The sequence below is a fragment of the Cohnella sp. GCM10020058 genome (assembly GCF_042683485.1).
Lineage (GTDB): Bacteria > Bacillota > Bacilli > Paenibacillales > Paenibacillaceae > Cohnella.
Genome location: NZ_JBHUJV010000001.1, coordinates 749,729 through 807,399 on the forward strand (window position 1 = coordinate 749,729; position 57,671 = coordinate 807,399).

At 60.0% G+C, this 57,671-nt stretch carries 44 protein-coding genes (2 of these 44 running past the window's edge); 35 read left to right on the plus strand and 9 right to left on the minus strand.

Going from position 1 to position 57,671, the window contains the following annotated elements:
- The 9 genes from ACFSR7_RS02950 to ACFSR7_RS02990 all read left to right on the plus strand — a co-directional run.
- Positions 1-1,628, plus strand: partial view of a glycoside hydrolase family 13 protein gene (locus ACFSR7_RS02950; RefSeq protein ID WP_378158949.1) — the 3' portion only. It extends 4 nt beyond the left edge of the window; only the last 1,628 of its 1,632 coding nucleotides appear in the window; its start codon lies beyond the left edge, outside the window; it ends in the stop codon at positions 1,626-1,628.
- Positions 1,629-2,073: 445 nt separating this feature from the next.
- Positions 2,074-2,445 (plus strand): DUF948 domain-containing protein, encoded by a 372-nt coding sequence (locus ACFSR7_RS02955; protein ID WP_378159069.1) that lies wholly within the window; start codon positions 2,074-2,076, stop codon positions 2,443-2,445.
- 207 nt (positions 2,446-2,652) lie between these two features.
- Positions 2,653-4,464, plus strand: coding sequence for a sensor histidine kinase (locus ACFSR7_RS02960; protein WP_378158950.1), 1,812 nt, complete (start codon positions 2,653-2,655; stop codon positions 4,462-4,464).
- Between the two features lie 3 nt (positions 4,465-4,467).
- Positions 4,468-5,256 carry a response regulator gene (locus ACFSR7_RS02965; protein WP_378158952.1) on the plus strand — a complete coding sequence of 263 codons (789 nt, stop codon included), beginning with the start codon at positions 4,468-4,470 and terminating at the stop codon, positions 5,254-5,256.
- Between the two features lie 145 nt (positions 5,257-5,401).
- Positions 5,402-6,754 carry an ABC transporter substrate-binding protein gene (locus ACFSR7_RS02970; RefSeq protein WP_378158953.1) on the plus strand — a complete coding sequence of 451 codons (1,353 nt, stop codon included), beginning with the start codon at positions 5,402-5,404 and terminating at the stop codon, positions 6,752-6,754.
- A gap of 151 nt (positions 6,755-6,905) precedes the next feature.
- On the plus strand, positions 6,906-7,943 hold the full coding sequence (locus tag ACFSR7_RS02975; RefSeq protein ID WP_378158954.1) for a GDSL-type esterase/lipase family protein: 1,038 nt from the start codon (positions 6,906-6,908) through the stop codon (positions 7,941-7,943).
- A 284-nt stretch (positions 7,944-8,227) separates the two neighbouring features.
- Positions 8,228-12,076: a carbohydrate binding domain-containing protein gene (locus ACFSR7_RS02980; RefSeq protein ID WP_378158955.1), complete on the plus strand. Its 3,849-nt coding sequence runs from the start codon at positions 8,228-8,230 to the stop codon at positions 12,074-12,076.
- A gap of 256 nt (positions 12,077-12,332) precedes the next feature.
- Positions 12,333-13,094, plus strand: a complete 762-nt coding sequence (locus ACFSR7_RS02985; RefSeq protein ID WP_378158957.1) for a metallophosphoesterase — start codon at positions 12,333-12,335, stop codon at positions 13,092-13,094.
- Positions 13,095-13,323: 229 nt separating this feature from the next.
- Positions 13,324-14,106: an alpha/beta hydrolase gene (locus ACFSR7_RS02990; RefSeq protein WP_378158958.1), complete on the plus strand. Its 783-nt coding sequence runs from the start codon at positions 13,324-13,326 to the stop codon at positions 14,104-14,106.
- A gap of 564 nt (positions 14,107-14,670) precedes the next feature.
- On the opposite strand, the gene ACFSR7_RS02995 is transcribed toward ACFSR7_RS02990, so the two are convergent.
- The 3 genes from ACFSR7_RS02995 to ACFSR7_RS03005 form a co-directional block, all read right to left on the minus strand.
- Entirely contained in the window at positions 14,671-15,603 is a 933-nt protein-coding gene (locus ACFSR7_RS02995) for a hypothetical protein (RefSeq protein ID WP_378158959.1), read from the minus strand.
- A 278-nt stretch (positions 15,604-15,881) separates the two neighbouring features.
- Complete coding sequence (locus ACFSR7_RS03000) at positions 15,882-16,832, minus strand: sugar phosphate isomerase family (protein WP_378158960.1); 951 nt, start codon at positions 16,830-16,832, stop codon at positions 15,882-15,884.
- 72 nt (positions 16,833-16,904) lie between these two features.
- Positions 16,905-17,615 carry a PIG-L deacetylase family protein gene (locus tag ACFSR7_RS03005; protein ID WP_378158961.1) on the minus strand — a complete coding sequence of 237 codons (711 nt, stop codon included), beginning with the start codon at positions 17,613-17,615 and terminating at the stop codon, positions 16,905-16,907.
- 190 nt (positions 17,616-17,805) lie between these two features.
- On the opposite strand from ACFSR7_RS03005, the gene ACFSR7_RS03010 reads away from it, so the two are divergent.
- The 18 genes from ACFSR7_RS03010 to ACFSR7_RS03095 all read left to right on the plus strand — a co-directional run bounded on the left by ACFSR7_RS03010 (position 17,806) and on the right by ACFSR7_RS03095 (position 42,289).
- The gene (locus ACFSR7_RS03010) at positions 17,806-18,840 is read left to right on the plus strand and encodes an AraC family transcriptional regulator (protein WP_378158962.1); all 1,035 of its coding nucleotides are present in this window, start codon (positions 17,806-17,808) and stop codon (positions 18,838-18,840) included.
- A 219-nt stretch (positions 18,841-19,059) separates the two neighbouring features.
- On the plus strand, positions 19,060-19,959 hold the full coding sequence (locus tag ACFSR7_RS03015; protein WP_378158963.1) for an ABC transporter permease: 900 nt from the start codon (positions 19,060-19,062) through the stop codon (positions 19,957-19,959).
- Positions 19,960-19,974: 15 nt separating this feature from the next.
- A complete protein-coding gene (locus tag ACFSR7_RS03020) occupies positions 19,975-20,859 on the plus strand; it encodes a carbohydrate ABC transporter permease (protein ID WP_378158964.1) in 885 nt (294 codons plus the stop codon).
- A gap of 25 nt (positions 20,860-20,884) precedes the next feature.
- The gene (locus ACFSR7_RS03025) at positions 20,885-22,900 is read left to right on the plus strand and encodes a hypothetical protein (protein ID WP_378158966.1); all 2,016 of its coding nucleotides are present in this window, start codon (positions 20,885-20,887) and stop codon (positions 22,898-22,900) included.
- 168 nt (positions 22,901-23,068) lie between these two features.
- Positions 23,069-24,760, plus strand: a complete 1,692-nt coding sequence (locus tag ACFSR7_RS03030; protein WP_378158968.1) for a sensor histidine kinase — start codon at positions 23,069-23,071, stop codon at positions 24,758-24,760.
- Entirely contained in the window at positions 24,757-26,127 is a 1,371-nt protein-coding gene (locus tag ACFSR7_RS03035) for a response regulator transcription factor (protein WP_378158970.1), read from the plus strand. The genes ACFSR7_RS03030 and ACFSR7_RS03035 overlap by 4 nt, the downstream gene beginning before the upstream one ends.
- Positions 26,128-26,262: 135 nt before the next feature.
- Entirely contained in the window at positions 26,263-27,990 is a 1,728-nt protein-coding gene (locus tag ACFSR7_RS03040) for an extracellular solute-binding protein (RefSeq protein ID WP_378158972.1), read from the plus strand.
- 30 nt (positions 27,991-28,020) lie between these two features.
- On the plus strand, positions 28,021-29,070 hold the full coding sequence (locus ACFSR7_RS03045; RefSeq protein ID WP_378158974.1) for a phosphotriesterase family protein: 1,050 nt from the start codon (positions 28,021-28,023) through the stop codon (positions 29,068-29,070).
- A 118-nt stretch (positions 29,071-29,188) separates the two neighbouring features.
- Positions 29,189-32,218: a FlgD immunoglobulin-like domain containing protein gene (locus tag ACFSR7_RS03050; RefSeq protein WP_378158976.1), complete on the plus strand. Its 3,030-nt coding sequence runs from the start codon at positions 29,189-29,191 to the stop codon at positions 32,216-32,218.
- A gap of 27 nt (positions 32,219-32,245) precedes the next feature.
- Complete coding sequence (locus tag ACFSR7_RS03055) at positions 32,246-33,319, plus strand: hypothetical protein (RefSeq protein WP_378158978.1); 1,074 nt, start codon at positions 32,246-32,248, stop codon at positions 33,317-33,319.
- Complete coding sequence (locus tag ACFSR7_RS03060; protein WP_378158980.1) at positions 33,316-34,101, plus strand: amidohydrolase family protein; 786 nt, start codon at positions 33,316-33,318, stop codon at positions 34,099-34,101. Before ACFSR7_RS03055 ends, ACFSR7_RS03060 begins: the two co-directional genes overlap by 4 nt.
- On the plus strand, positions 34,098-34,910 hold the full coding sequence (locus ACFSR7_RS03065) for an amidohydrolase family protein (protein ID WP_378158982.1): 813 nt from the start codon (positions 34,098-34,100) through the stop codon (positions 34,908-34,910). The genes ACFSR7_RS03060 and ACFSR7_RS03065 overlap by 4 nt, the downstream gene beginning before the upstream one ends.
- Before the next feature lie 38 nt (positions 34,911-34,948).
- Positions 34,949-36,436, plus strand: a complete 1,488-nt coding sequence (locus ACFSR7_RS03070; protein ID WP_378158984.1) for a hypothetical protein — start codon at positions 34,949-34,951, stop codon at positions 36,434-36,436.
- Between the two features lie 16 nt (positions 36,437-36,452).
- Complete coding sequence (locus ACFSR7_RS03075) at positions 36,453-37,652, plus strand: M24 family metallopeptidase (RefSeq protein ID WP_378158986.1); 1,200 nt, start codon at positions 36,453-36,455, stop codon at positions 37,650-37,652.
- A 9-nt stretch (positions 37,653-37,661) separates the two neighbouring features.
- Complete coding sequence (locus ACFSR7_RS03080) at positions 37,662-38,039, plus strand: sensory rhodopsin transducer (protein WP_378158988.1); 378 nt, start codon at positions 37,662-37,664, stop codon at positions 38,037-38,039.
- Between the two features lie 245 nt (positions 38,040-38,284).
- A complete protein-coding gene (locus ACFSR7_RS03085) occupies positions 38,285-39,166 on the plus strand; it encodes a carbohydrate ABC transporter permease (RefSeq protein ID WP_282909691.1) in 882 nt (293 codons plus the stop codon).
- Positions 39,167-39,187: 21 nt separating this feature from the next.
- Positions 39,188-40,033 carry a carbohydrate ABC transporter permease gene (locus tag ACFSR7_RS03090; protein ID WP_378158990.1) on the plus strand — a complete coding sequence of 282 codons (846 nt, stop codon included), beginning with the start codon at positions 39,188-39,190 and terminating at the stop codon, positions 40,031-40,033.
- A gap of 9 nt (positions 40,034-40,042) precedes the next feature.
- The gene (locus tag ACFSR7_RS03095) at positions 40,043-42,289 is read left to right on the plus strand and encodes an FAD-dependent oxidoreductase (RefSeq protein ID WP_378158992.1); all 2,247 of its coding nucleotides are present in this window, start codon (positions 40,043-40,045) and stop codon (positions 42,287-42,289) included.
- Positions 42,290-43,104: 815 nt separating this feature from the next.
- Here the strand turns inward: ACFSR7_RS03095 and ACFSR7_RS03100 are convergent.
- Both ACFSR7_RS03100 and ACFSR7_RS03105 read right to left on the minus strand, forming a co-directional pair.
- Entirely contained in the window at positions 43,105-43,857 is a 753-nt protein-coding gene (locus ACFSR7_RS03100) for an SDR family NAD(P)-dependent oxidoreductase (protein ID WP_378158994.1), read from the minus strand.
- A gap of 16 nt (positions 43,858-43,873) precedes the next feature.
- Positions 43,874-44,308 (minus strand): MarR family transcriptional regulator, encoded by a 435-nt coding sequence (locus ACFSR7_RS03105; protein WP_378158996.1) that lies wholly within the window; start codon positions 44,306-44,308, stop codon positions 43,874-43,876.
- Between the two features lie 205 nt (positions 44,309-44,513).
- Between ACFSR7_RS03105 and ACFSR7_RS03110 the strand changes: the two genes are divergently transcribed.
- The 6 genes from ACFSR7_RS03110 to ACFSR7_RS03135 all read left to right on the plus strand — a co-directional run bounded on the left by ACFSR7_RS03110 (position 44,514) and on the right by ACFSR7_RS03135 (position 50,592).
- Complete coding sequence (locus tag ACFSR7_RS03110) at positions 44,514-45,440, plus strand: reverse transcriptase domain-containing protein (RefSeq protein WP_378158999.1); 927 nt, start codon at positions 44,514-44,516, stop codon at positions 45,438-45,440.
- Between the two features lie 110 nt (positions 45,441-45,550).
- Positions 45,551-46,645 (plus strand): TetR family transcriptional regulator, encoded by a 1,095-nt coding sequence (locus tag ACFSR7_RS03115; protein ID WP_378159001.1) that lies wholly within the window; start codon positions 45,551-45,553, stop codon positions 46,643-46,645.
- A 341-nt stretch (positions 46,646-46,986) separates the two neighbouring features.
- The gene (locus ACFSR7_RS03120) at positions 46,987-48,084 is read left to right on the plus strand and encodes an ABC transporter substrate-binding protein (protein WP_378159003.1); all 1,098 of its coding nucleotides are present in this window, start codon (positions 46,987-46,989) and stop codon (positions 48,082-48,084) included.
- A gap of 4 nt (positions 48,085-48,088) precedes the next feature.
- Entirely contained in the window at positions 48,089-48,868 is a 780-nt protein-coding gene (locus ACFSR7_RS03125) for an ABC transporter ATP-binding protein (protein WP_378159005.1), read from the plus strand.
- Positions 48,849-49,712, plus strand: a complete 864-nt coding sequence (locus ACFSR7_RS03130) for an ABC transporter permease (protein ID WP_378159007.1) — start codon at positions 48,849-48,851, stop codon at positions 49,710-49,712. The genes ACFSR7_RS03125 and ACFSR7_RS03130 overlap by 20 nt, the downstream gene beginning before the upstream one ends.
- A gap of 238 nt (positions 49,713-49,950) precedes the next feature.
- The gene (locus tag ACFSR7_RS03135) at positions 49,951-50,592 is read left to right on the plus strand and encodes a polysaccharide deacetylase family protein (RefSeq protein WP_378159009.1); all 642 of its coding nucleotides are present in this window, start codon (positions 49,951-49,953) and stop codon (positions 50,590-50,592) included.
- Between the two features lie 355 nt (positions 50,593-50,947).
- Here the strand turns inward: ACFSR7_RS03135 and ACFSR7_RS03140 are convergent, their stop codons facing one another.
- The 4 genes from ACFSR7_RS03140 to ACFSR7_RS03155 form a co-directional block, all read right to left on the minus strand.
- Entirely contained in the window at positions 50,948-51,808 is an 861-nt protein-coding gene (locus tag ACFSR7_RS03140) for an SDR family oxidoreductase (protein WP_378159010.1), read from the minus strand.
- Entirely contained in the window at positions 51,805-52,902 is a 1,098-nt protein-coding gene (gene uxuA / locus ACFSR7_RS03145) for a mannonate dehydratase (RefSeq protein WP_378159011.1), read from the minus strand. Before uxuA ends, ACFSR7_RS03140 begins: the two co-directional genes overlap by 4 nt.
- Complete coding sequence (locus ACFSR7_RS03150; RefSeq protein ID WP_378159012.1) at positions 52,899-53,597, minus strand: GntR family transcriptional regulator; 699 nt, start codon at positions 53,595-53,597, stop codon at positions 52,899-52,901. The genes uxuA and ACFSR7_RS03150 overlap by 4 nt, the downstream gene beginning before the upstream one ends.
- Before the next feature lie 859 nt (positions 53,598-54,456).
- Positions 54,457-55,128 carry a PDDEXK family nuclease gene (locus ACFSR7_RS03155; RefSeq protein WP_378159013.1) on the minus strand — a complete coding sequence of 224 codons (672 nt, stop codon included), beginning with the start codon at positions 55,126-55,128 and terminating at the stop codon, positions 54,457-54,459.
- A 400-nt stretch (positions 55,129-55,528) separates the two neighbouring features.
- Between ACFSR7_RS03155 and ACFSR7_RS03160 the strand changes: the two genes are divergently transcribed.
- Together ACFSR7_RS03160 and ACFSR7_RS03165 are read left to right on the plus strand one after the other, a co-directional pair.
- Positions 55,529-57,163, plus strand: a complete 1,635-nt coding sequence (locus tag ACFSR7_RS03160; RefSeq protein ID WP_378159014.1) for a response regulator — start codon at positions 55,529-55,531, stop codon at positions 57,161-57,163.
- On the plus strand, positions 57,156-57,671 hold the 5' portion of the coding sequence (locus ACFSR7_RS03165) for a cache domain-containing sensor histidine kinase (RefSeq protein WP_378159015.1). 1,284 nt of this gene lie beyond the right edge of the window; the window shows 516 of its 1,800 coding nt (coding positions 1-516); the start codon lies at positions 57,156-57,158; the stop codon falls past the right edge of the window. The genes ACFSR7_RS03160 and ACFSR7_RS03165 overlap by 8 nt, the downstream gene beginning before the upstream one ends.

The window sequence follows — 57,671 nt, forward strand, 5'->3', positions numbered from 1 at the left end:
AGCAGCACAAGTGGTGGAAGGAAACCGTCGTGTACCAGATTTACCCGAGAAGCTTTCAGGACAGCGACGGCAACGGCATCGGCGATCTGCAGGGGATTATCTCGCGGCTCGATTATCTGGCGGAGCTCGGCATCGGCGCGATCTGGCTGTCCCCGGTGTGCAAGTCCCCGCAGGACGACAACGGGTACGACATCGCCGACTACAGGGACATCGATCCGATGTTCGGCACGCTCGCCGACATGGAACGGTTGATTGAGGAGGCCGGCCGGCGCGGGATCAAGATCGTCATGGACCTCGTGCTCAACCATTCCTCCGACGAGCATCCCTGGTTCGTCGAAGCGAAAAAGAGCAGGGACAACCCTTATCACGACTACTATGTATGGCGCGACGGCGAGCCGGGATCGCCGCCGAACGGTCTGGGCAGCATCTTCGGCGGCTCGGCCTGGCAATGGGTGCCGGAGCTCGGCCAATATTACCTTCACTTATTTTCCGTCAAGCAGCCGGACCTGAACTGGGAGAATCCCCGCGTTCGCGAAGAAATCTACGACTTGATCAATTGGTGGATCGACAAGGGCGTCGGCGGCTTCCGCCTGGACGTCATCGACCTGATCGCCAAGGAGCCCGATCGCATGATCACCGGCAACGGGCCCAGGCTGCACGATTACATCCGCGAGCTGAGTGAGCGGACGTTCAGGCGCGCGGACCTGCTCACCGTCGGCGAGACGTGGGGAGCGACGCCGGACATCGCGAAGCTGTACAGCAATCCGGACGGCAGCGAGCTGTCGATGGTGTTCCAGTTCGAGCATATCGGTCTCGACGAAAAGGAAGGCTGGAGCAAATGGGACCTCGCGCCGCTCGATTTTCTGAGGCTCAAGGCCGTGCTGTCCAAGTGGCAGACGGAGCTGAAGGGCGAAGCCTGGAACAGCCTGTTCTGGAACAACCACGACCTGCCGCGTATCGTCTCCCGTTGGGGCAACGACGGGACGTATCGGGTGCAGTCCGCCAAGATGCTGGCCACACTGCTTCATGGGATGCAGGGGACGCCGTACGTATACCAGGGCGAAGAGCTCGGCATGACCAACGTAAGGTATCCGATCGAGGATTACAGAGACATTGAGCTGCTCAATCTTTACAAGGAGCGAACCGGGCGAGGCTATCCGCATGAAGAGGTGATGGCTTCGATCTATGCGAAAGGGCGGGACAACGCGCGGACGCCGATGCAGTGGGACGCGTCTTTGCAGGCGGGCTTCACATCGGGGGAGCCGTGGATCAAGTTGAATCCGAACTATGCGGATATTAACGCGGATGCGCAGCGTGACGATCCGAATTCCGTCTTCAGCCATTATCGGCGGCTGATCTCGCTTCGCAAGGCGCATAAGGTGTTCGTCTACGGCGATTACGAGCTGCTGCTTCCCGAGCATCGCGACGTGTTTGCGTATACGCGCAAGCTGGACGGCGAGACGCTGCTCGTGTTGTGCAATTTTTACGGCGCGGACGTCACGTTCGAGCTGCCGGAGGCTTTGCCTCGCGACATGCGGCTGCTGATCGCCAACTATGCGGACGAACCGCAGCGCGGGACGCTGCGTCCGTACGAGGCGCGGATGTATCTGGCACAAGGACAAGATTAGGGTCGCGATCGGGCGCGAGCCGGTTGGGAACGACCAACCCGTACCCGGGGGGAGAAGCTGTAATCGCTTTTGCAAGAATGGACTATCATAGCTGGCGTTAGCGCCCATATGCTCCTATCGGCACAGTCCGGAGTAGAGGAGGATGGGCGTTAATGCCTTTTTGCGCTTATCGACACCTTTCCGGGCGGCGCGGAGGCGACGTTAATGCCCAAATGCGCTTATCGGCACAGTCCGGCGGGTTTCAGTTGCGGCGTTAGTGCCAAAATGTGCTTATCGTCACACAGTTGCGCGGTTTTTCCGTGTAACTTCGCTCCCAGGTTAATATGCCGCGGAGAAGAAGCATATGGAGCTTCTTCTCCGGCCGGGACCGCGCCGCCCAATCGACGTCAAAGGAATGTCCAGCCCCCTTCGGACATACAGTGAAGGAGGAGAGGGGGTGCTGCATATGGTCATTCAAATCAGCGCCGCAGTCGCCGCGATCGCTTTTGCCGGACTAGCCGTGTATCTGATCTTAACGCTCCGCAAGAGCATGACGACGCTCGGGGAGACGAACAAGACGCTCGCCGAGGTGCGCAACGCCGTCCATGGCTTGACCCAGGAGGCTTCCCAGCTCATCCGGAACGCCAATCAGGTGACCCGCGACGTCAAAGGGAAGATGCAGACGATCGACCCGTTGTTCGAGTCCGCGCACGATGTCGGGGAAGTGATTCAGACGGTGACCGACTCGGTGAAAAAAGCCGCGGGCATCCAGGCTGCGCCGCAGCGCATCGCAACGGGAACATCATCTTCGCCGCAGCTTCGCGTAAAGGTAAAGTAAACGTCCGTCCCGCACGAAGTCCGTCTCTACCGATGAGGCGGGCTTTTTTCCAATTTTCAATTTCCCATTTTAATATGTGCGGATAGAACGATTTGATGATTTTAACGCAACGATCCTACGATTTGGTGATTATGCGCGTGCGAGCCGAAGCGACCGTACCTCCGATGTTATAATGAGTTCACCACTCGCGCAAAGGAGTCGCTTAACATGCGGGGCTTGCTGTCTCATCTCGTTCCCCATAAGCTCAAATACCGGCTGTTCGCGGCGTTCGTGCTCGTCATCCTGCTTCCGTTCAGCATTTTGAACATATACAATTACCAGAAGATCGAGTCGCTCGTTCAGAAAAAAGTGAGCGAACAGAGCCACGAACAGCTCGACAACCTGCACCGTTCTCTCGAGGATCAGCTCAGTATCGCGTTTAAGACGCTCATTTTCCTGGAGCAGGATACGGAGGTGCGGCAGATTCTTCAGGAGCCGGACAAGCACTCCGTCCTGGACAACAAGGACTTGATGGAGGATAAATTCAAAGGCTTGAACAACAGCTTCTTTCTGTACAACCCGTCCGTGTACTTCACGCTGCTCGACGATCACGGCCATGTGTACACGTCGTATCAGCCGGGACGTCCGCTCGACTACGACGCGATTGCGTCGAACGCATCGTTTGCCGCCATGCGGGAAACGAAGGCATCTTATCTATGGGTGCCCGACGACGAGAATTATGTGTCTCGCGACATTTCCAAGAGCCCGATGCTGCTGTCGCTTTACGCCGAACTGCGGGACCGCGGCAACCGGACGTACGGACTTGCAAGGATCAGCATCGATTTCTCTTTCTGGTTCCAGTCCATGCTTCAGAAGTCGGAAAGCGATCAGGCCTATTTCATCATGACGAGAAAAGGGGATACGATCGCGAGATCGATCCCGGGCACGGAGCTGTCGTCTGCTGCGGTCGATGCCGTCGCGCGCGCGCCGGACAATGGATTCTGGACCGACAAAAGCGGGGATGCGCTCGTCAACTACAGCTATCTGTCGTCGCTGGACTGGTACCTGGTGGATCGGATTCCGCTGCGGGTGCTGTTTAACGAGATCGAGAGCCTGAAGCAGCAATACTTCGTCACCTTCTATATCATCACGGCGATATTCGTCGCAGTCGCCTTTATGCTTGCCTATACGTTCACGCGCCCCCTCTCCCGCATGCAGGTGAAGATGAGAGAGGCCGTGCGCAAGGATCTGCGGATTCGGCTGCCCGAAAAGAACTATAAGGGCGAAATTCTCGAGCTGACGCGCACCTTCAATACGATGATGGTCGATATGAACGGGCTGATCCAACGCTTGCGGGCGGAGGAGCGGCAGAAGGATGCCGTCCATTTCCAGATGCTGCTCGCCCAGATGAACCCGCATTTTCTGCTTAATACGCTTAATACGCTCAAGTGGATCGGACTGCGCGGCGGCAGCGAAGAGACGGTCGAGATCTGCCTGTCCCTCGGCAAGCTGCTGGAGACGAGCCTCAACTCCGACGTGGATCTCATCTACTTGAAGGACGAGATCGAACTGACGCGCGCCTTCCTCTACATTCAGCAGGTGCGGTACGGCAACCGCTTCGAGATCGAATTCAGCTACGACGAGGCGCTCGTTTACGCGCTGGTTCCGAAGCTGAGCCTGCAGCCGCTCGTCGACAACGCGATCCGGCACGGCATCGCCGACATGCAGGAGGGCGGGCGCATTCTCATTCGCATGGACAGGGACGCCGAATACCCGGACAGGCTGTCGCTCGAGGTCGAGGACAACGGCGTCGGGCTCGGGCAGTCCAGGCGCATTCGCGAGGAAGGGCGCAAGCGGCCGGGCATTGGGCTGGACAATGTACGGGAGCGGCTGCGGCTGCTGTTCAAGGACAAGGGAGAGCTCGACATCGTGCCGCTGCCGCGCGGCACGTTATGCCGGATGCGACTGCCGCTGCTGCTGTCCCAGCCTTACGAGAGCGGACTTCACGAGTTGACTCGCCAAGACGAGAAGGAGGCGTAAGCGATGTACAAGGTGCTGCTGGTCGAAGACGAGACGTTCGTCCGGGAATCGGTCAAGGAGATCATCCGCTGGGAGGAGATGGGCTTCACGCTGGCCGGCGAAGCGAGCAACGGCGTCGAAGCGCTGGCGCTCATCAAGCGCGATCCGCCCGATCTTGTCCTGTGCGACATCGTCATGCCGCAGATGGACGGGCTCGCGCTGCTCAAGGAAACCAGAAACGCGGGCATCGGCTCCAAGTTCCTCATGCTGACCTGTATCGGCGACTTCGAGGCGATGCGCCAGGCGATGGAATACGGCGCGTCCAATTATATACTCAAGCTTTCGATGAGCGTAAAGGATCTGCGGGAGACGCTGGCCAAGGTGGGACGGGAGCTGTCCGGCGGCTCGGCGGCCGCCGCTGCGGCCCGGCCCGGCAGCGCGCATCAGACTTCAGCTCCGCGCCCGCCGGTCGCGGTCAAGGAGCGAATTACGCATCCCGAAGTGAACAAGATCATTCAGTATATCGAACAGCATTACGATCAGGACATCACGCTCGGAACGCTGTCGCGTTACGTCATGATGGGTGAGAACTACGTCAGCGCGCTTTTCAAAAAGAAGACGGGGGAGACGTTGATTCACTATCTGCACCGCACGCGCGTGGACAAGGCGATCGAGCTGCTGCTCAATACCGATCAGCCGGTCAACCGGATCGGCCAGCGCGTCGGCTTTATGAACGACAACTACTTCATCAAGATCTTCAAGCGCATGACGGGGATGACGCCGAGCCAGTACCGGAACCATAGAACGATTTGATCGTATCGATCGCTCCGCGCGCCCGCAGTATTGTGTATATCTGTTCCATCGAGATCATGAATCTGTTACTTATGGACCGCCTTGCCGTCCTGTTATCCTTGATTTGCACACAACAACAACGGTTCATTCGGGGAGGGCGTCTCTGGTGAGAAAAAAAGGCTGGCTGGCAAGCATCGCTTCGCTGGCGCTCGTAACGGGCGTAATGGCAGGCTGCGGAAACGATAACGGCAATAACGCAAGTCCTTCGGCAAGCGGCAAATCGGAAGCGTCTTCATCGGCTTCGGCCGGATCGAAGGCGAGCGGCGGCACGGTAAAGCTGAAGATGTGGGGCGGGGTGCCGCCCGAAGCCGGCCCGCAGGAGGTCATGGACAATTGGAACAAGGCGCATCCGGACATCCAGATCGAATACGTGCGCTACGTCAATGACGACGAAGGCAATCTGAAGCTCGACACGGCGATGATGACCGGACAGGACGTCGACCTCTTCGTCAACTACACGCTGTCGCAGACGGCCAAGCGGGTCGAATCCGGCTTTGCGGCGGATCTCAGCCCGTATTCCGATTACAACATCGACGAAAAAATGGGGGCCGATGCCGCGGGCTGGAAGATCGACGGCAAATATTACGGCATGCCGACGACCAAAAGCTCGTACTTCGTGGCGCTGAACAAGGACGCCCTGGACGCGGCCGGGCTTACGGTTCCGAAGGACTGGACCTGGGACGAGATGCGCGAGTACGCCAAGAAGCTCAAGAAAGGCGACGGCTACGGCTTTATCCAGAACACCGAGCCGTACGCAGATCCGGTCGACGCCGTGCTGTCGAAGGATGGCTACACGAAGGCCGACGGCACCTCGAACCTGGATCATCCGCTCGTCCGCAAGTGGCTCGAATCGCTGAACGGTATGATGAAGGACGACAAGACGACGCCGCCGCTCGGCGAGCAGCTGACGAGCAAGATGCCGGTCGAGCAGATGTTTCTGAGCGGCGAGGTGCCGATGCTGAACATCGGGGCTTGGCTGCTCCGCAGCTCCAACAATTTCACCGATTATCCGCGCGATTTCAAAATCGCGTTCGCGCCGGTGCCCCGTCTTCAGGACGACGCGGAAGGCTTCATGACGCGCGGCGGCCTCGGCGACTACATCTCGATCAACGCCAAGTCCAAAAACCAGGCGGCCGCTTGGGAATTCCTGAAGTGGTACGCGGACGGAGGCATGGCGCCGATGGCCGCAGGCGGGCGTCTGCCGGCTTCCAAGGACGCCGATCAGGACGCCGCGCTGACGAGCATGCTCGGCGACAAGGCCGACACGTACGACAAGGACTCGCTCATGTACGTCATCTTCGACAACAAGACGCCGACCTTCGTCCGCTCCGTGCCTCAGGAGGTCATGGATCTTCGCTCCCAGGAATACGAGAAGTATTTCCTCGGCTCGCAGAACCTCGATGCGACGATCGCCGCCATGGTGAGCAGGCACAATGAATTTTTGAAAAAGTCCAAATAAGCGCGAGGCCAGGATTGCCGTCAGAGACGGCAGTCCTTTTGCTGTTTGGCGAGAGAAAGAGGAAGGTTGGCAGACTGCCGGGGCAAAGGATCGAATGAATCGATGTTCATGCGGAGCAGGCTGCGAATAAACATTGGCGGGAGGAATGACGATGATCGCATGGCAAGCGGAGTTGCATAACGTCGAAGCGTTGGTTGAAATTCAAGGCAGACCGGGTTATTTATTGCAGCGCGTGCCGGAGGCCGTGCGCGAGGGATTGGCCGAGGGCGGGCAGCAGCAAATTCGCAAAGCCGCTTTGAACGAGATCCGGTTCGTCGCGGAGGCCGGCGAGGCGCAGTTGACGCTCGCCAGCTACGGCGGGCCGAGCGCCGTACAAATCTATTACGGCGATTACTGGGTGGAGGACCGGACGATCGGCGAGCAGCCGGAGACGTTGACGCTGGGCGCTCGGGATCCTCGCTTTCAGTTCGATTCGCCTTGGCGGGAGGGCGTGCCGCGGCAGTCGTTCGGCCCGGTATGGCGAATCCTCGTCCACGGCGGCGAGGTCCATCTTCTGGAAATTCGGGGAGATTCGATTCGCCCGCCGCGCTCGGACGAAAAGCCGGGGCTGCGCTATCTTGCTTACGGCACGTCGATCACCTACGGCGGCTCGGTGTCATCGCCGGACGCCACCTATGTCGCGCAGGCCGCCTGGCGGCTCGGCCTCGATCCGCTGAACCTCGGCGTTCCGGGCAGCGCGCATTGCGAGCCGGCCATCGCCGCGCATATCGCGGGCCGTCGCGATTGGGATATCGCGACGCTTTGCCTCTCGGTGAACATGCTGAATCAAGGCGTGACCGCGGATGCGTTCGCGGAACGCGCCGGAGCGATGGTCACTGCAATCGCGTCCGCGAATCCGGACAAGCCCGTGCTGTGCGTAGGCTTATTCACCGGATTTCCGGATCTCGGCTGGACATGGCCGGGCCGTGAAGTCCGCGCGACGAGCGAGGCGTACAGGCAGGTGCTGCGGTCGATCGTAGAGGACAGCGGCTTCGAGAGTTTGGCTTATGCGGACGGCAGCGAGCTGCTGGACGACTGGCGCGGACTTTCGCACGATCTGCTGCATCCCGGCGCGCACGGCATGATCCGTATCGGCGAGCGGCTTGCGGAGCGTATGCATCCGATGCTGTATAAGGCAAGCGAACGATGAGCTAGACGGGATGAGCGGCGCAGAATGCCGCTTGATCCCGTTTTTTTGTTCTTGTCACACCCATTAGGGAAACCGGTTTCAAAAAATTGTTGACGCGCCCGCAATCGGGATGCTACGATTCGATTGGGCCCAGCTTAACCGTTTCAAAGTCGACGTTTTGGTATTTGTGCAAACGTTTTCGCAATTGAGGAATGAAGAAGGAGGTGCGTGAACGCCAACCGGCTTCACATTAAATGTAAGCGCATTAATTAGAGCGGCAGGATCATAGAGAGGGGAATGAAGGAATGAGACGAGGTAGCAGGCAAAAATGGCTGGGGCTCGTGGCGGCGGTCATGCTCGTGCTGTCGATTCTGAGCCCGGTCGCGTCGGATCGGTCGGCGGAGGCGGCGGGCACCGACCTGAAGGTGCACTTCAAGCCGCCGAGCGGATGGGGCGCGCCGCAGCTGTATTATTACCAGACGAGTCCGGCCGTCTCCGAGCCCGTCTGGGCATCTTCGCCCGCGATGACGGCGGAGAGCGGCGGTTGGTACGCCTACACGATCGTCGGCGCGACGAGCGCACGGGTGATTTTCAAGGATAGCAGCAATCATCAGACGCCGGCTTCCGGGCAGGCGGGACTGCTGCGGGACAAGGAAGGCTGGTATACCGGCACGACATGGACGGATACGAATCCAGACGCGCCGGATACGACCGCGCCGTCCGTACCCGCCAATTTGGCCAGCACGGCCAAGACGGATACGACGGTGTCCCTCTCTTGGTCGGCCAGCACGGATAACACCGGGGGCAGCGGCCTGGCAGGCTACGGGGTGTACCGCAACGGCACAGCTATAAGCACCGCTGTTTCGGGGACGTCCTTCACCGATACCGGGCTGACCGCCTCGACGGCGTATTCGTACACGGTGCGGGCCAAGGACAACGCCGGCAACTGGTCGGCAGACAGCGCCGCGATCGCGGTGACGACCAACGCGCCCGGCGCGACGAACAAGGTAACGGTTTACTACAAAAAAGGCTATACGACGCCATACATCCATTACCGCCCGGCCGGCGGGACCTGGACGACTGCGCCAGGCGTCGTGATGGACGCGGCCGAGGTGACGGGCTACGCCAAGAAGACGATCGACATCGGCTCGGCGACGCAGCTTGAAGCGTGCTTTAACAACGGTCTCGGCCAATGGGACAGCAACAACGGCAACAATTATTTGTTCGGCATCGGCACGTGGACGTACAATGCGGGCGTCATCACGGCAGGCGCGCCGGCGGGGACGACGCCGGATACGACAGCGCCTTCGGTCCCGGCCGGACTCGCCATGACGGCAAAGACGGATACGACAATCTCGATCTCCTGGACGGCGAGTACGGACAACGCGGGAGGCAGCGGCATAGCGGGATACGAGGTGTACAAAGGAGGCGTGCTCGTCGATGCCAACGTGACGGCGACCGCCTATACGTTCACGGGACTTACCGCCTCGACGGCCTATTCGCTCACCGTGCTGGCCAAGGACGTTGCGGGCAACAAGTCGGCGCAGTCGGCGGCGCTGTCCGTGACGACTTCGGCGGCGGGCACGGGCAATCAGGCCACGGTCTATTATTACAAGACGACCCGCGGCTGGACGCAGGTCAACCTGCATTACGCGCCGACGGGCGGTACCTGGACGACGTCTCCCGGCGTCGCAATGAGCGAGGAAGCCTGCACGGACTGGACCAAGCTTACGGTCGATCTGGGGAGCGCGACCTCCATGAAGGCCGCGTTCAACAACGGCACGACCTGGGACAACAACAACGGCAACAACTACACGATCGGGACCGGCATCACGACCGTGAGGGACGGCGTCGTGACCGCGAATGCAGTCGCGCCTTGCCAGCCGCTCCCGCCGGACACGACGCCGCCTTCGGTGCCGACCGGCGTGACCGCTACGGCGACCAACCTGACAATCTCGCTTAGCTGGACCGCTTCTACGGACAATGCGGGCGGCAGAGGCGTGGACGGTTACGAGATCACGCGCACCGGCGGCACGCTGGGACAGAAGACGTACACGACGACGCAGACGAGCTTCTCGGAGTCCAATCTGGAAGCGCAGACGACGTACACCTACACGGTCAAAGCATACGACAAGGCCGTGCCTGCCAATAAATCGGCAGCCAGCGCGGCCGCCACGGCCAAGACGGGCGACGCGCCGCTGCCGCCCGCCGGGGGCACGCCGCTCGGCGGAGATGCCCGCGAGGACTCGATCTACTTCGTGGTGACCGCCCGCTTCAACGACGGCGATACGTCGAACAACCGCGGCGGCCAGCTCAACGTCAAGTCGGGCAATGCGGCCAACAACGATCCGATGTTCCGCGGCGACTTCAAGGGCCTGATGGAGAAGCTCGATTACATCAAGGCGCTCGGCTTCTCCGCCATCTGGATTACGCCGGTCGTGCTTAATCGCTCGGATTACGATTTCCACGGCTATCACGGCTACGACTTCTACCGCGTCGATCCGCGTCTGGAATCGTCGGGAGCGAGCTATCAGGATCTGATCAATGCCGCGCATAACAAGGGAATCAAGATTTTCCAGGACGTCGTCTACAACCACTCCAGCCGCTGGGGCGCCAAGGGCTTGTTCACCCCGACTGTCTTCGGCATCCGCGACACGCAATGGAGCTGGTATTATGACGAAAAAATTCCGGGACAGGAATATGACGGCTTGTATCCGACGGGCGTTTCCGCCAAGACATACAACGGCGACCTATGGTCGACGGCCGAGCCGGCGGGCAATACGTGCCGCAACTGGGGCACGCCGACGAACAATTACAGCTCGGAAGGCTACCGCATCTACAATTGCCAATGGCCGAGTCCGACGTCCGGCATGTTCCCGTCCTCGCTCTATCACCAGTGCTGGATCGGCAACTGGGAAGGCGAAGACGCGCGCAGCTGCTGGCTGCACGAGGACCTGGCGGACTTCAACACCGAGAACGCGCAGGTGCAGAACTACCTGATCGGCGCCTACAACAACTTTATCGATATGGGCGTTGACGGCTTCCGGCTGGATACGGCGGTGCATATCCCGCGCACGACATGGAACAGGCGCTTCCTGCCGGCGGCGCAGACCCACGCAGCGACGAAGTTCGGCGCGAACGGACAGAACTTCTTCATGTTCGGCGAGGTTGCCGCCTTCGTCAACGACAAATGGAACCGCGGCTCGGTGAACCATTCCGCCCAGTTCTATACGTGGAAGGAGCGCCAGACGTACAGTGCGGACGATGCGGCCGCATCGCTCGAGATGTACAACTACGAGCAGCAGCAGGGTACGGCGAACCAGCCGACCTCGAACAACGCGTTCCTGCAGGGCAACAACTATCATACGCCCGACCACAGCCAGGCTTCGGGCATGAACGTCATCGACATGCGCATGCATATGAACTTTAGCGACGCGTACAATGCGTTTACCAACGGCAAGGACTCTGACGACTCGTACAACGACGCGACCTACAACGTCGTCTACGTGAGCAGTCACGACTATGGGCCGAACAAGTCGAGCACGGCTTACAACGGCGGCACGGATGCGTGGGCGGAAAATATGAGCCTGATGTGGACGTTCCGCGGCATCCCGACGATTATGTACGGCGACGAGATCGAGTTCCAGGCCGGCAAGACGATCGATTGCGGCTCTTCCTGCCCGCTCGCGACGACGCGCCGCGCTTACTTCGGCGACCATCTGGCAGGCACGGTCGTCGCCTCCGGCTTTGGCCAGGTCGCTTCTGCGACGGGCCAAGTCGCGACGACGCTGCAGCAGCCGCTCGTTAAGCATCTGCAGCGGCTCAACATGATCCGTCGCCAGATTCCGGCGCTGCAGAAGGGACAGTATTCCACCGACGGCATCTCGGGCGGCATGGCATTCAAGCGCCGGTTCACGGATAGCGCGAAGGGCGTCGACAGCTTCGCGCTCGTGACGATCAGCGGCTCCGCCAGCTACACGGGCATCCCGAACGGAACCTATAAGGATGCGATTACGGGCGACGTCAAGACGGTAACGAACGGCACGATGTCCGTATCGCTGTCCGGCAAGGGCAACCTGCGGGTGTACGTGCTGGATCTGCCGGGCAACCCGGCGCCGGGCAAGATCGGGACGGACGGTCCTTATTTGAAATAGGAATAAGTTCGACAAGGATGAGAAGCCAGGCGAAGCGGCGGCCGCGCATTTGCGCGCGCGGCCGCTTTGCCGTTTTTGCCTGCGCGCGCTCGTTTTCGGACGCTTATGACAAACGGCGGGGGATGAAGCATGCCTCTCATGCGTACGGATCGCGCCGTCCCGGGTAAAGAAGGACAAGCGGAACAAAATTCGGGTGATTCGCCCCGCATGCGCAATGCCTGCGAAGGCGATTCCCGCCACAGGAGGTGCGGGCGTCATGAACAAGACGCGTACACTGGCGATCAGCGACATTCACGGCTGCGCGGAGCAGTTGAAGCGCCTGCTGGACAGATGCGGCTTCGACGCGGCTCGCGACCAGCTCGTCCTGCTGGGCGATTACGTGGACCGCGGCCCCCGGAGCAGGCAGGCCGTCGCTCTCGTCCGGCGTCTGGTCAGAGAGTCCGGCGCGATCGCGCTGCAGGGCAATCACGATCGGCGTTTCGTCCGGGTCATACAGGGGAAGGCGCATCCGGAGGAGCTTCGCAAGTTTTTCGAAAAGGGAGGCGCCGAGGCGATCGCAAGCTATTTAGGCGCGGGGCATCCGTCGAAAATCGTGCCAGAGCGAGTCGCAGAGTATCGTGCGCGTATCCTGTCCTGCTGCGAGGAACATATTCGTTTCCTGGAACGTCTGCAGTATTACTACGAGGACGACCGCTTCATATACGTGCACGCCGGGCTGAATCCGGATATCCGGAATTGGCGGCAGCAGAGCGTCATGGATTATCTGTTCATCCGCGAGGCGTTCTACAAGCATCCGGTGAAGGCCGGCAAGACGGTCGTCTTCGGCCATACCAAAGGGATCGAGCTGCATAACAAGCCGGACGTCTGGTTCGGCGGCGACAAGATCGGCATCGACGGCGGATGCTCGTACGGCTACCAATTGAACGCGCTGGAGATCGTGGATGGCGCCGTGACCCGGGTTTATGTCGAGCCGGCCGTGAGCGAGAGAAGGCAGACCGCCGGCCGTCGCTCCCGATAATGTCCGATAAATCAACGCAGTCACGCCCTTATGAACGGAGAATTGCCGACCCGTAGCTTGCGCAAGCGCTAAGAGACAAGCCGCCAAGGAGGAAATGCGCGATGAAGATGGAACTATTTATTCGACGATGAGAATTACGCGGTCAGGCGATTCGTTCCCGTACGGGCGTAACCGCAAAAATGCCGCAAGAAATATATCAAATCCAAAGTGATTCGGGGGAGCAGGCGGCATGAGCGGAGACAAGCAAGAGGATCGGGGCAGCGCGGGCGGCGTCGAGACAGTGGATCATATTCCGTTAATCTGGGAACGACCGATCTCAGGCGCAGGCCGTGATCTGGTCGTTTGGCTGCCGGGACTGTCGGGGAGCAAGGACAAGCTGCGCGAGCATCTGCGTCTGTTTGCGGATGCAGGATTTACGGCCGTCTCCTACGATCCTTACGAGCACGGGGACCGTATGCGCGAGACGCCGGAGGCGTTCCGGCAGAAGCTCGGCGCGAACAAACGGCGATACTTTTGGCCGATGATCGCCCTTACGGCCGAAGAATACCCGCGCGTAATCGATTGGGCCTTTGAGCGGTTCGGTCTGGACGGCGTCGTTCTGGCGGGCGGAATCTCGATGGGCGGCGACATCGCGGTGACGGCGGCGGGCCTCGACCGGCGCATCCGGGTGGTGGCGGCATGTATTTCTACCCCGGACTGGCTTCGTCCGGGCTCGGACGAGGCGCCGAGCGAGCCCGACACGTATGCCTGGAATTGCTATCGGCGATGCAATCCGCTGACGAACGCCGCGCTGTATGCCCACGCGCCGGCGATTCGGTTCTTGAACGGCGCGCAGGACGGCCACGTGCCGCCCGATGGGGCAAGGCGTTTTGGCGCGGCACTCGCGGATGCGTATGCGTCTTGCCCGGAGCGCTTCGTCGTGACCGAGTACGAAGGGGTCGGCCATACGTTCACGGAGGCAATGCTGCAGGACGTGCTGTCGTGGTTCGCAGCCCATCGCAGCGGCGTATGAAAGTAAAATGTACGGCCGATGCCTCTCATAGTGGTGGCGCGGCCATTTTTGTCGTGAAAAGAGTAGGCTGAGGCGAAGAGACTCCGGATAGAGCAACATGGCCGGGGAAACGAAGGTGCTGCGGGCAAGAAGCTCCGGATAGAGCTAGATGGCCGGGAAACGAGTGTGCTGCGGGTCAAGAGACGCTGGACAGCGTTACTTGGCGAGGAAACGAGCGTGTGCGGGTCAAGAGACGCTGGACAGCGTTACTTGGCGGGAAAACGAGTGTGCTGTGGGTCAAGAGACGCTGGACAGCGTTACTTGGCGGGAAAACGAGCGTGCTGCGGGTCAAGAGACGCTGGACAGCGTTACTTGGCGGGGAAACGAGCGTGATGCGGGTCAAGAGACGCTGGACAGCGTTACTTGGCGGGGAAACGAGTGTGCTGCGGGTCAAGAGACGCTGGACAGCGTTACTCGACGATATCAAGGTCAAGAAAACCGCATCGATGCAATATCGGCTGAGCTTTGCCAATGTTGCGTCAATGCGGTTTGTGCGTTGCGTCGAAGCCTGGCGGTCAAGGACCGTTATTGCAACGTGACAGTCTTGATACTGCCGTTCTCAGAGAAGTCCGTCGTGTAGGAGACTTCGACCTTGGCCGTCAGCTTGGCGCCCTTTCCTTCAATCGTCACGGTCGGCGTCGACGAGTAGCCGGCACCTGGATTCACGATTTTGACGCCTTTAACGACGCCGTTTACGACGATTGTTTCCAGGACGGCGGGCGTCCGTTTCCATACCTCGCCTTTGCTTCCGTTGTAGCGGTAGTAGTTGGACACTTCATCGAGCTTGTCGTTCGTGATGCCGTATGGAGCGAGCACCTTCAGGAGAGCCGCCTTGTTAGACTTGGCTTCCGCTTCGGTCGGTCCGCCGCTGTCGGCGCCGGCAGGCGTCACGCCGCTGAACGCTTCGCGGAACGTCTCGGCCGGCACGCCGAGCGCGGCCGCGATGAGCGCCACTGGACGGCCGTGATCAGCCGGGTCGGTCTCATAGCCGCCCGCGATCGTGATCGTATATCCATTGGCATCGACCGCGCTCGTGGCTGCCGTTGCGGCTGGCGCAGCCTCCGACGATGCCTTGCCGGACGGTGCAGCTCCGGCTTGCCGGTCGCAATTCGAGCCTTGTTGACTGCCATCCCGTTGACCGCTTCCTTGTCTTGCGTCGGCTTGCCCCGGACCGCGTTCGCGCGGAGCCGGCCGCGGCTTTTTCTGGCCGGCATTCGCCTGCCCCTGAGCTGCCTGTCCTTGACCTGCCTGAGCAGAGCTCTTTTGTCCGGATGCCGAAGGCTTGGCGGTATTCGATCCTGCAGCTCCCGTAGTCGTCGGCGTGGCCGTTGCTGCGGAAGCTTGATTCCGGCCGCTTGCGCCCCCGTCCGCATCGGCCAGGGCGAGCTGGACGGAGCCGAAGCCGAATGCGGCCAGGGCAACGAGCGTAACGGCGATTTTTTTTGTTTTCTTGTTCATGGAATCGATCTCCTCTCGATATTGAGCTGTAGTGGGGTGCTGCATTCAATATAAGAGGCGAATATGTCAGACAAATGTTGGCATGAATTTTATCTGCCGCAACAAGCCGCAGCGAAAAACGAAGCATATAAAGAGCACGAAAAGAGCACGAAAAGAGCACGAAAAAAGCACGAAAAAAGCACGAAACACAGCACAAAACACAGCACAAAACACAGCACAAAAACGGGAGGAGACAGCGCCAAGCGCTGCTTCCTCCCGTTATTTAAAGGGCGGCCGATTCAGTTGATCTCTGCACCAAGCGGTCCCGCCAGCTCTTCCAGATAGAACAGCGTGCCGGGCAGCGTCGGCATAAAGGTGGACGGCAGCCAGCGGTCGGGGCCGTGGCGGAGCGTGGTCCACAGCGAGAGGCCCTGCCACTGCATGCCGCGGCCGAGGGCGCCGTCGCAGCCGCCGAGAATGCGGTCGGACTGCAGGAACAGGCCGGGGCCGATCGTGTTGGCGCGGCAAGGGACGAGCGTCGTGCGGCTTTTGAAGCTGGTGATGGCGTTCTGCTCGATCGTCAGCGGATGCAGCCGGGCGGCGACGCGGTGCGTCGCGGCCGCCCAGGCCGCATCGTCCGCGAATTCGCCGCCGAAGTGGGGCTCCCAGAAGGCGATGTGCATCGCGCGGCCGATGCCGAACACGGTGATGAGCTCGGCGCCTTCCGCCTTGAGCGCCGCGATCTTGCCGGCATAGGTGGGCAGGTTGTCGGCCGTGGCAAAGTTCCGTTGACTCTCCGGCACGGCGAGCTCGCCGAGCGGGAGGAAGAGCGCCTGCTCCATCGCGTACTGGAACGAGCCGGGATTGTCGGACGGCAGCGTCCGGCCTTCCGCGTCGCTCCATTCGTCCATGTTAAACGTGTGAAGGTGTCCGCAGTCCGTGCCCCATTGCCGCAGGAAGTAGGCGGTCCACTTATACATGCCCATCGGGCCGGCCGGCAGGATCATCGCCAGTTTTCGGCCTTGCTCCTTGGCCGTGCGAATTTCAAGGGCGATGGCATGTCCCAGTTTAACGTCGAGTTCGCCGACATCCGCGCAGCCTACCGGCGCGAAGGCCGGATGCCAGAACGGCTGGCGCTCGCCGATCGTATCGGGGGCTTGGGCGCAGCAGGCGTCGATCCGGGCCAGATCCCAGCCTTCGGGATAGAAATTTTCCAGCAGCGAGCCTTTTATCGTCGTCATGAGATCCATTCTAGCAGCTCCTTTTAAGTGGTCATAAGGGTTCGTTTTCAAAAAAACGTTCTTGCCATCTTCTTGACAGCTTCACGGCAGCAATCGCTGCGTCGGAATGCGCGGCCATGCCTGGCAGGCTTTGAAGCCCTCCGCATAGCCGGCGCCGCACTGCAAGCCGCGGAACTTGGAGACGGTCCTCACGAAGTCGAGAAAATCGATCCCGTCATGCTCGTACAGCCACTTGATCTGACTCTGATGGCTATCGTTCATGGCGATCTTGACCTCGATCTCGCCGGTGATGTCGACATACTCCGTGGGCAGGAAACCGACGCCGGCGAGCGTATCCATGTAGTAGATCGGCGGTACTTTGTCGTGAAAAGGATGCGGGGAATCCGGCGCATAGTGCGAGATGGAGGCGGCAAAGCTGGCATCGAAAACGGCACGCGATACTTCCATATGATCCTTCATATAGTCCTCGGGCGGATGCGTGATGATAAAATCCGGGCGCACGCGGCGGATGAGGCTCACGAGTGCCTCGATCAATTCGTCCTGGTCGGCCTTCACCGACAAATCGGGGATGTCGAGGCTTACGACCTCCGCTCCGATCAACGCGCCGGCTTGACGCGCTTCCTCTTTACGAATATCTCGAAGCGTTTCCGGCGGTATCGTACGGTGACCTTTGTTTCCGTTGGCTACATGCGCCATCGTCACGCAATGCCCCTGCTTGGCGAGCTTGGCAAGCGTCCCGCCGCATCCGATCTCCAGATCGTCGGGGTGGCAGCCTACGGCCAGTACGTTCATGATCCATCAGCTCCTCTTGGCTTATGGGACGATTGTATTCCCATCCGTTTTTATTGTAGCGTCGGGGGGTGTCAGGCGATTTATCAAAAAGAGCGCGGCTTGTAGCAAATGTGCCGGAACTACGCGTCATCCTCGCAGGATGCTATAATGAGTGACAAATGAGAGGGATTCCGGGCGCGGGGGTGTGAAAATGGAAGCCGCTGAATATGCAGACAAGCGGAAGGATAGGGCCGAATCGGTATTAGGAGGGCAGGAAGAGCGCTCTATCGCGGGTGAAGACGGCTTGGACGAAGCTGGCGAAACAGAAGGAATCGGCATATCCGCGGACCATGCGCCTGGCATCGCCTATCCGCGGACCAAGCTCCAGATCGAATTTGCCGTCCGCAGACTCGTGTCCTTCCATTACTTCGAGTTCGCGCCCGACTTCAAGTTCGAAGGCGAGAAGCACGATTTCTGGGAGTTCGTCTACGTGGACAAAGGGGAGCTGGAAGTATTCGCGGATAAGGAAGGCTATTTGCTGAGGCAAGGCGACGTCATCTTCCACAAGCCCGGCGAGTTCCACGGCGTCTGGGCGAACGGCATACGGTCCCCCAACGTCATCATCGTCTCGTTTGAATGTCCGTCGCCCGCCATCGCTCACTTTAACAATCGGATTTTAACGCTGAACGAACGGCAGAAGGAGCTGCTTGCACAGCTGATCCGCAGCGGGTTCGCCGCCTTCCGGCCGCCATACGACGATCCGCTCGACCATACGCTGCTGCGCAGACCTGACGCACTCTTCGGCGCGGAGCAGTCGATCAAGCTCTACCTGGAGCTGCTGCTGATCGACCTGTACCAAGCGGGCTGCGAGCCGGCGCGCGAGCAGCGATTGTCCAGCGCCGTCACGATCCGCAGCGAGGCGGATCTCGCGTCGCGGATGGCCGCCTATCTGGAAGCGAATGTCGAAGGTCAGGTGCGGCTCGAGCTGATCTGCCGTCACTTTCATATGAGCAAGACGCATGCGCTCGCGTTGTTCAAGAAGTGCAAGGGGCTCAGCATTATGAGGTACTACCGGCAGCTCAAGATCGAACGCGCCAAGGCGCTCATCCGCGAGCAATTGCATACGTTTACGGAGATCGCCGCCGTGCTGCATTATCCGACCGTGCACAACTTCTCGCGCCACTTCCGTCACGAGACGGGGATGTCTCCCTCGGAATACGCGCGTACGGTGCAGGCTCGTCGCTGATTGACCGCATGACCCGCATGCCCCGATCCGTTTCTCTAGATAGCATCGAAACCTTAACGCCCTTCCCGCTGCCAACCGGCTGCAGGAGGGGCGTTTTCCGTCTATCGGGGCAATGCAGCAACAGATGTCAAGGAAGGCAACAACGGCAAATAGAAGGGGTGCGGGCGCTCTCTTATAATTTGAATTAGATACGCCACACCGTCAGGAAGGTAGGAGAACATGAAAACAAACTATCGCAAACGGGAGCTGCCGCTGCATCTGATGCTCTTGCCCGGCGTCATTCTCCTGCTGGTCTACAGCTATTTTCCGATGGCCGGCGTGGTCATCGCCTTTCAGAAGTTCGTCCCGATCAACGGCTTGTTCAATTCCAAGTGGGTCGGCCTGGACAACTTCCGCTACGTGCTCGATATGCCCGATATCTGGCAGGTGATGCGCAACACGGTGAGCATCGCGCTGATGAAGATGGCAGCCGGCCTGATCGTGCCGCTCGCCATCGCGATATTGCTTAACGAGATTCGTTCGGTCCTGGTCAAAAGAGGCGTGCAGACGCTCATCTACCTCCCGCACTTCCTCTCGTGGGTCATCCTTGGCGGGATCCTTGTCGAGATCCTCTCGCCGTCCACCGGCATCGTGAACGAGCTGCTCGTATGGCTTGGCTTCGAGCCGATCTACTTCCTGGGGAGCAACGGGTGGTTCCGGTTCGTGCTGGTCTTCTCCGACGTCTGGAAGGAATTCGGCTTCTCGACCATCGTGTATCTCGCCGCGATTACCGGGATCAATCCGGCCTTGTACGAGGCGGCAACGGTGGACGGCGCAGGCCATTGGAAGCAGATGTGGTATGTCACGCTCCCCGGCATGCTGCCGATCATCGTGCTGATGGCTACGCTTAGCCTGGGCAACGTGCTCAATGCAGGCTTCGATCAGGTGTTCAACCTGTACAGCCCGGTCGTATACGAGAGCGGCGACATTCTCGATACGCTGATCTACCGGATCGGCCTCGTCGATGCGCAGTTCGGCGTCGCGACGGCGATCGGCCTGTTCAAATCCGTCGTGTCGCTTGCGCTGATCTCGATCTCTTACGGGATGGCGTATCGCTACGCCAACTACAGGATTTTCTAAAAGGGGGGACGGCAAATGCACGCGACAGCCACCGTCGGCAGAAGAATCTTTTTGACGCTTAACTATGCATTCCTGATCGCATTGTCTCTCATGTGCCTATTCCCGCTGCTGCATGTGCTGGCCGTGTCGCTCAGCTCCAGCGCTGCGGCCTCCGGCGGTCTCGTCCGGTTCTGGCCGGTCGACGCGACCTTCGATTCGTACAAGTATATCCTGCAGAAAAAGGAGTTTATCGCGTCCTTTATCGTTACGCTGGAGCGGGTCGCGCTCGGTTTTACCGTCAACATGCTGATGTCGATCCTGTGCGCTTATCCGCTCTCCAAGGAAACCAAGGATTTCCGGTCGCGCACCCGCTACGCCTGGTTTTTTATCGTGACGATTCTGTTCAGCGGGGGCCTCATTCCGACCTATATCGCCGTCAGCAAAACGTACCTGCTCGACTCCGTCTGGGCGCTGGTGCTGCCGGTCGCGGTTCCCGTGTTCAATATTATTCTGATGCTTAACTTTTTCCGGGGCTTGCCCCGCGAGGTCGAGGAATCCGCGTTTATCGACGGCGCCGGACACTGGCGCACGCTCTGGTCCATGATCGTGCCGATGTCGCTGCCCGTCATCGCGACCGTCTCGCTGCTGACGCTTGTCGGGCACTGGAACAGCTGGTTCGACGGGCTGATCTATATGAATTTTCCGGAGAAATATCCGCTGTCCACCTACCTGCAGCTGATGGTCATCAACAGCAATCCGATGAAGCTCGATCCGACCAACCTGAGCGCCGCGCTGGAGATCTCGGAGCGGACGACGCGGGCCGCCCAGATACTGCTGGGGGCGCTGCCGATCCTGATCGTCTATCCGATGCTGCAGCGGTTTTTCGTCAAAGGCATCGTGCTCGGCAGCGTCAAGGCTTGATCCGACAAGAAGGGAAGCGAAGAAGATGCATGCTTATTACGAAAAATGGATCTGGATCGAGCTGATCGGCTTCGACAATACGTTGTCCGACTATGGCGTAGGCGCCTACATGGAAAACGCGGGCTTCGTCCCGGACGCCATGTCCCTGCTGCTGTTTACGTCCGACTTCATTCATACGCACGATGGCATGGCGGTAGAGAAGCCGCTTCCGCCGGAAGTTTGCTCCTACGGGGCCAGGCCTTACGGCAAATCGCGGATGCTGCAGTCCTGGACGAACCTCCAGCTGCGGGGACTCGTGCGGGAGCTGCAGCGGGCCGGAACGCAGGTGTATTGCAGCTTTTTCGATATGTTCCAGACGCATAATCCGGAGCGGCTTCGGCCTACGGAATGGTGCGCTGCCCATCCGGAGCTGTACGAGATGCGCAGATCGGGCGAAGCGTTCAGGGTGATCAACCCGCTCCGCCGGCTCCGCGACGGAACGTATTACGAAGATCTGTTCGTCCGCGACCTGACCGCGGTCATGCGCGACTACGGCTTCGACGGCTATCACGGCGCGGACGGCTATACGAGTCCGCGGCTATGCATCGCCGAAATCGACTACTCGGACGATATGACCGGCCAGTTCGAGGCGTATATGCAGCAGCGGGGCCTGGCCGCAGGCTTCGAGCTTGCATGCGAAGGCGACCCCGAGGCGATGGAGCGGCGCGCGGCGCAGATCTGGTCCTGGCACAGGTTGGCGTGGATCGACTTTCACGCCGGGCGATGGGCGGAGCTGTGGCGCAAGATTATGACGGCGCTGAAGGCGGACGGCAAGAAAGCGGTGCTCAACACCGCCTGGACGCGCGACCCCTTCGAGGCGATGTATCGTTACGGCGTAGACTACAAGCGGCTGGCCGCTTGCGGCATCGACGGCTTTGTCGTGGAGGCGGGCGCCGCCGCGCTGTCCTCGGGCGGCGAGGATTGGGACTACGAGCCGTGTACGGAGTTTATGGCGACGATTCTGTCGCTCAAAGCTTACATGCCGGACGTGCAGCTCATCTGCCTGAACGCCATTCACGATACGTACGAGCAGTGGGATGTGCTGAACCATGCGCCGACGCTGCTGGACAGGGACATCCTGTGTTTTTCCAATTTGTACTTGTATGATCAAAATGGTATCCGGCGCTGCACGGAAGGGTTCGTCGCCTGTCTCGGCGACGATGTCGCCGCCCACGGCTGGGCCCGGATCGAGAGGCTGTGGGCTGCGGGCTACGACGGCCTACCGGAGCGGACGCTGGGTGCCAGCTTCGTCTGGTCCGATGCGGTGCTTCATCGTTCGCTCGCCGACTACGCGGACAGGCGCGAATGGCCGGTGCACAAGCTGGTCCACGAATGGCTGGAGCGCGGAGCGCCGTTGCACAGCGTCGTTAACGTCCGGGATCTGGGCGCGCACGAAGGCGTAATCATCGTAACGCATGCGCATTTGCTGCCCGAGACGGAGCTGTCCGCCGTACTCGGCTATCGCGGCGGCTCCGTCCTGCTCGCCGGACGCCGGACGGATACGCTGTCGGTGATGCTCCATGCAGCAGGTCTTGCAATCCCGGATATCCAGGCTGCGCGCTTCTGCGCAATCCGGTCGGCCAATGGCAGTTGGCTCGAGACCATACGCGAGGAGCCCGTGCAGCGCGCTGCGCCAGAGCGGGACAAAGCGATCAACGACAGCCACAACTGGCTCGTGCCGCTGTATTACGCGCCGATCGAGGCGCCTTTCCACGAGCGCATCGTGCAGGCGCTGCTAAGCGAAACCGGCGCGCCAAGACCGACGAAGAACGAGGCGGACATCCGCTTAACCGCGCTTCGCATGTCCGCGTCCCGCTGGCGCATTCTCATTCGCAATCTGGCCATGAACTACAAGATCGCGCAGCTCGATCTGCGGCGGCCGATCCGGCGGATCGAGACGCTGACAGACTTTCCGGGCGTCCCGGTGCTGCCCGAGGGACATCAAGTGCGATTGTCCGTGCCGGGCCGCGGCATGGTCGCGATCGAAGCGGATTTCTATTAATTCCATGTCTTTCAAAATAGATAGGAACAGTCGAATGATGTCGTATTCGCGCTGTTCCTTTTCATGTTACGATGAGGTCACACCGAGGAGGGATGCCCTATCTGGAGAGCGATCACGAACAGCAGATTCCCCCTTTTTCCCAAGCTTCTCCTCACGCTGCTGGCCATTATGATCCCCCTTTTCGCGCTCAGCGTCACCCTGAACGAAAAAGGCAAACGGGAGGTCCAGCGTCAGATCGCGGACTCGATCACGACCGCCATGCATTATTATTTCATGACGCTGGAGCAGGAGCTGGGCCGCGTCATCCGCACCCAACAGGAATTCATCAACGACGAAAGTCTGCTCGAGCTGAGCAATCAATACGCGATTTTGAACGATTACGACCGTACTACAGCGACGAACGCGCTGCTGGCCAGGCTAAAAGCGTTCAAGGATTCGAGCGCGTACATCGCCAATATCAGCGTGTATGTGCCTTCCAACCGCGTTACCTTCTCGACAAAGGAGGGGGTGGATTATTCGGAGAGCGTGGCTTCCGACATGATGAATATCTCCCAGGCGATCTATGAAGGGGGGATTCCGTTGACTTACTGGAACGGTGGTCTTTTTCTCAACCTGACGTACCCCTACTTCCCCGTCAAGCCGGACGCATCCGTCAAGCCGCCGCAATTCGTGCAAAATATCGAGCTCTCGATGCCTGCGCTGCGCCGCGCATTGGACGCCCTGCCGATTCAAGGAGGCGCAGTGCTGTTCGGCGACAGCTGGCAAGCCGCGCGCGATCCGTTTCGCGAGCTGCTGCCCGAAGTGATGCGGCAGACGGCCGCGGACAGGGAGCGCGAGACGGCGTTCACCCGGACCTTGCGCATCGGCGGCGATACCTACATGGCTATGTACGAAAAGTCGATGGTGCTGGACACGTCCTTGATCGTTTATTTTCCTAAGGATGTCATCGTCGGTCAGCTGAAAAAGTACGGCACATGGTCCTGGCTGCTTATCTGCGCCTCTCTGATCGTCATCATCCTCATGTCTTACAGCATCTATCTGCTCGTCCACCGGCCGTTCAAGCAGCTGATCGGGCGGTTCGTCAACCTCGAGCGGGGCAACTTCGAGGCCGCCTTCCAGTCGCTTCGCAAGGATGAGTTCGGCTATTTGTACCAGCGATTCGACCGTACGATGGACCGGCTTAGGACGTTAATCGACCAGCTGTACGTGCAGAAGATCCGGCTTCAGCAGTCCGAGCTCAAGCAGCTGCAAATGCAGATCGCGCCTCATTTCCTCTATAACAGCTTCTACATTCTTCACCGGCTCATCCGCAACGGGGATAACGACACGGCCGAGCTGATGTCCAAAAACCTGGGCGAGTACTTCCAGTACATCACCCGCAACGGTCTCGAGGAGGTCGATCTCGTCAGCGAGGTCCGTCACATCAGCTCCTACATTGAAATTCAAAATATTCGTTTCTCAAACCGCATCCGCGTCGACTTCGACCCGCTCCCCGAGTCGTATGAACGAATTAAAGTGCCGCGCCTGATCCTGCAGCCGCTGATCGAGAACGCTTACGAGCATGGCTTGGGCGATGTCGTGACCGAGGGACGGCTCCGGATCTCGTTCGAAACCGAGGGAGACCGCTTGTACTTCACCGTCGAGGACAACGGCAAAGGCTTCACGGCCGAAGCGGAGGACGAGCTGCATCGCAAGCTGTTCAAAGACAAGGAAGATGGCGAGACGACGGGCCTGGTCAATATTCAGAGACGGCTCAAGCTCAAGTTCGGCAGCGCCGGCGGCATCGAAGCTACCAACGGCGACAGCGGCGGCGCCAGGATACGAATCTATATTCCCTGCGGAAGAGGAGAACAGCCATGACGCAAGTCCTGATCGTCGACGACGAACCGATCATCGTCAACAGCATCCATCAACTGCTCTCGGAGACGGAACGGATGGATCTCACCCTGCATCGCGCCTATAACGTATACGAGGCGCTCGATTGTCTGCAGCGGGTACGCATCGATATCGTCATCTCCGACATCCGTATGCCGGGCATGACGGGCATCGAGCTGCAAGATCGCATCGTGCGGTCCTGGCCGCGCTGCAAAATAATCTTCCTGACCGGCTACAACGATTTTGACTATGCCCGGCAAGCGATCCGCTCCGGCGGCATCGTCGACTACGTGTTAAAAAACGAGGACGACCAGGTGCTGATCGATGCCGTCCGCAAGGCGCTCGAGCAGTTGGAGCAGGTGGAGAGCCGCGATAAATACATGGCTGAATTAAAAAGCAAGCTGTACGTGCAGCAATCCTCCCTGCGGTCGGCCGTCCTGCTCAGCCAGATGCTCGATCCGCTTGTTGAGGGCGGTGACAGGTCGGACCTGTTCAAGGGAGCCGGCATCGCGCTCACGGCGGACAAGCCGGCGCTGCTCGTCGTCGGCCGCATCGACGAATGGAAGGAAGGGACGGACGAGGCCGACCGTTCGCTGCTTCTGTATGCCTGCCAGAACGTCGCGGAGGAATATTTGCGGCCGTCGGCCGATTTTGTGTCGCTCGTCTTCGATTCGAGCCGGCTGCTGTGGTTCATCCAGCCGGGCGGCGAGGGCGGCGACACGACCTGGTCCACGGCGGATCGCCCCGAGGAGGAAGTCTGGGCCAATCTCAGGTCCAGAATGTACGGCGTCATGGAGGTCGTGCAGGATACGTGCCGCCGCATGCTGCGGCTGTCCGTCTCCTTCGCGATCGGACGCGCGCCCGTCCCCTGGAACGGAATGTCCGCGCCGTTCCGCCATCTGAACGCGCTGCTCGGCGAGGACCGCGAAGGCGCGCGTTCGCTGCTCATTCAGGACAGTGCACATATGCCGGGGGCCGGACAGGGCGGCGCGGCTTGCCAGGATCAGTCCGAGGAGGCGCAGCAGCATCGACTGGTCGTCCGGTTGAACGGCTATATTCAGGACCATCTGCACGGCGATCTGTCGCTGACCCGGCTGTCCGAGGTCGTGCATCATAGCCCGACCTATCTATCCCGCCTGTACAAGCGAATGACCGGCCGTATGCTCTCGGACTATATTACGGACGAGCGGATGGAGCGGGCCAGGACGCTGCTGGCCGAGCCTGCGCTTCGCATCCAGGACGTCGCGTCGCGGATCGGATACGAGGCGGCGCCGCAGTTCAACCGGTCGTTTAAGAAACGATACAAAATGACGCCGCAGGAGTACAGGGATCGCCTGCTGTACGGCGAATAACGCAGGCCTTACGCCTGCGATCCGAACACCGCAACAGATGTCAAGGAAGTCAACATCGGCAAATAGCCGCCTGACTGGCTTGCTTCTATACTGAAGCAGAAGACGACAGAAACATAGAAACGGGAGGAATCGGCAATGAAAAGACGGACGGCAAAGGTCGGACTCATGTCCGTTCTGGCAGGCGCCATGGTGCTCGTATCGGCGTGCAGCGGAACGAACAAAGAAGAGAGCGGTCAGACGTCGGGGGCGACGACGGAGAGTACGGCTTCGGCTTCAGGTACGGCAACCGGCTCGGCAAGCAGTGCGGAAAAAGCGGATCCGTTCGGCAAAATCGACCCGCCCGTCGAACTGACGGCCGTCCGATCGATCGATCCGACGGTCAAGTACGAGAACGGTGACACGATCGAGCAGAATGCCTGGACGAAGCTTTACGAGCAGGAATTCGGCATTAAGCTCAAGTACATGTGGGTAACCGACCCTTCCCAGTACGCACAGAAGTTCAACGTCACGATGGCATCCGGCAAGCTGCCCGACATTATGCCGGTTAGCGGCATTCAGCTGCAGCAGTTGGTCGACGCCGGCCAGCTCGAAGATCTGACGCAGCCGCTCGAGCAGTACGGCTCCGATCGGACGAAGGAGCTGCTTGCGAAGGACGGCGGGGTCGGCCTGGACGCCGCGACGTTCGGAGGCAAGCTGCTCGCGCTGCCGGTCAATCCGGGCTCTACGGACAGCGCGACGCTGCTCTGGGTGCGGACGGATTGGCTGAAGAAGCTGAACCTGCCCGAGCCGAAGACGACGGAGGACATCTACAAGATCGCCCAGGCGTTCGTTAACGACGATCCGGACGGCAACGGCAAGAAGGATACGTACGGACTCGGATTGTCCAAGGAATTTTACGGCGGCATTCCGGAGCTTGGCAGCGGGATGTCGGCAGTTGAAGGCTTTTTTAACGCCTACCACGCTTATCCGCATATTTGGGTGAAGGACGCGAGCGGCCAGCTCGTGTACGGCAGCATCCAGCCTGAAGTGAAGACGGCGCTCGCCGAGCTGCAGAAGATGTACAAGGAAGGCCTGATCGACCGCGAGTTCGGCGTCAAGGACTCGGAAAAGCTGATCCAGGCCGTCAACTCGGGCAAGCTCGGACTGTTCTACGGACCGATGTGGGTGCCGCTCGTATTCGGCGAGGGACGCAAGCTCGATCCGAACATGGATTGGAAGCCGCTCCCGCTGCCTTCGGTCGACAGCGAGCCGTCCAAGCCGCAGACCGTATTCAATATCACGCAATATTACGCCGTGCGCAAGGGCTCCGAGCATCCGGAAGCCGTGGTGAAGATGCTGAACGCCTTCCACAACAGCTGGGACCCCGTCAAGTATCCGGCGACGGAGATCAGCCAGAACGGCGACGTGCAAAAGTGGGCTTACGCGCTCGTGACGGGCGCCAATCCGACGCAAAATCTGGACGCCTACAAACGGGTCAAGGAAGCGATCGAAAAGCAGGACGAGTCGCTGCTCGATCCGAAGGCGCCGGGCCAGCCGATCATTTACAAGGCGATCAACGATTTCAAGGCCGGCGACCAGAGCGGCTGGGGCTATACGCGCGTATTCGACGTGGGCGGCGCCCAGGAGATCATCAATCAATATAACGAAAACGACGGCTTGAAGCTGACGGAATTCATAGCGTCGCCGACCGAGGCGATGGTCGAAAAGCAGCCCACCCTGCAGAAGCTGGAGCTCGAGACGTTTACGAAAATCGTCATGGGCGGCGCTTCGGTCGATTCGTTCGACGACTTCGTCGCGAACTGGAAGAAGCTCGGCGGGGACGCCATCACCGCGGAAGTGGCGAAGTGGGCCGCGTCCAAATGACGGCAGCCTGCGGAAAAGAGGGCGAATAAGATGGCCATCATGACGGTCACTGGACGCGTGTCCGCCGACAGCCTGGGGTGGGTGCTGCCCCATGAGCATGCCTTCATCGATCTGCGGCCGCTGGTTCCCGAGCCGAGCCAGATCTCGGCCAAAGCGCTGCTGCGCGAGAAGGTCAGCCTCGCCAATTCCGGCCGGCTGCGGCGCAATCCATATGCGGTGCTCGACAATGCCGTGCTGGACGAGGCGGCGGTCGCGCGCGACGAGCTGATGGCGTTCAAGCGGGCGGGAGGAGGCACCTTCGTCGACCTGACGCTGCGGGATATCGGCAGAGATCCGCTGCTGCTGGCCGGCCTCTCGAGAGAAGTGGGCATTCACATCGTGGCGGGGTGCGGCTATTATATCCGCGCGACGCACCCGCCGGATATGGATGCCAGGACGGTGGAGGAGATCGCGTCGGAGCTGCTCGGCGACATTCGCGAAGGGATGGAGGGCACGTCCGTCAGAGCCGGCGTCATCGGCGAGATCGGCACCAGCGAGATCATCTATCCCAACGAGCGCAAGACGCTGATCGCCTCCGCCCTCGTACAGAAGGAAACCGGGCTTGGCCTGCACGTGCACACCGATCTCTACGAGACGAACGGCTACGAGGTCATCGATATTTTGACCGGTCACGGCGCAGACGCGGGCAAAATCTGCATCAACCATATCGACGTGGATATCCGGATGGACTACTTGCGGGGGCTGCTGGAGCGCGGCGTTTACGTGGAGTTCGACAACTTCGGCAAGGAGTTCTACGCCGACAAGCGGGACAGAAGCGTGCTGCGAGGGCGGTTCGCCAGGGATATCGAGCGCGTCGAAGCGATCCGGACGCTGATCGAATGGGGCTACCTGAAGCAGATCCTCGTCTCGAACGATATTTGCCTGAAAAACGGCCTGCACCGATACGGCGGCTGGGGCTACGACCATATGCTGACCAATATCGTGCCGATGATGGAGGATGCGGGCATCGAGATTTGGCAGATCGAGACGTTGATGCGCGGCAATCCGGCCGTCTTCATGGACGATGGCAAGCCGTTGTAAGCGGAGCGGGTACCTTCGCGATAAGTTGAATACCAAGTAAAAGAAACCGAGCGCCGGACGGCGGCGGCCGTCCCGTATTTCGCATTAATACGACTAATCGGATCGGGAGAGTGTACTTATGTCCAAGCGACTGCTTCCCGTTTTACTGGCCTCCTTCTTTTTCGCCTTTCTTCTCGTCTTGTGGCCTGCGTCGTCCGAGGCCGCCGATACGGATATTCAGAACGGCAGCTTCGTCTTGTTCGGAGGCGCGGCGTCCGTATCGGACGCCGGCGCTTCCGACGGCTCCGCGGCGCATATGGGCAACAGCGGACTGGGCTGGAACATTCAGTATCGCAATTGGGACTTCGGCAGCCTGAAGCCCGGCGTATCCTACGAGGTTTATGCCCGGGTCAAGGTGCATCACGCGGTATCCGCGCCGACGGGCGCCGCCTTCAGCCTGGCCGTTTACGATATGACCAACGCCCGCTACGTGCTGGCCGAGCGGACGATCGCGGCTTCGGCTACGACGAACGACGTATGGGCCAATTACAAGATCGGCACGTTTAAGCTGAACAACGGCGTGAATCTGCTCTCGTTCTACGTCGCGCAGACGAACAACGCCGCCCAGGTGTCCGACATCTACGTCGACAAGTTAATCTTCCGGGAGTATGTGCCGTATACGATCGAGGACAACAGCTTCTCGCTGGCCGGAGGCGCGGCGCTCGTGCATGAGCCGACCGCGGCGGATGGCAGCGCCGCCCGCATGGCGAACGGACCGGGCGCCGGCAGGAACATTCAGGCGCCGATCGATGGCGCCCGCATCGAGGCAGGCGTGCCGTACGATGTCAGCGTCGTCGTCAACACGGAGCGGTCGAACTTCCTGCGCGCGACCGGCGATGCGTTCGGCGCAGGCGTATACGATGCCACTGCCGGCGCATTCGTATCGCCGCCCAAGGTGTATACGACCGCCGACGATGCGATCAAGTTTCGCTACGCTTTCGTATGGGGGATCACGCTGCCGGCCAGCGTTACCTTAAATCCCGCGCACGACAACCGCGTCGTCTTCTATCAGGTGGACAATGCCGGACAGTATCAGGCGCTTCGCGTCGACAAGGTCATCCTGACCAAGCACACCGTCGACGACGGCGCCGCGCCGCTCATCGGCGCCTATCCGTACAAGATCTCGCCGGGCAATGCCGACGGCTTGAACGATGCGACGGAGATCGCCTATCAACTGACCGGCACGCAGACCGTCACCGTCACGGTCAACAATTCGAGCCACGTTATCGTCAGGACGCTGCTGAGCGGCGTATCGCAATCCGGCGCGAACAAGCTGACCTGGGACGGCAAAAACGCGAGCGGCGGAGTCGTGCCGAACGATCTGTACACGGTGGAAGTGAAGAGCGGCAGCACGGTGCTGCTGTCGCAAAACGTGCTCGTGCAAAACGGCGTATCGGTGACCGCGCCGACCGTGAATACGGCCAAAGATTATTTTCCCAAGGGCGTCTGGTTCGAGGGGGCGGCGATTCCTAAAAATCCGACGGACGCGGCGGCTTACGCCGAAGCGGCATTCGTAAAAATCCGGGATGCCGGGATGAACACCGTCATCATCGCCAACTTCAACCCGGACGATCCGGCCGTATTCACGGCGGTGCTGGACGAAGCGGCCGCCTGCAATCTCAAGCTCATCATTCACGCCTACGTGTTCCGCACCGTATACAACGATACGCTAAATAACGATGAAAGCGCCATGTACCAGGCGATCGCGGCCAACCTGGCGCCGCTCAAAAACCATAGCGCCCTGTTCGGCTACCTCCTGTACGACGAGCCGCCGCACAACAATCCGCGGCTGGTCGATACGCTGACCGACATGAAGCGGATGATGGAGACGATCGATCCCGCGCACCCGGTCATGGTCGACTTAAGCGGCGTGCATAGCGCCGAGGAGTACTATCCGTCGACGCAGACGCAGATGCTCACCTCCGATCCGTACGGCGCGCTGGCCGGACGCAATGCCGGCGACTTTACGAATCTGGGCTATCCGAACGTCCATTATGAAAACCTCCTCGATCTGCTGACGCTGCAGGTTCGCAGAACGCCGGCCAACGCCGCGCCGTTCTGGACGATTCTGCAAGCGTTCGGCCAGGAGGGCTGGTACCGGGAGCCGACCGAGCCCGAGATTCGGGCCATGACCTACGAAGCGATCGGACGGGGCTCCAAGGGCTTCTATTACTTCATGTACCAGACGGAGATCGACTGGGAAGGCATGGTCGACGCGCAGGGCGTCCCGACCGTCAAGTACGGCTGGATCTCCCAGCTGCTCTCCGAGATCGAGACGCTGAAGCCGACGATCCTCGGCATGCGCAAAATCGCGAACGCGGCGACGGCATCGGGCGGCGGCGGAGGCAGCGGCGCGTATGCGAATGCGGACGTGACGACGCATGAAAATGCGGCGACCGGCGACAAGTACCTCGTCGTCGTCAATCACAACGTCGCTGCGAGCGCGCCGGTCACGATTACGATCGACCGGAGCAAGCTTGGCATCGATATTAGCGGGATTACCGACGTATACGCCAATGCCGCCGTCACCTACACCGCTTCAGCAGGCAGCTACACGATCAGCGGGCTCAGCTTCGCGCCGGGAGCGGGCAAGGTGCTCAAGTTGACGAAGAGCGCGGCCATGCAGACCGTATCGGGGCAGGACGGCGCGTTCACCGTCTTCGGCGGCGCGCAGAAAAACCAGGCGGACGTCTCTGCTTCGGATTCGTCGTCGGCCTTCCAGACGACCGGGACGACGGCCGGCTGGAACATGCAATGGTATTGGAACAAAACGAGCTTCGTGCCTGGCGCGACGTACGATCTGTACGCCGTCGTGAAAATCAAGTACGCGCACGACGTCGTTTACGACGCTAATCAGTATCCGTCGTTCCCGCTGCCGACGGGCGACGCCTTCACGGCCGCCGCATTCGACGGTACGACGAATACGTACGTGACGGCGCCGATTACCGTGGCGGCAGGCACCATGGAGAACATGTTCTGGCATACGGTCAAGATCGGCACGTTCGTACCGTCGCAGACGCATACGGAGTACGTCTACGTGGCGCCGGCAGCCAACGCGAGCCAGGTGCAAGCCGTTTACGTGGACCGGTTCTACTTCGTCAAGCATTAGCAAATAGAGCAAAGGAGCAAGCGGCAGATGAGAATCGGAACAAGCTACTTCGGCAGCCGCGCGGTCCGGCATGTCGCCGGGGACATGGAGCGGCTGCGCCTGCTGGGCTTCACGGACGTGCTCCATACGTTCAGCGAAGAGGATATGGAATATTATCGGGACTCCGTGCGGGATATCGCCGCGGAGAGCCATGCCCGCGGTCTAACCGTTTATATGAGCCCCTGGTCGGTGGCCAACATTTTCGGCGGCCAGGCGCTCTCCAAGTTCGTCGGCTACCATCCCGAGGAATGTCAGGTCGGGTCCGACGGGAAAACGTATCCGGCCGCCTGCCTGAACAGCGAGAAGCTGTTCGAGCTGATGATCCGCTGGGTCGACGCCGTCAAGGCGGCCGGCGCCGACGTCGTCTTCTGGGATGAGCCGCACTGGCTGCTGTATGAGACGGGACTGTTCGACATGGATCCTTCCGTCTGGGGCTGCCGGTGCGCGCGGTGCAAGGACCTTTACAGAGCGCGGTACGGCGCCGAGATGCCGCACGAGGAGACGGATGAAGTCGTCGGCTTCAAGCACGACAGCGCCGCGCGGCTGCTCTTCCGGTTATCCGCCTATGCCAAGTCGCTCGGCCTGCGGGTGGCGGTGTGCCTGTTGCCCATGCTGAAATCCGAGCGCGACTGGCAGCACTGGCACGAGATCGCGGCGCATCCGGACATCGACATTTTCGCTACGGATCCGTATACGATGCTCGGCGAGACGGGCCTCGACGACTATTACAGCCTTGGGGCGGAGAAGTTCGTGTCGTTCTACGCCGGCAAGGTGAAGGCGCTGTGCGCGCAGTACGGCAAGGAAGGCCAGATCTGGATTCAGAACTTCATGATCCCGCGCGGCAGGGAAGACGAGGTTGCCGTTGCCGTCAAGGCGGCTTACGGCGCAGGCATCCGCAACATTTTCGCCTGGGGCTTCGAAGGCTCCGCCAATATGGGTTTTCTCCGCTGCGAAGATCCGCAGGCGGCATGGGCGAGCTACACGGCCGCGGTCCGCGAAGCGGCCGGGCAAGATGAAGGTGATGCGGAAGCACCCGGACCGGAGCGGGGGGAATCGGCATGAGATTCATCGACAGCAGCTGCGCCATCGGCTATAAGACCGTCAACTATGAAGTGGTCAATCACGAGAATTTCCTCGTGCGGGAGAAGGTCAAGCAGGCCCGGGACGCGGAGGCGCTGCTCGCGGAGCTGGACTTCTGCGGCATCGACGGCGCGGTCGTCAGCCATCAGACGATGGCCGACGTCGACCCCGATTACGGCAACCGCTTCGTCATGGAGGAGGTCGCGAAGGCGCCGGACCGGCTCTACCCGACCTGGACGATCCTCCCGCCCGTCACGGAGGCGCAATACGCGCCGGAGCGGTTGTTCCCGGCGATGAAGGCGTCGGGCGTCAAGATGCTGCGCGCTTACCCCGAGCGCAACCGCTACATGCTGGGCAAGGTGGGCATGGGCGAGCTGCTCGGAGAGATCGAGGCGGCGCGCATCCCGCTGTACCTGTCGCCTAGCGAGGGCTGGCCGATGATCTACGAGGTGCTGAAGGAATATCCGAACCTGACAGTTATTTTGTACAACTACGGCTTGTGGAGCCATGCGCGCTTCACGTTCCCGCTGTTCCGGGCGTACGGCAACGTGTACATCGAGAGCGGGGATATGCAGACGGCGGGAGAGATCAAGGAAATTTGCAACAAATTCGGGTCCGAGCGCATCCTGTTCGGCTCCGACTTCCCGAGCAATGCGATCGGCGGTCCGCTGGCGGCGCTGCTCGGGTCGGGCATCGGCCGCGAAGAGCTGGCGAATATCGCAAGCCTTAATCTCGAACGGCTGTGGAGCGAGGTGAAGCTATGAGGCTGGGCAGGATGACCAATCCGTCGCTGCTGGCGAGAGAGTTCGCGAACACGGGCAGGCTGGACAGCCAGCCGATCATCGACATGCATACGCATATGGGACCGTTCTACGGCACGTATTTGCCGGAGGCGAGCCTCGAGACGATGATCGCGACGATGGACAGGGAGCATATCGAGCTGATTTTATCCGCGCCCCACAGCGCTCTTTTCGATCCGGTCGGGGGCAACCGGGAGATCCGCGCGGCGATGGCGCGGTATCCCGACAGGGTACTCGGCTACTACGTCGTCAACCCGCACTACGATCACGATCTGGAGCGGGATCTCGCCGAATTCGACAGCGTCGGCGGCTATATCGGTTTTAAGGTGCTGCCGGATTATCACAAGTACCCGCTGACGGGAGAGCGGTACCGCCGCATCTACGAGTTCGCCAACGAGCGCGGGCTGCTGCTGCTGTCCCACACGTGGGGACACAGTCCGTACAATCCGCCGCAGATGATCGCCGAGCTGTCGCGCGAATTCGGCAATATGACGTTCCTCCTCGGCCATTCCGCGCCGGGAGAGACCGATTATGCGATCGGCCTGGCGAAGGCGCAGCCCAACGTTTATCTGGAGCTGTGCGACACGGGGCGGCTAAGCGGCATGATCGGCAAAATGGTGCGGGAGGCCGGCGCGGAGAAGGTGCTGTTCGGCACGGACTTCCCTTGGTACGACCCGCATTACATGCTGGGGAGCGTGCTGTTCTCCGGCATCGGGGACGAAGAGATCCGCCACATCGTTTATTACAACGCGAAGCGGCTGCTGGGGCGATAAAGCCTTCGGCCGCACATAAGGGAAAGGCAGTGAACAGCTTGACGGATATCGTAATCGAATCGTTCGAGACGGCAAAAGGAAATGTATTCGGCGATCTGCTGACGGAGCGGACGGAACGCAGGCCGCTCCGGATCGGATTGGTGACGGTAGGTTTCTTCGAGTACTGGCGGATGTTCCCGGTGACGCTCAAGGAGAACGTCACCGCGGATATGACTAAGGTGCGCGAACGGCTGGCGCAGGAATTGTCCGGCGAGGCGCTCGTCTGGCCGGGCCTGATCGATACGCTGGATGCGGCGGAGGCCGCGGGCCGTATGCTGGCCGAGCAGCATGTGGACTTCATTATTTATGCGGCGGGCACTTACTGTCCTGACTATATGGCGATTCAGGTGCTGGAGCATGTCCGGCACGTGCCGGTGCTCTTGTTCAATACACAGCACGACAACAAGATCGATCTGAAGACGAACTATGAAAATATTTTGCGCAACAGCGCACTGATCGCGAATCTGCAGCTGGCGGCTACCTTCCGCAAAATGGGCTGGTATCCGGACCTGAAGGTGGTCGTCGGCGCGATCGGCGACGAGGAAGCCTATCGCGAAATGGGTACGTACATCCGTGCGTTTAAGGCGTTCCGCGAGCTGCGGCAGACGAATATCGGCGTCATCGGTCATGTATTCCGGGGCATGTACGACTTCGAATACGACAAGACGATGATCAAAGGAACGCTGGGGCCGAATCTGATCGCCATCCAGATGGACCATCTGCTGGAGCGCTTCCGCGAGGCGACGGCGGAGGAGATCGACGCCGTCCGGGAGGAGGCCGAGGGCCGCTTCAACATCGTCGGCCTCGGCGCGGACGACGTCGCCAAATCCGCGCGGCTGGCCGTCGCGCTGCGCAATACGCTGGAGCGCTTCCGCCTGGACGGCCTGACGCTGCTCGGTCAGCATTACGTGGAGCAGAAGACGGGCACGACGCCTTATCTTGCGAACACCCTGCTGCATGAAGAGAGCCGCTACGTGGTGAACACCGAAGGAGACGTTCACGGGCTTATCGTCATGATGCTGATGCACAAGCTCAGCGGCAAGGTGCCGGCTTATGCCGAGTGGGGCGAATATGACGAGGCGCGCAACGCTTTGCTCATGGTGCATCACGGCTTTGCGGACCCGTCCTACGCGCGCGACCGGAGCGCGGTCAAGGTCAACCGCTCGCCGGAGCAATGGGGCTTGCAGGGCGCGGGCTTCGGCTTCGAATATACGCTGAAGCCGGGCATGGTGACGATCGCGCATCTTATCATCGATGCCGAAGGCTACAAGATGCTGATTTTGAAGGGCGAAGCGTTGGACGTGCCGGAAAATATCCCCTGCGAGGAGATCACGGCTGTCGTGCGGGTCGAGAAGCCGATCAAAACGTTCTTGCGGGATTTGATTACGGAAGGCTTTGCGCATCACTGCATTATCGGCTACGGCGACATGACCGGAGAGCTCTCGCATATCGCGGATTTGATGAAGATCCGCAAAGTCATTTACTAATCGGAGGTTATAGGTTATGGCTGGGAATATATCCGCCGCGGAGTACCGGGAACGGATCGAACGCTTGAAGCTGCTCATGGCAGAAAAAGAATTGGACGCCTGTCTCGTCTACGGCGACGAATACCGCAAGGAAAATTTGCGTTATGTGAGCAATTTCTGGCCGCTGTTCGAGCGCGGCGCGACGCTTATCCGTGCGCACGGAGATCCGATCGTCATCGCCGCGCCGGAAGGCGAGCTGATGTGCAGGGAAATGACCGCCTGGGACGATATCCGCCTGCTGCCGCAGTTCACCTGCGTCACGGTGCCGGACGAGATCGAATATCCGCAGGCGAATTATACGAGCCTGAAGGTCATCATGGATGAACTAAGGGTGCAAGGCCCTCTTCGGAAAATCGGCATTTCGGGAATCGACGCGATGTCGGCGCCGCTGCTGAAGTCGATCGAGGACAGCCTGGAGGGCGCGGACTGGGTCGATGCCGGCGATCTCCTGTTCCGGCTGCGCATGACGAAGACGGCGGCCGAAGTCGAATGCCTGCGGACGGCGGCCCGCATCGCGGACGCGGGCTATCGTCTGATGATCGAGAATGCGAAGCCCGGCATGACGGAGCTCGAGCTGTCGGCGTTCGCATACGGCGAGTGCATGAAGCAGGGCGCGGAGTCCGTCCCGTTTATCGTCATGGCGAGCGGCGAGCGGGTCCGCACCATTATCGGACGTCCGACGAGCAAGGTAATCGAGGACGGCGATATGATCATGACCGCGATTGCCGTACAGTACGAAGGGTACGTAGCTACGGTCGGCTTCCCGTTCGTGGCCGGCACGATGAGCGACGAGCAGCGCGCCTTTATCGACCTGCTGGTCGAGGCCGAAGATATCGCGCTGTCCAAGCTGAAGCCCGGCGCGCTTCAGCGCGAGCTGGTTCAAGCGGTCAAAGGTTATTTCGCGGACCGGAACGTGACGCGCTACGATCTGTATCCGCCCCTTCACGGCTGCGGGCTGGCGGAGGCCGAGTCGCCGTATCCCGACGAGAACAGCGAGGCGCGTTTCGAGATCGGCATGACGGTGAACACGGATATCAGCCTGTTCGGCCATCCCCACGGTTCGAACCGGGTGGAGGAGAGTCTGGTCGTCACGGTCGACGGCTACGAATCGATGTCCGCGCTTGTCCGCACGCTGAGCGCCAATTGGAAAAAGACCGGCACGGTGTCGGTCGGATAGGAGGGCGTCATGAGCAAGCAAGGGGCGAAAAACTGGTACGTGATCGACGGCTATCTTCCGTTTAAAGGGAAGGTAGACGACGAGCCTTTCGAAGGGCACGAGGCGATCATGATCCTGAACTGCCACGACGAGCAGGCGATTGTAAAGATGGATATCTACTACGAGGACCGGGAACCCGATGCCGGGATTGAGATCGTCGTGCCCGCCCGCCGGGTCAAATGCGTTCGCATGGACCATCCGGAGGAGATCGGCGGCGTCGAGCTGGGGCGGCAGGTTCAGTATTCGCTGCGCTTTCGCAGCGATATCGAGGTCGTCATCCAGTACGGCAGGATGGACATCGCCCAGCCGAATCTGGCGTATATCGGCTTGATGGGCTATTCGGAATGATGTCTGCTCGGGCGTTTGTCCGCACACTCGCGTAGCGCATCCGGCAGGTACGGCGGGGCGCGCTAGCTCTTAGCGTCTAGCGCCGTCCAATAGAACATTTTAATGTATTTCGCTTCTCTATGCCGCCCCCCGGGCGGCTTTTTTTGCATGGATATGTGCGATGAAGACGATGGTTTTGTTCCTTATGGGATCGGCGCGCGGTTGGTAGACTGGAGCTATTCATTCGAGAAGCGAGGTTAATGCGCATGTACAACAACTGGATGAGAAGGCAGCGCCTGCTCGGCTATGTGTTCATCGGCCCCAGCATGCTCGGGGTGCTGGTGTTTTTCCTGATTCCGGCCGTCTATTCGTTCGGCCTCATGTTCACGAATTACAAGTTCATGAGCCCAAACGTCGATTTCGTCGGCATGGACAACATCGTCCGCATGCTGCACGACGACCTCTTCTACCTGTCATTGCGCAACACGGTCATTTTCCTGCTCGCGGTGCCGGTGTCGATCGCGCTCGGCTTTGTCGTCGCGGTCATTTTGAACCAGAAGATTTATTTGAAAAAGCTGCTGCGGGGCTTGTACTTCATGCCTTACATCACCAGCGGGGTCGCGGTCGCATTCGTCTGGATGCTGCTGTTCCAGCCGAAGCAGGGGCCGATCAACGGGTTTCTGCGCAGCGTCGGCATCGAGCATCCGCCGGGCTGGCTGTCGACGACGACGTCCTCGATGTACGCGATCGACATCATCTGGGTGTGGTTTTTGCTCGGCTACAACATGATCATCTACCTGGCCGCGCTGCAGGAGGTATCGTCCGAGCTGCTCGAGGCCGCCAAGATCGACGGCGCGAGGCCGACGCAGATATTGCGCAAAATCATCTGGCCGCTCGTCAGCCCCACGACGTTCCTGCTGCTCATCACCGGTCTCATCATGACGATCAAGACGTTCGGCATCATCCAGGCGACGACGCAGGGCGGACCGGGCAACAGCACGACGATCCTGTCGCTTTACGTTTACCAGAACGCATTCCGTTACTACGAGATGGGCTATGCCGCCACGATTTCCTGGGCGCTGTTCGCGATCATCTTGCTTATTACGCTCCTGCAGTGGCTCGGTCAAAAAAGATGGGTTCACTATTAAGCCGCCAAGGAGGGTATCGCAATGGAGCTTAAACGAAGTCTAACGTCCGGCGCGGCCGGCAGGCTGCTCGTTACGGTCATCATGCTGGCGCTCGCGATCGTCATGATTATTCCGTTTCTGTGGATGATCAGCACGTCGCTCAAGACGCCGGCCGAAGTATTCAAATATCCGATCGAGTGGATCCCGTCGCATCCGACGTGGGCGCATCATCACAAGGTGTGGACCGGGCCCAAGAGCTTCGGCACGTATTATCTCAATTCGCTCAAAATCTCGATCATCGGCATGCTGGGCGCGACGTTTCTGTCGGCGTTCGCGGCGTACGGCTTCGCCCGGATCGAGTTCAAGGGACGCAATGCGCTGTTCATGATCTACCTGTCGATGATGATGGTGCCGCCGCAGGTGCTGTTCGTGCCGAAGTTCATCATGTTCGAGTGGGCCGGTATCTACAATACGCATCTGGCGCTTATCCTGCCGGGCCTGTTCACGATTTTCGGGGTATTCATGCTGCGCCAGTTTTTCCTGTCCATCCCGCACGAGATTTCCGAATCGGCGTTCCTCGACGGGGCCGGCCACTTCCGCATCTTTTTCCGGCTCGTTCTGCCGCTGGCCAAGCCCGCGCTCGCGACGCTCGCCATTATCGATTTCTCCTGGCAGTGGAACGACTACGAGAACGCGCTCGTGTTCCTGATCGACGAGAAGCTGTACACGGTCCCGCTCGGCCTGCAAAACTTCATTTTGGAAAACACGGTCGACTACAACGGCATGATGGCCGCGGCGTCGGCCGGCATCCTTCCGATGATCGCGGTGTTCGTTATCGGCCAGCGCTTCATCATTCAAGGCTTGACCAACTCTGCGGTAAAAGGGTGATTCTGCGAGATGCGCAACGAAACGGTAGTTAGCGATATTACGATTGTCGGCGGGGGGCTATCGGGGATTTGCTCCGCCATCGCGGCAGCGAGGCTTGGACGCAAGGTCGCGCTCGTGCACAACCGGCCCGTGCTCGGGGGCAATTCGAGCAGCGAGGTGCGCGTGTGGGTGTGCGGGGCGACCGCGCACGGCACGAACCGGTACGCCCGGGAGACGGGCATCATGGGCGAGCTGTTCGTCGAGAATCAGTACCGCAACCCCGAAGGCAACCCGTACTTGTGGGACCTGGTGCTGCTGGAAGCGGTGCGGGCGGAGGCGAATATTACGCTGCTGCTGAATACCGACGTGCACGAGGCGGAGGCGGAGGGCGACGAGGATGACCGGACGATTAAGTCGGTCACCGGCTGGATGATGGGCTCGGAGCGGCATATACGGTTTGAGAGTCCGGTTTTCCTCGACTGCACGGGAGACGGGCTGATCGGGTTCCTGGCGGGCGCGCGTTACCGGCTCGGCCGGGAGGCACACAGTGAGTTTAATGAAGAGTGGGCGCCTGAGGTTGCTGACGACATTACGCTTGGCAGCACGCTGCTTTTCTATACGAAGGACGCGGGCCGACCGGTCCGGTTCGTACCACCGAGCTTCGCCAAGGACATCGCGCAGACGCCGATCCCGATTCGGCGGGTGATCAAGAGCGGCGACTCGGGCTGCCATTATTGGTGGATCGAATGGGGCGGCGAGTTGGATACGGTGCACGACAACGAACGGATTCGGGACGAGCTGTGGTCGGTCATTTACGGCATCTGGGACTATATCAAAAATTCGGGACAGTTCGACGCCGAGACGATGACGCTTGAGTGGGTCGGTTCGATCCCGGGCAAAAGGGAGTACAGGCGCTTCGTCGGCGATTACGTGCTAAACCAAAACGACATCCTCGCGCAGGAGCCGTTCGACGACCGGATCGGCTTCGGCGGCTGGTCGATCGACCTGCATCCGCCGCAAGGCATGTACGCCGAGGAGAGCGGCTCCAAGCATATGCATGCGGACGGCGTCTACCATATTCCGTACCGCTCGCTGTATTCGGTCAACGTGCGCAACCTGCTGTTCGCCGGGCGCAACGTCAGCGCCTCGCACGTCGCGTTCGGTACGACGCGGGTGATGGCGACGTGCGCGGTCATGGGCGAAGCGGCGGGGACCGCGGCGGCGCTGTGCGCGGCAAAAGGCATGACGCCGCGCGATATCTATGCTTCGCATCTGGCGGAGCTTCAGCAGACGCTGCTGCGCCAGGACGCGGCGATCGTGGGCGTTGTCAGCGACGATCCGGACGATCTGGCGCTGCGTGCCGCCGCCAGCGCTTCGTCGTCGCGGACGCGAATCGCGGTCGAAGAGGCCGCGACCGTCTATCCGCTCATGCGCGATGCGGGCATCCTGTTCCCGGTGAATCCGACGATGCAGGGGCTGGAGCTGCTCGTATCGGCGGACACGGACACAGAGCTGACCGTCGAGCTGTGGGATACGGGGCGACGGGAGAATTATATTCCGTCCGGGCTGATCGGTACGGCTGTTGCAGCGGTGCCGCAAGGTGAATTGCAATGGGCGTCGTTCGAGCTGGAATGGGCGCCTTCGGTGCCGCAGAACGCATTCGTCGTCGTGCGGCGCAACGCGGCGGTCCGCTTGCATCAGGCCGCAGAGCCGTTCACGGGCGTGCTGGCGTTCGAGCACGGCGCGACGCCGAACGCGGTGTCGACGCTCGAGGATCACGACGAGACGCAGCCTATCGTCGCGTGGAGCATGAAGAAGCTCGTCCGGCGTCCGTTCTGCTTCCGCGTGCTCGGCGGGACGGAAGCTTACGCGCCGGCGCAGGCCATCGGGGGCTATAAGCGGCCATACGGCGGACCGAACCTTTGGGCGTCCGAACCGCTGGACGGCGGCGAAGCCTGGCTCGCGCTCGAGTGGGAGCAGCCGGTCGCCGTGCGCGAGATACGTCTCACCTGGAACGATGACGTGAACGAGGACTTGATCAACCTGCATCACCACCGCACGCCGTTCGAGGTGATCCCGGAGCTGGCGGAGGCGTACCGCGTCGAAGCACGCGTTGGCGGCGAATGGACAGTCGTCGCAGCCGTGACCGGCAACCGGCGCCGCGCCAGCTGCATCGAGCTGCCCGCGGCGCTAACGGCCGACGCCGTCCGCGTCGTTGTCGAACGCACGAACGGCGCCGCCTGCGCGGAGCTGGTCGAGATTCGCGTTTACGCATAAAATGCAAAAAGCATCGATGCGAGTGCCGGAAAGCGGCGCAGGCGTCGATGTTTTTGGCGTGCGCATTGCGGGCACGGATTGCGCGTGAGGGTTGCGGGGGCGGGTTGTGAGCGCGGGTAACGCGTGAGGATTGTGTGCCGATAGCGGGTACGGTTCCGTGTGCGGATGGCGAGTGCGGTTCCGTGTGTCGATAGCGGGTAAGGTTCTGTGTGTCGATAGCAGGAACGGTTCACTGTGCGGATGGCGGGTGCGGACTGCATGATCGGATATTGCTAGCAACGATCGTGTGTCCGGATTGCGTGTGCTGAATTAAAATAGTTGTTAAAGAGCAGTTAAATTCGGCGTTTTTGAGCGGGGAAGGGAAATAGTTGTCAAAAGGCATTTAATTCGAGCGTCAGTGGGACTTTTGCAGGTTTTATGAGAAATTAACTGCCTTTTAGCAGCTATCGTGTCGCTGAGCGGCACTACTGAAGAAATAACGTCCTTTTGACAACTATTGTCCCCCCACGGTTACCGCCGATGTCCCGCCCAGCTACTCCTAATCACTTCCTACAACCGGCGATCCGCCCAGGAGCGCGCCAAACAGCCGCATAGCCCTCCCGACGGAAGGCGATCCGTCTTCAGGCACTGCGAAGCGCCGTACCCGCCCAACAGAAGGCGATCCGCCCGAGAGCCCTCGGAAGGCGACGGTCAAGAACCGGCAGCGCCAATATCGCAAAAAGCCCTTCCCGGACGCTTGGACGCGCGTCAGTTGGGAAAGGCAAAGGCACTGCTGCAAATGGCGTTCGGGGACCGAATGGATACGAACGCGGGCCTTACTTGGCGTAGTAACCGCCGTCGATCGGCAGCTCGACGCCCGTAATATACGACGACTCGTCCGACGCCAGGAACAGGACGCCGCGCGCGATGTCCTCGGGCTTGCCGAGACGTTGAAGCGGCGTCTGCGAGAGCGCCCATTGGGTCATGCGGTCGTCGTTGAAAATACCCGCCGTCATTGGCGTCTCGATATAGCCGGGGTGGACGGAGTTTGCCCGGATGCCGAACTGCGCGTAGTCGACGGCCGTCGCCTTGGTGAGCATGCGCACCGCGCCCTTGCTCGCCGTGTACGGGCCTGCGCCGCTGCCGCCGGTGAGGCCGGCGATCGACGAGATGTTGACGATCGAGCCGCCGCCGGCTTCGATCATGTGCGGGATGACGTGCTTTTGACCGTAGAAGACGCTCGATACGTTGATCGACATCGTTTTGTCCCAGCTTTCGGCCGTCATCTCGAGGAACGGCGTCGCGTTGGAGATGCCCGCGTTGTTGACCAGGATGTCGATTTTGCCGAATGCCTTGACGACCTCAGCCACGATGCGGCTCCAATCTTCCTCGGACGCGACGTTATGCTTGAAGCCGATCGCCGTACCGCCTGCCGCTTCGATTTCCTTGACGACCTCCTGAAGCTTTTCCTCCTGCAGATCCGTGACCGCGACCTTCGCGCCTTCCTGCGCGAACAGCAGCGCATCCGCTTTTCCCATGCCGCCTGCAGCTCCAGTGATGATCGCGACCTTGTTATCCAGTCTTCCCATGATCGATAACCTCCCGTTAAATTTTCGTTTGCAAATGCGCGGACATCTTGCGGTACGCCTCGATGAGCAGATCCGTCTCCGCGTCCGAGAATCCGTCCCACATCCCGTTCGTCAGTTCCTTGTACTTGTCCAGCATGCGTTTCTCGAACGCCCGGCCGTTATCGGTGATTCTTAGAAAAACTTGCCTGCGATCCTCCTCGGACACGACTCGTTCCGCATAGCCTTTACTCACCAGTTTGCCGCTCAGATTCGTCACGGCGGGCAGCGACACGTCCAGCAGGCTCGCGAACTGCGACACGGTCATCCGGTCCGTCCTTGCCAGCGTCTGAAGCATGTAGTACTGGGGGGCCGTCATTTGGCTCTCCAGCAGTTTGGCGTAGCTCGCGACAACCGTCAGCATCTGGTCCGCGAATAACGTAGACAGCGTCTCTTGCTTGTCCAGTCCGGCCACCTCGATTCTTCTTATTTAAATACTTTTAATGATTCGCTAATAAATAGTTAATACCTTTTAACTAATTCAAGTTTAGCGAAAAGTCGCTTTCTCGTCAACCTTCGATAAATTGGGAAGCGCGCCAGCGGGATAACGACACAATCGCACGAAACGCAACGACATATACAGTAGGGATCAGGCCGCATCTATCCAAAGGGGGGTTCGCGTGAAACGCGCCAGGTTTCAAATATCGCCTCGATTGATTCGAGAAGCGTTCAAGCAATCCCGGAAAACCAAAGTCGTCGGCGTGGACGGACAAACGATCCAGGATTATAAACGTAATTTGGCCCAGCGGTTGCGCGAACAACGCGACCAATTGACCTCCGGCACGTATCGGCCGTCTGCGGTCCGCAAGGTGTATATTCCCAAGCGAAAGGGCGGAAAAAGGGCCATCGGCATTCCGACGGTCAAAGATTTTATCGTGCAGACGATGCTAAAAAACGAGCTGTATCCGCGCCTGGAAGGTCTTTTTCATCCGAATTCCTACGGACACAGGCAGAAGCGGCAGGCGCGCGAGGAAGCGATCCGCACCGCCGGCGTGCGGTGCCTCCGATACGATTGGGCGGTCGTGCTCGATATTCGAAGCTTCGGCGACAGCGTCGATCACCGCCTGCTCATGAATATGCTTAAACGGCATATTCGCAATCGATGGGTGTTGCTGTACACGGAGCGCACGATCAAATCGCCCGAACGGACGAGATCCGGCGCCTTGATTCAAAAGAAGAAGGGACTCGCGCAGGGCAATAAATTAAATTTTTTGCTTGGCAATTTTTATTTGCACGGCATTTTCGATACATGGATGCAAAAAAATCGTCCCCATGTGCCCTTTGAGCGGTACACCGACGACATTCTCTGTCATTGCAAAAGCGAAGCGGAAGCCAAATCGCTGCTCAAGCAGATCCGCAGCCGGCTGAAGGCGCACGGCCTCGTCGCGCATCCGGACAAAACGAAAATCGTTTATTGCAAGGACGGAACGCGCAAAGGCAGCTACCCCAACGTCAAGTTCGACTACTTAGGCACGTCCTTTCAATCCCGCAGCGTAAAATCCGACTCCGGCAAAGCGACGGCCCGGTTTTCGCCCGCAAGAGGATAAAAAGGCGTTTTGTCGCGGAAAGCACGTTCCCGGGAGCGTGCTTTTCGTGTTTTATTATAAGCCGTGAGGTTGCAGGTTATGGAAAAAAACAGTATCTTAGAATGTGTCGAATGTTAGTGACCACTAACTATCAATCGGGGGCGGACTTTATTGCACATGATGAATCCGACAGCAGAGAAAAGTTAATGCAGGCCGCCATCGACCTGATGGCAGACAAAGGCTTTAAGGGCGTATCGACCAAGGAGATCGCGGCGGCCGCGGGCGTCAGCGAGATGACCTTATTCCGGCGCTTCGGCACGAAGCTGACGCTGCTCGAGCAGGCGGTGGAGCAGTACCATTATGCGGTGGAAATGACGAGCGCGTTCGAGGAGAATATCGTCTGGCATTTGGGCGAGGATCTAAGGTCGATCGGCCGGGTCTATCATGAGATCATGGCGCGCAACCGCAAGCTGTACCTGATCGTGCTGAAGGACGATGCGCTCGCCGGGGTGCGGGAGAAGGCGCAGCGCCATCCGAAGAAGATGCTCGAGCTGCTGACGGACTACTTGAACGAGATGCGGGTGAGGGGGAAGCTGGTCGAAACGGATACGCAAATGCAAGCGATGACGTTTATGTGGATGCATTTCGGTGCGTTCGTCTCCCGCTTGTACGGGGGCGGCCCGTCATCCGAAGCGTCTATGGCGGACGTCATCGAATCGAGCGCGGCACTGTACGAGAAGGCATGGACGCCTCGCTATGACGAATGGGGGAGCGACAAAACGATGGATATGACGTTGAAGCATGAAGCGGAAAGCCCGGTCGGCAAAACGAAGGATGCGGGTTATCAGATCGGTATGCGCAGGACGTTGCCGGTTACGGTGGAGGAGGCATGGCGTTATTTGACCGGCACGGACGGTCTGCGTGTCTGGCTTGGGGAAGCCGAGGACGTCGTCGTTCGCGAGGGGGAGAACTTTGCGACGCGGGAGGGGAACTCGGGAAGGTTCACGGTCGTCAAGCCCTTGTCCCATGTGCGGCTGCAATGGATGAAAAGCGATTGGGAAGCGCCCTCGACGCTGCAGATCAGAGTGCTTGCGGCCAAGCAAGGGGCCACGATCAGCATTCATCAGGAAAAGCTGTCCGGTCCGGCCGCCCGCGAAGAGATGAAGGCGCACTGGGAAGGCGTGCAGGAAGCGATACGACTGCACTTGGAAGGCGAGCTTGGCTAAGCGCCTATTCTAACGATATTCAAACGCCGTTCAAGGCATATGGCGATCATCTTCGATGATCTCCGCATGCGCTTGACCGGCGTTTTTTATGCCCTTGCGTTCGATTCGCCAGGCGGCGGCGCATAGCGGTCGATCTTGCGGGCTTGGAAGGGGCGCGGGATAAGCCCGCCCGGCATATAATGCATTTCCTTCGCGTATCCGGGCTATGCGATGCTGCGCACGGAGCTTGCCCTTTAGATCGCAGCGCCTGGAGAGGAGGGGATTGCCCGCCGTCCATACGATTCGCGCAAAATTGCGCGATTTCCCCGTCCCGTATTTCAAATTAAAGGGAGGCCAACAAAATGTTCAAGCCGAAAAGACCCGTCATGCTGCTGCTCGCCGCACTGCTGCTGGCGTTTGCGGCGTCTTGCGGCAGCGCGAACGCGCCGTCCGCGAGCCCGAGCGCCAAGCCCGCCGAGTCCGCATCCCCCTCGACGACCGACGCCGATCCGAGCCCGAGCCCGTCCGCCGCGCCGAAGGAGATCGTGACGATTAAATTTTCCGAAGTCATCCGCTCGATCTTCTATGCGCCATACTATGCCGCGATCTCCCAAGGCTACTTCGAAGATGAGGGCCTGAAGCTGGACATGAACACGGCGCAGGGCTCGGACAAGGGCGCGGCCGCGCTCATCGCGGGAACGGCGGACATCTCGCTCGTCGGACCGGAGACCGCCATCTATATTTACAACCAGCAGGGCGACAAGAAGCTTAAGATTTTTCACCAGCTGACGATGAAGGACGGCTCGTTCCTGCTGTCCCGAGACAAGACGGATGCCTTTGACTGGCACGCGCTCGCAGGCAAGAAAATCATCGGCTGGCGTCCCGGCAGCGCGCCGCAGATGGTGATGGCTTCGGCGCTCAAAGCCCAGGGCGCTGAAGGGGCGAACGTCGTCACGAACATCGCCGCGCCGGCGATGGCAGGCGCGTTCGCGAGCGGGCAGGGCGATTATATCCAGCTGTTCGAGCCGGTCGCCTCCACGCTTATCGCGGAAGGCAAAGCCTATTACGTCGCTTCGCTCGGCGAGACGTTCGGCGACTTCCCGGAGACGTCGTTCGTCGCGACCTCGGACTATATCGAGAAAAATCCGCAGGTCATTCAGGGCTTCGTGAACGCCGTCGCCAAGGCGACCGCCTGGCTTGCGAGCGCGTCGGACGACGAGATCGCGGCGGCGCTCTCGCCTTATTTCGAAGGGACGCCGAAGGAGAGGATCGTCGAATCGGTGCGCCGTTACCAGAAGCAAGACACTTGGCCGGCAACGCCGGTGCTGACGCCCGAAGCGTTCGACAAGCTGCAAAGCGTGCTGATCGACAACGGCGTGCTGAAGGCCGAGGATAAGATCGCCGATATGAACGCCATCGTCGACATGTCCTTCGTTCAGCGGATCGGGAAGGCGGAATGAACCGATGGCGCAAATCGAGCTGCAGGGCGTCGGACTGAGCTATTTCACCCTGAAGCAGGAAACCGAGGCGCTGAGCGACATTCATGTGTCGATCGAACGCGGGGAATTCATCAGCGTCGTCGGACCGAGCGGCTGCGGGAAAAGCACCTTGCTCTCCCTCGTCTCGGGCATGCAAAAGCCGACGAAGGGCAAGGTGCTGATCGACGGGGCGGAGGTGCGAGGCGCCTCCCCCAAGGTAGGGTACATGCTTCAGCACGACCATCTGTTCGAGTGGCGGGACCTGCTGAGCAACCTGCTCGTCGGCGCGGAGATCCGGCGCATGGACTTGAAGAAGGCGAAGCGCAAGGCGCTCGAGCTGCTCGAGCGCTACGGTCTGGGCGGGTTCGCGGGGCACAACCCCGCCCAGCTGTCCGGCGGCATGCGGCAGCGGGTGGCGCTTATTCGGACGCTCGTGACCGAGCCGGACATTTTGCTGCTCGACGAGCCCTTTTCCGCGCTCGACTACCAGACGCGGCTGACGCTGGCAGACGAGGTTTTTCATATCATCAAGGATCAAGGCAAGACGGCCGTGCTCGTGACGCACGACATCTCCGAGGCGATCGGCATGGCCGACCGCGTGATGGTCATGTCGAAGCGGCCGGGCACGATCGCCAGCGTCCACGACATTCGCTTTGACGAGGGCGAAGGGCTGTCTCCATGGAAAAAGCGGGAAGCGGGCCGTTACCATTCGTATTTCAACGCGATATGGAAGGAGCTGGACAGTCATGTCGTCGAACAGGGTTAACGAAATGCCGGACGCGCAGGACCGTCAATCCGTCGCCTCCGCCGGTCCAGCTTCGCCGCAGTACAGGAAGTATTTGCGCGTGCAGCGGCGTTTGCGCATGGCCGTCTGGCTCGCCCGATTCGCGCTGCTCGCGGCGTTCCTCGGCGTCTGGGAGCTGGCCGCGGATCGCAAGTGGGTCGACGCCATGCTGACGAGCCGTCCTTCGCAGCTGGTCGCTTCGTTCAGAAGTCTGGCGCACGAGGGCAGGCTGTGGCATCACGCCTGGGTCACGACGTCGGAGACCGTCATCGGCCTGGCGCTGTCGATGGCGCTCGGCACGGCGATCGCGGTCGCGCTCTGGTGGTCCGCCTACGCGTCCAAAGTACTCGAACCGTATATGGTCGTGCTGAACGCGCTGCCCAAGGTAGCGCTAGGTCCGATCTTCTATATCTGGCTCGGCGACCGCTATTCGGTGTACGGCATGGCGATCGCCATCTCGGTCATCGTCACGATCATGATGCTCGAGTCCGGCTTTAGGGAGATCGGCCAATCCAAGCTGAAGCTGATGGAGTCTTTCGGCGCGACCAGGCTGCAGACGCTGCGGATGGTGCTGCTGCCCGCGAGCGTCCCGAATCTCATCGCGACGCTCAAGGTCAACGTCGGACTTACGCTCGTCGGCGTCATCATGGGCGAATTTTTGTCGTCGAAAGCCGGGCTCGGCTACATGATCATCTACGGAGGCCAAGTGTTTCAAATGGACATGGTCATGGTCGCCATCGCGATGCTCGCAGTGCTTTCCATGGCGTTGTACGGGGGCGTCTCGATCGTCGGCAGGTTCGCGCTACGGCGCCATCACTATGAGTAAACGGCATGCCGCTTCGCCGCCGTCGCAAGCCGGCGGCGCGGCGGATGAAGGCGATGCAGCGATTTTTCCGAAGAGATCGTGCCAAAAGGAGCTTATCGATGTTCCTTAACCGCGCATCTATTCGACCTGGAATCCAACCGACTTAAATAGAGTGAAAAAATCGCGAATATCGTCTATGCTAATTTATGGATGAAAAAGGTAAGACCATTCATTTCGTACATAAGGAGACGTTGCCCGTATGAGCCAAGCCGAAGCCCGATCCCGCGATTCATCCGACATGATCTCGATTCACGGCACGTCCGCCAAGGCGATCGCCATCACTTTCGACGACGGTCCGAACGCCGAGTTTACCCCGAAGATGCTGGATATTTTCCGCGAGGAGGGAGGACATGCGACGTTTTATATGAACGGCAACCAGATCGAGCGTTATCCCGATACGGCGAGACTCGTGCAGGCCGAAGGACATGAGATCGGCAATCATTCGTTCACGCATCCGAATCTGACCGAGTTGGACGAGGAAGCCGTCAGGGAGGAGCTTGTCCGCACCGGCGACTTGATCCGCGAGACGGTCGGCGTGCAGCCTGCGACATTTCGCCCGCCCTATCTGGCGACGGACGCCAAGGTCGAACGTATCGCGCGCGAGCTCGGCTATGCGGTCATCGGCGGCGTGAACGGCGCTGCGCGGGACTGGGAAATGCCCGGGGCCGATCATATTTTAGAGGCCTCGCTCGCCGTCGCAAAGCCGGGCAGCTTCCTTCTCTTCCACGACGGCTATGGCGACCGGTCCCAGACCGTGGAGGCGGTGCGAACGCTCGTGAAGACGCTGAAAAAGGAAGGGTACGTCTTCTTGACGGCCAGCGAACTGCTCTCGATGGAATAACAAATCCAAAAGCCCAGCGACAGATGCGGCGTCGGAGCGGACACGCCGCTTCGATCCGCATCCTGCTGGGCTTTTTTGCAGCGGGGAGAAGTCTCAATCGTAAACAACGCTTACGCCGAGCCAACCTTCCACGCATAAGTAGTCCTGACTAGAATCAATTCTTTTCACGCCTTGACCCTACTTAACAAGGAAGTCTCAACCGGAAATAAGCGCAACCTCAGCGACTGTCCCCTGAAAAAGAAGTCCTGAGCAGGAGCAATCCCAGCCTTATCTCGATTACACTCGATAGGGAAGTCCCAACCAGAAACAACGCTTGCGCTGCGCCGGCTCTCCATGCAAGAGGCGCAAGCTACCGTCACACGCCCGAATACGCCATGAATCCGCCGTCCACCGGAATGAAGGCGCCGGTCACGAAGCCGGACGCCGCGTCGTCGACAAGCCAGAGCAGCGTGCCGAGCAGATCATCGGGCTGGCCGAATCTGCGCATCGGCGTATGCGCGATAATTTTGCCGGAGCGCTCCGTCAGCGAGCCGTCTTCGTTTTTGAGCAGCGCGCGGTTTTGCTCGGTCAGGAAGAACCCGGGCGCCAGCGCGTTGACGCGGATGCCCGATTCGGCCAGATGCACGGCGAGCCACTGCGTCCAGTTGTTAATGGCGGCCTTGGCCGCGCTGTAGGCAGGCACCTTCGTCATTGGCGAGGGGGCGCTCATCGAGGAGACGTTGACGATGACGCCGCTGCCTCGTTCGGCCATCGACCGGCTGAAAATTTGGGACGGGATAAGCGTCCCCATCAGATTCAGGTCGAGCACGCCTCGGAAGCCCGCGGCGCTCAGATCAAAAAAGGTGGTCACGCCTTCGCGCCCGAGATCCTCGAGACGGAAAATTTCATTTGTCGTGTTGGCGCTCGGATGATTGCCGCCGGCGCCGTTGATCAGGATGTCGCAAGGACCCAGGTCCCGCGAGACGACGGCCTCGGCCGCGCGAACGCTGTCCGCATCCGTGGCATCGCAGGCGACGGCGATCGCCGTCCCGCCGGCCGCGCGGATTTCGCCGGCGACCTGCTCGCCTTTTTCTACCGTCCGGTTAAGAACGGCCACCTTGGCGCCTTGCCGACCGAGCTCCTTTGCCATTACGCGGCACAGGACGCCCGAGCCCCCGGTGATGACGGCGACTTTGCCTGCAAGCGATTCGTGAATCGGGAGCAGACTCGCGCTCATACGGCAGCCTCCTTCGATTTGGCGACCGCGTCCGCAGCCGCACGCGCCGCCGCGTCCCACAGTCCCCACAAATACATGATGCCAAGCGCGCGATCGTAAAGTCCGTAGCCCGGACGGCATACCTCGCCCCATAGATGTCGACCGTGGTCCGGCCGCGCATAGCCCGTGAAGCCCACATCATGATACGCCTTGACGATGCCGGCGATATCGACCGTTCCGTCCTGCGTCCGGTGGGAGGTTTCGATGAAGTCGCCATTCTCGTACACGCGCACGTTGCGAATGTGCGCGAACGGGATGCGGTCTGCGAATTCATGGATCATCGACACGATATCGTTGTCCGGGTTGGCGCCGAGCGAACCGCTGCACAGCGTGATGCCGTTGTACGGGCTGTCGTGCAGCGCGAGAAACCGGCGGAAATTGGCCTGGCTCGTCATAATGCGGGGAAGTCCGAAAATCGGCCACGGCGGATCGTCCGGGTGGATGGCCATTTTAATGCCGGAACGGGCGGCGACGGGAATGACCTCGTCCAGGAAGTAACGCACGTTTTCCCAGAGATCCTCCTGGGTGACGCCCTTATAAGCCTCGAACAAAGCAGTCAAATGCGCGAGCCGCTCCGGCTCCCAGCCCGGCATCGTAAGTTCCGAGTTTTCGTTGATCTGGCGAACTAGCTCGAACGGATCGATGTTGTCGATTCGGCTTTTTTCATAGAAAAGGGCGGTGGACCCGTCTTCCATTTCCTTGTGCAGCTCGGTCCGCAGCCAGTCGAACACCGGCATGAAGTTGTAGCAGACGACCTTGACGCCCACCTGGCCCAGCTTCTCCAGCGTGCGCTTGTAGTTCTCGATGTAGGCATCCCGGCTCGGGAGTCCCAGCTTGATGTCCTCGTGGATGTTCACGCTTTCAACCACGTCGATGTTAAGTCCGGCTGCGTGCGCCTCGTCCCTTAAAGCAATAATTTTCTCCATCGGCCACTCTTCGCCGGCGGGCACGTCGTGCAGCGACCACACGATGCCTTCGACGCCAGGGATCTGACGGATTTGCGCGAGCGAGACCGTGTCGTTGCCCGTGCCGAACCAGCGGAACGTCATTCTCATAGCTTGCCGTCTCCTCCCGATACGAAATATTGCGGGTACTTGTCCATCAGATGCGGCAGATCGCGAACGCCGAGCAGCAGATGCTCCTGCATGACGCGCTCCGCCCGGTCCGCATCGCCGTCCTTGACGGCCCGGTAAATCGTCTCGTGCTGCTCGTACAGATGCTGCCAATGTCGATCCGCCACGAGCCGCAGCATCCGGCTGCGGTTGAGATGGACGTTCATCTGCCCGATCGCGCGCCACGTATTGAGCTTGCCGCAGCCGTCGAACAGGATCCGGTGGTAAGCCTCGTCCAGCTCGAACAACCTGCGGTCGTCTTCACGCTCGATGCTCTTCAGCTGCAGGGCGAGATTATCCTCGAGCGCATGCAGGTGACCGTCGGGAAAATGCGTGCAGGCAAGCCTGACGACCGCCCGTTCGAGATGCTCGCGCATGAAGCGGGCTTCCTCCACCAGCGCGGGATCGATCAGCGAGACGAACGTTCCCCGCTGCGGCAGCACCTGCACGAGGCCTTCCTGGGCGAGCCGCACGAAGCTCTCGCGCACCGGCGTCCGGCTGACGCCCAGCACGAGCGACGATTCCTTCTCGGACAGGGCGGTGCCGGGAGCCAGCTCCAGATTGAGAATCTGCTCCTTCAGCTTCGCGTAGACCGTCTCCCGCGCCGAGGGCTCCTGTGCGCGTCCGTTCGTATACATGGTGTCTTCCTCCGTTCGAACGGTGCAATTTACTCATGAAGATGCTCGTGAATCTGCTTGTGAAACAGCTCGTGAAACAGCTCGTGAAACTGCTTGTGAAACAGCTTGTGAAACAGCTTGTGAAACAGCTCGTTATAACAAATCCATACTACCATACTTGTATGGTAGTGTGGTAGATGTTTTTGGAAGCCGGAAATAAAAGATATTAAATGGATTTTGTTAAAAGCCTGCATATAAAGTCAATTTCATAAACATTTTTTACCAGAATAAATCCGAACTTTTAATACAAAATAGAACCTCTGAGATTCGGAAATAAGTCCAAAACCGAACGTTATTCGTCAAGTCTTATGATTAAGTTTGTTTAAACTAGCGACTTTTTGAATTATGAAATTGACTTTATAAGCAGGTTTTAAACGCCAATGGCTAAGACTGCATTGAAAGCCTGCGAATATGCAGGCTTTTCGGCAGGATGGTCGTTGAAGTGACGTATAGCATTAAAAAGGATGTATAGATGCAGGAATTTGGCTCTGAAGGGGGAACTGACACGAAAAAGCCTGTATAGATGCAGGTTTTCAGTAATAGTGTTCGATCGGATGCGCCATTTCGTCGCCGGCTCCAACACACCGTCCGCCCCAGCCGTCGCCGGCTCCAACACACCGTCCGCCCCAGCCGTCGCCGGCTCCAACACACCGCCCGCACAAACCGCCGCCCGCCCCAGCCCCAACACACCGCCCGCCCCAGCCCCAACACACCGCCCGCCCCAGCCCCAACACACCGCCCGCCCCAGCCCCAACACACCGCCCGCCCCAAGTCAGCAATTATCACCCTATACACGCACGCTCCATCGAACACTTCTTCGTTACAGCAGCCTCAACGCAGCCGGGTTCATTTCATACTTCACAATGTGTTTGCCCTGGTTGCCCCACAGCGGCGTGAGCAGTCCTTTCTCGCTCAGCGAACGCAGCGTCCGGACGGCGATGCGATGGTTGACCTGCAAATGTTCTTCTACGTCGATCGGTCGCAACGGTCTGGATAGACCGCATGCCAGGCGAATCGTCTCCCGCTCTGCGAGTCCGTTCAGACCGACGGGGGCGGCCTCCGTCTGGTAGCGGCTGATCAACATGCGGAGCAGCGTGACGCACAGTTCCGGCCGGCCAACCACGTCGTCATACGAGAAGGAAACGACCTGGTAACCCATTGCCCCGAGAAACGTTTCCCTGTTCAGCTCATTGCAATACTTTTGCCGGTCCATATCCCGAACGTGCGGGCCGAAGCCTTTGATCTCGATGACGAATTTGACGGTCAGAAACACCCAGACAAAGTCGCAGAAATAGGAAATGCCGCGCCAATCCATCACCTCGTACTCGGGATGCAGCCCTTCAAAATTGCCGCGAAGCCGCCACCATACGTTCTGGCAAAACAGCTTCTCCGCCTCCCGGTGTCCGCGTTCAAGACGTCCTCTGCGCTCCCCGGTACGCCGGGCCAAATGATTTTCAATAAACTCGGCATGCGCTTGCTCGAAGTCCATCATTCGTATAACAACCTTTCTCCGTGAAATTAAAAACGCCCCGTCTCCATTCGCGCGGAATGAAGAGGGACGTGCTTCGTCTCATCATTACCATTGTAAATGAACGGTACTGGTACCGTCCATAAGTTTCAGCTCCCAACCGCTCCCAACCGCTCCCAACCGCCCCGAATCGCCCCGAACCGCCCCGAACCGCCCCGAACCGCCCCGAACCGCTCCCGAACCGCCCCGAACCGCTCTCAACAGGTGAAGCCGCACACGCTCGCCGGCACTCGCACAAAAAGAGATGCATTCGCACCATAAAAGCTAAGATATGCACATTGCGATTTGCGAGCCCCGAGGGTATGCTTTTCTGACGAATGGCCGTATTTGACTATAGCGGGTTCATGGGAAAGGGGAGACCCTCATGCTGGCTCTGATCGTGGACGACGAATTGGAAATTAGAGAAGGGCTTCGAACGCAAATTCCCTGGGCCGATTACGGGGTGGAGGAGACGGTGGTCGCGGAAGACGGCGATACGGCGCTGGCAATCGCCAGAGCGCGTATGCCCGATCTCGTCGTTACGGATATCCGGATGAACCGCATGTCTGGACTCGAGCTGCTCGAGCGTCTGTCCGCCGAGCGTCCCGCAGGCTGGAAGGGCATCGTCATCAGCGGTTACGACGATTTCGATATCGTGCGGACGGCCATGAAGCTGGGCGCGATGGACTATATATTAAAGCCGGTCAACACCGGCGAGCTCGGAGAGATCGTCTCCCGAATGATCGGCCAGCTGCGCAAGGAGCGCCTCGAGCGCGAGCGCCAGAGCCGGATGCAGAGTCATCTGACCTCCGCTTTGCCCAAGATGAGGGACGAGGTCGTGCGCGAGCTGATCGAGCTGCCGTACGATCCGTATCGGGAGACGCGAATTCTGCACAGGCTGCGGACGCTGGAGCTCGATTGGCTGCTCGGCGGCCATCTGGCGCTCCTGCTCGTCGAGGTGGACGACCTCAGGTCGATCGATACGCGGGACGGCTCGCGGCTGGAAAAGGAGCTGATCCTGTTCGGCATCGGCAACGTCGCCAAGCAGACGCTCGAGGAGGACATGCCGCATCTGTCCGTCCTCGCGCCCGACCAGCGGAACCGGTGGGCGATCGTACTGGAATGTCCGGAGGACGGCTGGCTCGAGACTTGCAAGGAGCTGGCGGGCTTGCTGATCGGGCGCGTGAATCAGTACGTCAAGGTGAACGTGAGCGTCGCCATCAGCTCGGGCTGCGGCGATACGAAGCGTCTGCATGCGCTGTATCAGGAAGCGGAGGATATTCTGATGCAGAAGGCCGTCTACGGCGGCAATCGCATGCTGACAAGTCTCGGCTGGGAAAACGAGGCGGAGCGGGACGTGCCGTCGATCGCGCAGACGGACGAGGTGCTGGATCTGGTCCGGTACGGGACCGACGAGGATATCCGGACGGCGATGGACCGCTTCGTCGAGATGGTGAAGTGCTGGGGCGCGGGTCATATTCGCGATACACAGCAGCGTATTTTCGAATGGCTGCTCAGCCTGTTCAAAAAGGCGGCCGCGCTCGGCTGGACCGACCGTTTCTGGGAGCGCAACCCGGTCATCGTCTGGGAGCGGCTCGAGAAGTTCGACACGCTGGAGTCTCTGCGGGAGCAGTCCGAGCAATTTCTACTCGCCATGGCCGGCGACTTCCGCAGCCACGCGGCGCCGCCGAGCCAGATCATCCAGGAGGCGGACAAGTTTATCCGCGTGCATTATGCCGAGAGCCTCACGCTGCCGAGCGTGGCCGCCGAGGTGCATGTGACCCCGGTCTGGTTAAGCAAGCTGTTCAAGAAGGAAATGCACAAAACGTTTCTCGAATATCTGACCGATATCCGCATGGAGAAGGCGAAGCGCATGCTGGCCGACGTGCAATATAAAATTTACGAGATTTCCGCGGAGGTCGGTTACAAGGACCCCGTTCATTTCACCAAGGTGTTCAAAAGGCAGGCGGGGCTTACGCCGAAGGAATATCGCAGGCTGCAGGGCATCGCGGATGAGTAAAGCGATCTCGCTGCGGCTCGCCTCGTCGCTCCGCAATCGGATGATATTGATCTTTTTCATGATCATTGTCGTCCCTTTTTTATGGTTCGCCTATTACGCGCACGTGAAGTCGATCGAGGGCATCTCGAACGCGAACCTGTCGATGACCAACAACTACTTGCTGCAGGTGCGCAAAAACTTCCAAAACTACCTGAGCGCCCTTAACGAGCAGGTTAACGATCTGATCGGGGACAAGCGGCTGCAGGATCTGATGGTGCCGGCCAGCGGAGGCGCGGCCAGCGAGGAATCGTTCACGGTCGATCTGCTGACCTGGCTGTACCAGCGCACCTCGTCCGTCGACGCCTTCCGGGTCAGCGTCTATCCGATCGATCCGGACCGGCATGCCGACTATCTCAGCACGATCGGGGAGCCCAGCGTCGGCGCGCAGGCCTGGTTCCGGCAGTCCGCCGCGCAAGTGAGTCCCTCCTGGTACTTAAAGCTGCCGGAGAAGGGCAGGCTGGAGCGGCCG

Coding starts and splice junctions, on each gene's coding strand:
- ACFSR7_RS02995 (WP_378158959.1), bottom strand. CDS start 15,603: ATGAACAAGAAAACAAAAAAAATCGCCGTTACGCTCGTTGCCCTGGCC.
- ACFSR7_RS02960 (WP_378158950.1), top strand. CDS start 2,653: ATGCGGGGCTTGCTGTCTCATCTCGTTCCCCATAAGCTCAAATACCGG.
- ACFSR7_RS02965 (WP_378158952.1), top strand. CDS start 4,468: ATGTACAAGGTGCTGCTGGTCGAAGACGAGACGTTCGTCCGGGAATCG.
- ACFSR7_RS03005 (WP_378158961.1), bottom strand. CDS start 17,615: ATGAACGTACTGGCCGTAGGCTGCCACCCCGACGATCTGGAGATCGGA.
- ACFSR7_RS03030 (WP_378158968.1), top strand. CDS start 23,069: ATGATCCCCCTTTTCGCGCTCAGCGTCACCCTGAACGAAAAAGGCAAA.
- ACFSR7_RS03045 (WP_378158974.1), top strand. CDS start 28,021: ATGGCCATCATGACGGTCACTGGACGCGTGTCCGCCGACAGCCTGGGG.
- ACFSR7_RS03155 (WP_378159013.1), bottom strand. CDS start 55,128: ATGATGGACTTCGAGCAAGCGCATGCCGAGTTTATTGAAAATCATTTG.
- ACFSR7_RS03035 (WP_378158970.1), top strand. CDS start 24,757: ATGACGCAAGTCCTGATCGTCGACGACGAACCGATCATCGTCAACAGC.
- ACFSR7_RS02990 (WP_378158958.1), top strand. CDS start 13,324: ATGAGCGGAGACAAGCAAGAGGATCGGGGCAGCGCGGGCGGCGTCGAG.
- ACFSR7_RS03130 (WP_378159007.1), top strand. CDS start 48,849: ATGTCGTCGAACAGGGTTAACGAAATGCCGGACGCGCAGGACCGTCAA.
- ACFSR7_RS03160 (WP_378159014.1), top strand. CDS start 55,529: ATGCTGGCTCTGATCGTGGACGACGAATTGGAAATTAGAGAAGGGCTT.
- ACFSR7_RS02980 (WP_378158955.1), top strand. CDS start 8,228: ATGAGACGAGGTAGCAGGCAAAAATGGCTGGGGCTCGTGGCGGCGGTC.
- uxuA (WP_378159011.1), bottom strand. CDS start 52,902: ATGAGAATGACGTTCCGCTGGTTCGGCACGGGCAACGACACGGTCTCG.
- ACFSR7_RS03135 (WP_378159009.1), top strand. CDS start 49,951: ATGAGCCAAGCCGAAGCCCGATCCCGCGATTCATCCGACATGATCTCG.
- ACFSR7_RS03125 (WP_378159005.1), top strand. CDS start 48,089: ATGGCGCAAATCGAGCTGCAGGGCGTCGGACTGAGCTATTTCACCCTG.
- ACFSR7_RS03140 (WP_378159010.1), bottom strand. CDS start 51,808: ATGAGCGCGAGTCTGCTCCCGATTCACGAATCGCTTGCAGGCAAAGTC.
- ACFSR7_RS03060 (WP_378158980.1), top strand. CDS start 33,316: ATGAGATTCATCGACAGCAGCTGCGCCATCGGCTATAAGACCGTCAAC.
- ACFSR7_RS03000 (WP_378158960.1), bottom strand. CDS start 16,832: ATGGATCTCATGACGACGATAAAAGGCTCGCTGCTGGAAAATTTCTAT.
- ACFSR7_RS02975 (WP_378158954.1), top strand. CDS start 6,906: ATGATCGCATGGCAAGCGGAGTTGCATAACGTCGAAGCGTTGGTTGAA.
- ACFSR7_RS03080 (WP_378158988.1), top strand. CDS start 37,662: ATGAGCAAGCAAGGGGCGAAAAACTGGTACGTGATCGACGGCTATCTT.
- ACFSR7_RS03075 (WP_378158986.1), top strand. CDS start 36,453: ATGGCTGGGAATATATCCGCCGCGGAGTACCGGGAACGGATCGAACGC.
- ACFSR7_RS03010 (WP_378158962.1), top strand. CDS start 17,806: ATGGAAGCCGCTGAATATGCAGACAAGCGGAAGGATAGGGCCGAATCG.
- ACFSR7_RS03100 (WP_378158994.1), bottom strand. CDS start 43,857: ATGGGAAGACTGGATAACAAGGTCGCGATCATCACTGGAGCTGCAGGC.
- ACFSR7_RS03040 (WP_378158972.1), top strand. CDS start 26,263: ATGAAAAGACGGACGGCAAAGGTCGGACTCATGTCCGTTCTGGCAGGC.
- ACFSR7_RS03120 (WP_378159003.1), top strand. CDS start 46,987: ATGTTCAAGCCGAAAAGACCCGTCATGCTGCTGCTCGCCGCACTGCTG.
- ACFSR7_RS03065 (WP_378158982.1), top strand. CDS start 34,098: ATGAGGCTGGGCAGGATGACCAATCCGTCGCTGCTGGCGAGAGAGTTC.
- ACFSR7_RS03055 (WP_378158978.1), top strand. CDS start 32,246: ATGAGAATCGGAACAAGCTACTTCGGCAGCCGCGCGGTCCGGCATGTC.
- ACFSR7_RS03115 (WP_378159001.1), top strand. CDS start 45,551: ATGTTAGTGACCACTAACTATCAATCGGGGGCGGACTTTATTGCACAT.
- ACFSR7_RS03085 (WP_282909691.1), top strand. CDS start 38,285: ATGTACAACAACTGGATGAGAAGGCAGCGCCTGCTCGGCTATGTGTTC.
- ACFSR7_RS03050 (WP_378158976.1), top strand. CDS start 29,189: ATGTCCAAGCGACTGCTTCCCGTTTTACTGGCCTCCTTCTTTTTCGCC.
- ACFSR7_RS03150 (WP_378159012.1), bottom strand. CDS start 53,597: ATGTATACGAACGGACGCGCACAGGAGCCCTCGGCGCGGGAGACGGTC.
- ACFSR7_RS03090 (WP_378158990.1), top strand. CDS start 39,188: ATGGAGCTTAAACGAAGTCTAACGTCCGGCGCGGCCGGCAGGCTGCTC.
- ACFSR7_RS03025 (WP_378158966.1), top strand. CDS start 20,885: ATGCATGCTTATTACGAAAAATGGATCTGGATCGAGCTGATCGGCTTC.
- ACFSR7_RS02985 (WP_378158957.1), top strand. CDS start 12,333: ATGAACAAGACGCGTACACTGGCGATCAGCGACATTCACGGCTGCGCG.
- ACFSR7_RS03015 (WP_378158963.1), top strand. CDS start 19,060: ATGAAAACAAACTATCGCAAACGGGAGCTGCCGCTGCATCTGATGCTC.
- ACFSR7_RS03020 (WP_378158964.1), top strand. CDS start 19,975: ATGCACGCGACAGCCACCGTCGGCAGAAGAATCTTTTTGACGCTTAAC.
- ACFSR7_RS03095 (WP_378158992.1), top strand. CDS start 40,043: ATGCGCAACGAAACGGTAGTTAGCGATATTACGATTGTCGGCGGGGGG.
- ACFSR7_RS02955 (WP_378159069.1), top strand. CDS start 2,074: ATGGTCATTCAAATCAGCGCCGCAGTCGCCGCGATCGCTTTTGCCGGA.